We start from the raw sequence: 56287 nt of genomic DNA, 5'->3' as shown, positions 1-56287 counted from the left end.
TCGTGCGCGTCTTCCGCGAGCTGCGTTCCGGCATGACCTCCGACGGCCGTACCAAACTCAAGACGCCGTCCGGCACCCTGTCCACCGCCGAAGCAATCTCGGTGATCACCAATGGCATAGCCCTGTCGGCACACTTCGGCGACGGCACCCTGCGCGCGTCCGATATCGCAGGCGCGGTCCTCGGCTCGGTCATCAAGGATCCGGTGGCCGACGCCGTCATCTGGACCGAGTATCTGGAAGCCGTGGTGCGCGAACGCCCCGAATGGTCCGACTTCTACCGCGCTTGCCGCGAGGTCCACGGATGAGGCGGCGCCGCCGACTGATCCGACCACACCGCATGTTCAACCGGAGGTGACACGGTGAGCAAGACGAACACGGCCGACAGACATCTGGATGACCGGCAGAACGCCGCCTCGACTGGTCCGGTGACCCGCGTTTTCGGCATCCGCCACCACGGCCCGGGTTCGGCCAAATCCCTGCGAACCGCGCTCGAGCAGTTTCGCCCCGACGCGATCCTGATCGAGGGCCCGGCCGATGCCGACCCCTTGGTCGGATACGTTGCGGCCGAGGGAATGTCGCCGCCCGTGGCACTGCTGGCCTATATCCCGGATCAACCAGCCAAGGCCGCGTTCTGGCCGTACGCGGTGTTCTCCCCGGAATGGCAAGCACTGCGTTATGCGGCTGAACACGCAGTGCCGGTACGGTTCTGCGATCTGCCCGCGACCGCCGTCCTGGCTGCCGAAGACGAGCCGGGCGATCGCATCGACCCACTCGCCGAATTGGCCGCGGCCGCCGGCTACGACGATGCCGAGCGCTGGTGGGACGCGGTGGTCGAATCCGTCGCCGACGCCGACGCTTTCGAAGCGATCACCGAGGCGATGGGGGCGCTGCGAGAAGCCGCTGAGCAAGGCCTGTTCGCAATCGGAACTGCCACGGGCACAACCGAAGACGTTTCGCCCGGAGATAAGCCGGACGGGGTGCGCGACATCTCGGCGAGCGGTCACTCAGCCGCAGGTGGCGCCAACGGCGTAGGCCTCGACCCTGACGACGAGTCCAGTCCCGCCGGTCACAACGGGTCGGCCGACGACGCATCGCCGACCGATAACACCGCCGACGAAGCAGCCGAGATCGGCACCGACAGCGCACACACAGAGCCCGCCGGTGACCGACGCCCTACCGCCCTCCCGACATCCAACGGCATACCGGGACCTGCCGCACACCGGTCGGCGAGCGAAGACTCGCCGACCGGTGACTCCGTCGGCGAAGCGATCGGGCTAGAAGACGTTGAGCGCCAGCCCATCGACATCGACGCGCACACCTTGCGGCGTGAGGCGTATATGCGGCAGACGATGCGCAAGGCGTTGAAGGACGGGGCGCAGCGGCTTGCGGTGGTGTGTGGGGCGTGGCATGCGCCGGCGTTGGCGGGAAAGTTGGGGCCGGCGACGGCGGATACCAAATTGCTCAAAGGGCTGCCGAAGGTGAAGGCGACGGTGACATGGGTGCCGTGGACACATTCCCGGCTGGCGACGACCTCCGGATACGGCGCCGGAATCACCTCGCCGGGCTGGTATCACCACCTGTTCACCGAGACCGAGCAGCCGATCGCGCGCTGGCTGACCAAGGTGGCGGGGGTGTTGCGCGCACACGATCTGCCGGTCTCCAGTGCGCACATCATCGAATCCGTCCGGCTCGCCGACACGCTCGCGGTGCTACGGTCTCGGCCGCTGGCCGGACTGTCGGAGGTCACCGAGGCGGTGCGGTCGGTGATGTGCGCGGGCGATGAGACGATGCTGCGGCTCGTCGCGTCCGAACTGGTGGTCGGCGAGGCACTCGGCGCAGTACCCGATGGCACGCCGACCGTGCCGCTGGATGCCGATCTGCGTGCCCGGATCCGCACGCTGCGGCTCAGGCAGGAAGCCCTGTCCCGCAATCTCGATCTCGATCTGCGCAAGGAGCGCGAGGTCGAACGCTCGCGACTGCTGCACCGGCTGCGGGTACTCGGAATCGACTGGGGCACACCGACAACCGGCGAGGTGCGCAGCACCGGCACCTTTCGCGAATCCTGGACGCTGCGGTGGCGACCGGAATTCGCCGTCTCGATCATCGAGGCCTCGCGCTGGGGCACCACTATCCGCACCGCGGCGGAAGCCAAAATCCTCGACACCGCGGGCCGCGAGGGCAGCACCGTCGGCGATCTCACCGCCGCACTCGAGGTCGCGCTGCTCGCCGATCTCGGCGACGCCACCAACGGCCTGATCACCCGCCTGGAATCGGCCGCGGCACTCGACCACGACGTAACCCACCTGCTCGCCGCCCTCCCCGGCCTGACCCGCACGCTGCGCTACGGCGACGTCCGCGGCACCGATACCGAAGCCCTCGCCCACGTCGCGGACGGCCTGCTCGTGCGGATCTGCGCCGGCCTGCCCAGCGCGGTCACCGGCCTGGATACCGACGCCGCCGAACAACTCCGCACCCACCTCGACGCCGCGCACACCGCCATCCACACCCGCGACAACGACTGGGCCACCGGCGAATGGCTCGCCGCCCTGCACCGCCTCGCCGACCGTGACGATGTGCACGGCGCCCTGGTCGGTCGCGCCGTCCGACTACTCGCCGATGCCGGACGCATCGACGAATCCGATTCCGCACGTAGACTTTCCGCCGCGCTCTCGATCGGCAATACCGCCGCCGCCAAGGCCGCCTGGATCGACGGCTTCCTCGGAGGTCGCGGGCTGCTGCTGGTCCACGACCGAGAGTTGTTGCGGCTCATCGACGATTGGCTCCGCAGTCTCGGCGACGATATGTTCGTCGAAATCCTGCCGCTGCTGCGCCGTACCTTCGGCGCATTCGAATCCGGCGAGCGCCGCGCCATCGGCCAAGCCGTCCGCGACGGCGGCTCCGGCACATCACGCACCGGCGCGGACGTGACGTTCGATATCGAACGAGGACTCGTCGCCATGCGCACGGTCGCGGACATCTTGGGGGTGCCGGTTTGAGCCCGCGCAACCCACACCAGTTCAGCTCGCCGCAACGCACATCGACGACGGGACGGCCCTCGATGCCGAGGCGAGACCGATCGCCATGCGCACGGATGCCGGAAAGGCAGTCCACGAGCAGCCGCAAGCACTCCGGTAACACCGCGCTCGGCCCCCGAACCACGATGTGGCGGCATCCTGCCGTCCCCAACCCCCCGGAGTGACCGGATGAACGCGATCGATGAAACCCAGTCCAGGCGTTGGCGTCTGGTCCTCGGCACCGCCGCCGAACAACCCCTCGGTGGCTTGGATTCCGCGGACGACGAGGCCATGGATCGAGCCTTGGGCGCGGTCTACAACACCGACGACCAGACCTCCGGTAAGCGCTCGGCCGGCCTCGGCGGATCCGCGCCGAAGGTAGCCCGCTGGCTCGGCGATATCCGCACCTACTTCCCGTCCACCGTCGTCGAGGTCATGCAGCGCGATGCCGTCGATCGGCTCAATCTGACCCAGCTCCTGCTGGAACCGGAACTACTCGAAGCGGTGGAGCCCGACGTGCACCTGGTCGGCACCCTGCTGAGCCTGAATCGGGTGATGCCCGAAACCACCAAGGCGACAGCGCGAATGGTGGTCGAGAAGGTGGTCCGCGAAATCGAACAGCGCGTTGCCGCACACACCGTCGCGGCGGTATCCGGCGCACTGAACCGTGCCGCCCGAGTCACCCGACCTCGGCTGCGTGATATCGACTGGGACCGCACCATCCGCAAGAATCTCGCCAACTACCTTCCCGAACACCGGACCGTCGTGCCCGAACGCCTGGTCGGATACGGCCGCAAGGCGCAGGCGGTGCGCCGGGATGTCGTCCTCGCCATCGATCAATCCGGTTCGATGGCCTCCAGCGTGGTCTACGCATCGGTCTTCGGCGCGGTCCTGGCCTCGATGCGGTCGCTGAAAACGTCCCTGGTCGTTTTCGATACCGAAGTCGTCGACCTGACCGAACAACTCACCGATCCGGTCGAGGTCCTCTTCGGCACCCAACTCGGCGGCGGCACGGACATCAATCGCGCCATCGCCTATTCCCAATCGCTCATCACCCGCCCCGCCGACACCCTGTTCGTCCTCATCTCCGACCTCTACGAGGGCGGTATCCGCGAAGAGATGCTGCGCCGCGTCAACGCCATGCGGGAATCCGGCGTCCAGGTGGTCGTCCTGCTCGCCCTCTCCGACGACGGCGCTCCTGCCTTCGACCACGACAACGCCGCCGCTCTCGCCGCCCTCGGCATACCGGCCTTCGCCTGCACCCCCGACAAGTTCCCTGACCTGCTTGCCCTCGCCCTCGACCGGGGCGATATCCAAGCCTGGGCCAACCGAAATGCCGGAACCAGCTGACTCAGCGCGTCGGTACCGGCTGCGGGCCCACCGGCCCCATCGCACCCCACGCTGTCGCCGACGCGGGCACCACCAGCGGATGCAGCAGCGCCGACAACCCGAGTAGCACCACCGCGACAATCGCGTCCAGCCAGTAGTGATTGCCGGTCCCGACCACAACCACCGTGGTGAGCACCGGATGTGCCAGCGCCAGCCACCGCCAGGAACTCCGGGTCGCCGCGACCACGGCGAAGGCCAGCAGCAGGGCCCACCCCACGTGCAGCGAGGGCATGGCGGCGAACTGGTTCGATAGCCCGCCGGAATCCGGTGAGCCATAAACGGATTGGCCGTGTATGGCGGCGAGGTCGACAAAACCGTACTCGGGCAGCATGCGCGGCGGTGCGAGCGGCATCAGCACATGCACCACGAGGGCGGCTCCGGTCAATGCCACCATCAGGTTGCGGGTCCAGCGGTAGTGCTCCGGCCGGAAAACCCACAGCCACAACAGCACCCCGACCGCCACCGTGAAATGTGCGGTGGCGTAATAGAAATTGGCCGGTACCGCGAGCAAATCCCGATGCAGGAATACCGCCTGCACCGTGGTCTCCTCCGGCAGACCGAGCTTATCCTCGAGCCCGAGCATTTCCCTGGCATTGCCGAGTGCGTGCACGGTGTCGTCGGCGGTGAACATCCGCCCGACCCGGTAGGCCAGATAGAGCACAGTAATCAATGCGAGCTGCCCGACCGCCTCGCCGCCACGGCCGTGCACCGCCGCCCTCATCTTCTCGGCGATGCCGCCGACCGCGGGCGAAAAACCCACGTTCGGACCACCGAGACCCACCGCCACCATTGCCAGCGGCCTCCTTACCCATCCAACCCCACATGTTAAACGGAGTAACAACCTCCGTTTACCGTAGCATCACTCGTTAGCCAGACTCAGCACACTGTGACCGGACAGACACCGCTCCGATAGGTTTCTCGGCGCACTGGGCCCGCATGCCGCGCCGGGGAGATGCATTCGCGGAGTATGTGATCGACCGGGAATTGGGCCGCGGAGGTATGGGCGCGGTGCGTCGAATTGGCCGAGGCGGCCACGAGTGGCCGAGCGGGCGCACCGCTCGGCACCCGCACCGCCCCCATCGACGACTCCAAGGGCCGCGCTGCTGCCGTCCGCGCCGCACCGTGCGGACTCGACCGCCGCAGGACCATCGAGCAGATCTTCGAATTCGGCTGTGACGCAGTGCAACTCTCACCCACGGCAATTCGAGCGGCTGGCTGCCTGCGGGCACCATGGCCGCGATCATCGCGGGTCTGTCCCAGGGTGCCGATCTCGGTGCCGCACTCGATCTAGCCCGCACCGAACTCACCCGGCACGACAAACACGACGAGACCTCGACCATCCTCGCCACCGCCATCGACCTGGCCGCACGCGGGGGCGGCCGAATGCCCGCGCCGGAGGATATGGAGGGCCTCGGCCTCGGCTGGATCGGCCCGGAAGCCTTGGCCATCGGAGTATTCGCCGCACTCACCGCCGAGAAGGTCGGTGGCACACCGGAACAGATCTTTTGCAACGGAATCCTGTTCGCGGTCAACCATTCCGGCGACAGCGACTCCACCGGAGCCATCTGCGGCAGCAGCTCGGCACCCGCTACGGCCGCCGCGCAATTCCACACGAACGGCGCACCATGCTCGACGCCGGTCCGATCATCGAACGCTTGGCCGCGGACTTCCGTATCGAATTCGGCCCCACTCCGCCGAGCGACGCCTACGGTGCGCCGACGGCGGAGTGGTATGCCGACTATTTTCCGAGGTAGACCTACAGGTCCGCGATGGCGGCCAGTGGTGGGGTGCGGGCGGCACGAATTCCCGGCCACAGCGCGGCGAGAACACCGACCACGGCCGAGCTGATGAGCACCAGCACCAGTTGATTCCACGGGATGGCGATCTCATCTATGCCCAGGTCACGCAGGGTTCGCAGGAAGCCGACACCGAGACCGAGGCCGAGCAGCATCCCGACGATCGCACCGAATACCGCTATCAGCATGGATTCCAGATAGATGGTTCGGCGTACCTGAGCCCGCTGCATGCCGACCGCGCGCAACATGCCGATCTCCCGACGCCGCTCCACCACCGACAGCGCCAGGGTATTGACGATGCCGAGAATCGCGATCACCACCGCCAGCGCGAGCAATCCGTACAGGATGGCGAGCAGCGTATTGATCTGCTTGCCCTGCGCGCCCTTGAACTCCTCCCGATCCTGCACTTGGACCACGACGAACCGCTCGGTCGCATTCTCCAGATCGGTGCGCATCTGAGCCAGATCGGCACCGGGCTCGGCCTTGACGAACATGAACAGGTTGGTCCGGAAGTTGACCGGCATCACCTCGTCGTACATGACCGGCGACACCACCAGCGGGCCGAGCAGCGGCGTCTTCTTGTAGATGCCGACCACCTGGACCGGAATCTTCTTGAACCCCAGGCTCGTCACGCTGACCTGATCGCCGACCTTCCAGCCGCGCTTATCGGCCTCGTCCTGCGACACCATGACATCGTGATCGCCCAGCGTATTGGTGCCCTTGATCATGTCGTAGTTGATGACACTGGCGGGCGAGCCGTCGAATTCGGTGCCGGCCAGCTGCTCATCGCCGACCTTGAATGTGACACCGCGCAAGCCGACCACATCGGCCACCCCGGGCACGGATTTGCGCACGGCGTCACCCGCGCCGAGCGGCACCCCGATCATCTGCGGTCCGGCCAGCACATAGTCGGCCTTCACGCCCTTGTCGACGAGCACGCTCACGCTGGCCTTCGCCGATGCGCCGAGCATGCCGATCGCGGTCACCAGCATCAAACCGAGGGTGAGCGCGAAAGCCGTTGCGGCAGTACGCCGTGGGTTGCGCGCGGCATTATTGCGCGACATCCGGCCGATCGGGCCGAACGGCCGCAGCAGCACCCCGAGACCGCCCACCACCGGCCGCGACAATGCGGGCGCGGCGAGCAGCACCGCGAAAATCAGGCCGAGCGCGCCGATCCCGACCGTCAATGCGGCATGGCCGCCGGTCTTCTGCGCACCGAGCACCACGAGCACCACACCCGCGACGGCCAGCGCAATGCCGAAACCGGTCCGCAGCCGCAGCGATTCACCGGCCGAGGCGAACTCCTCGCGCATGGCCTCCACCGGTGGAATCTTGGCGGCGCGGCGCGCGGGCGCATAGGCGCTGACTACCGTCACCAGCAGCCCGACGAGCAGTCCGACGATCACCGTGCGCGGCAGCACCGTCAACGATCCGGTCGGCAGGCCGAGATCGAACGCATTGAGCAGTGCCGAAAGCCCGAAGGCCAGACCGATGCCGCCCACCAAACCGATTGCGCTGCCGACCAATCCGATGACCAGCGCCTCCGCCACCACGGATCGGCCGACCTGTTGTCGACTCGCGCCGACCGCACGCAGCAGCGCCAGCTCACGCAACCGCTGTGCCACGATCATCGAGAAGGTGTTGTAGATGATGAAGGTGCCGACGATCAGTGCGATCGCACCGAAGGCGAGCAGGAAGTAATTGATGAAGTTGAGCGCGTTGGAGACTTCCTTCTTCAGATCGGCGCGCACCTGATCGCCGTTCTGCACCTTGTAGTCCACCAGCACGTTCGCGATCTTGTCGCGCAAGTCGTCGCCCGGTATGCCGACGGCCGCGATATCGATATAGGCGACATGCGAGCCGTCGGTGAACAGCTGGCGCGCCTGCGCGTCGTCGAACAGCACGCCGATGAATCCGCCGGTGTCCGAAGGGACTTCGTAGATTCCGGTGAGGGTGACGTCGATCGGGTTGCCGTGTGAGGGAACCAGCACCTTGGTCTTGTCACCGACATGCAGACCCGCGCGTTCGGCGCCGCCGGTATTCAGTGCGATTTCGCCCTCGTGCGCGGGCGGGACGCCCTGCACGAACTTATCCGGTTCGGCGACCGCCTTATCCGGCGCAATGTAGGACTGGCCGAAAGTCGGTGCACCACCGGTCTGTACGGCCTTCTTACCGTCCGGATACAGCAGCACCAGCGGTCCGTTGACGCTCGGCGCGACCGCCCGCACCCCGTCCATCTTCGAGATCTGGTCGACCACGCTGAGCGGAATGCCCTGGGCCTGTTGCTTTTGCGGACTCACCCGCACATCGACGCCCTTGGCCTGATTGGCGAAGATCCCGTCGAAGGTCCGCTGGAGAGTATCGGTGAAGACGAAGGAGCCTGCGATGAATGCGGTTCCGAGCACCACCGAGAGCAGGGTCAGTGCCAGTCGCACCTTGTGCGCGGCGAGATTGCGCAAGACCACCTTGCGCATCGGTTTGCCGCTCACGACTGCGCCTCGCTGACGCTCGGCTCCGTCGTGCGCGAAGGCGCGCTGTGTCTATGGTTCACTCGCTGACGCTCGCTCACGACTGCGCCTCGCTGACGCTCGGCTCCGTCGTGCGCGAAGGCGCGCTGTATCTATGGTTCACTCGCTGACGCTCGCTCACGACTGCGCCTCGCTGACGCTCGGCTCCGTCGTGCGCGAAGGCGCGCTGTATCTATGCTCGCTCACTACACCTGCTCCAGCGACTTCATCTTGTCGAGCACCGATTCGGCGGTCGGATCGCGCAACTCGTCGACAATGCGACCGTCCGCGAGGAACACCACCCGGTCCGCATATCCCGCCGCGTGCGGCTCATGGGTGACGATGACGACCGTCTGCCCGAATTCGTCCACCGCCGCGCGCAGGATCGAGAGCACCTCCTCCGAGGCGCGCGAATCGAGATTGCCGGTCGGCTCGTCACCGAAGATGATCTCCGGCTTACCGGCCAGCGCCCGCGCGCACGCCACCCGCTGCTGCTGCCCGCCGGACAGTTCGCTCGGCCGGTGGGTGAGTCGATCGGTGAGCCCGAGCCGCTTGATGACCGTATCCAGCCAATCCTGGTCTGGCTTGCGGCTGGCGATATCCAGCGGCAAGGTGATGTTCTCCTGCGCGGTCAGCGTCGGCACCAGGTTGAATGCCTGGAAGACGAAGCCGATGCGGTCACGCCGCAGCCGGGTCATCTGCTTATCGGAGAGCCCCGCGAGATCGGTATCGCCGATCCGAACGGTGCCGGTGCTGGCGCTGTCCAGGCCGGCCAGGCAGTGCATCAGGGTCGATTTGCCCGATCCGGAGGGCCCCATGATCGCGGTGAACTCCCCCTTCACGAATTCGGCCGAAACCCCGTCCAGTGCCCTGACCTGCATATCTCCGTGGCCGTAGACCTTCACCAGGTCGATGGCGCGGGCCGCGACCGTGGCGGCAGCCGATTTCTCGAGGTCGGCACCTAGGGCTTGCGAAGTCATGGAACCCAGTCTGTCCGGTATCGCGCGCCCGCGCCATCAGGGACCTCCCCCAACTCTCGAGGTCTCAATGAACCCTTAGAACTACGCCGACCGGCCCAGACCGAAGACCGTCGGATCCAGCGCGAGGTCGCGGAAGTAGCGCGCGCCGTCCGGCACCAAGCGCCGTTCGGTCAGATCGAGCAGACCGCCGACGCCGACGATCTCCGCGGAGACCGTCCCATCCGCCTTGCGAATCTCCTGGATGGTCCGGTGGGTCTTGCCATCCCAGGCGAAATCGCAAGTGACAGTGACCTCGTCGCCGACGAAGAGTTCCTGTTTGAATTCGAGCGTCACCTGCAGCGAGATCGGCCCGACCCCGGCTTCCAGCAACTTCTCCTGCGATAAGCCGCCCTCGCGCAGGCAGGCCCAGCGCGCCCGTTCCGCGTATTGCAGATAGACGGCCTGGTTCATATGTCCGTTGCCATCGATGTCCTCGGGCGACACGGTGATCGAAAGCGCGAATCCCATTGGCTCACGGTAGCGGCGGGGTACGACAAGTATCGGCCGCTACCGCCCCGGCCCTCATGCCTTGATGAAGTCGAGGATGTCGGCATTGAGCTGCGCGGCGTGCGAAATCATGATGCCGTGGCCGGTGGCCGGGTATTCCTTGTAGGTATTGCCCGGAATCAGGTCCCTGATCACGCGCCCGCAGAGGTCGATGGGTGCGGAGGCGTCGGCGTCACCGTGGATGACGAGCGTGGGCAGTGTGAGTGCGCGCAACTCGTCACGGAAGTCGGCGTTGTAGATCGTATTCATGATCTCGTCCGCCGCGAGAAGTGAGCAGTCCATGCACTTCTGGACCATCCACGCGATTCGCGCGGAGGACACCTGGTTGCCAAGATGCGTCGCGAAGAATGCCTGGGCGTTCTGCTCCATCCACAGCGGTCGGTCCGCGGCGCGGGCCGCGCCCACCGCATCGAAGACGGCCTTCGGCACACCGTTCGGATTGTCCTCGGCCTGTGCGAAATACGGCATCGTCACCGAGACCAGCGCGACCCGGCTGATCCGATCGCTGCCGTACCGGGTCAGGTACCGGACGATCTCACCGCCCGCCATCGAATGCGCGACCACGATGACCTCGTGCAGATCGAGATGTTCCAGGAATGCGGCCAGATCCGCGGCCAGGGTGTCGTAGTCGTACCCGTGCCCGACCCAGTCGGACTTGCCGTGCCCACGCCGGTCGTAGGACAGGCACCGCAATCCCTCCTTGGACAGCGGCAGCATCTGCAACTCCCACGAAGTACTGCTCAACCAGCCACCGGCGAGGAACAGCACCGGCCGCCCGGAACCCCAGTCCTGGTAGTGCAGCGTGGTGCCGTCGTGCGATTCGAAGTAGGGCATCGGTTTCTCCAATCATCTGGTGCCCCATCATCATTGCGACACCCGATAATGAAGTCGATTACCTGGCGGGTAAGTGCCCTACTTCAGAATCAGCAGCGCCGACTTCTCGATGCGGTCGGCGATCTCGGAGTAGGAGGCGTAGCCCATGCCCGCGCGGACGAGTGCGCCCGCGTAGACGAGTTCGAGGGATTCGACTACGTCCTGGTCGGCGTCGGGGCCGAGGGCGCGCACCAGTCGTTTGCGGATTTCGATGCCGATGCGCGCGCGGAGGTGTGCCACATCGGGATCGCGGCCGAGCAGGGCGCTGGTGACGGCGCCCGAGAGTTCCTGTTCGTCGGCGACGAGCATGGCGATATTGCGGAGTTCGGCGATGACCCGGACGGTGGGGTCCGGGTCGTCGCTGACCGGAGCCGAACTGGCGAACAGGCGGCGCCAGAAGATCTCGGCGACGAGATGTTCCTTCGAGGAGAAGTAGGTATACGCCGTGGCGGTGCCGACGCCGGCCGCCGCGGCGACCATGCGGATGGTCATCCCCGCGAAGCCTTCGCGCGCAAGCACTTCCACCGCGGCCTTGGTCAGCTTGTCGACGGTGTCGGCCTGCTTCTCGGTGAGGCGACGCCGGGTCGCCTCCAGGATGATGGACTCGCCTTCGGACATGTGTCTAGATCCTACTTTGCGGCGGCGCGACCGGCGCGCCGGCCATAGAAGCTGCCGTCACCGAGGGACGCACCGCTGACGTAGCCGCCGGCACAGAGCCCGGAGGTGCAGCGGCCCGCGGCGAACAGGCCGGGAATCGGTTCACCGGAGACGTGCAGCACTCGCGAGTCCAGGTCGGTGCGCAGCCCGCCGAGGGTGAAACCCGCGGTGAATCCCCGCATGTCGAAGGCGGCGAGCGGGGTGCCGATCGGCTTGACCCACTCCGGCTTCTTCCCGAGCAGTGGATCCTTGCCGTCGGCGGCGTGCAGGTTGTAGCAGTCGACGGTGCCCTGCAACGCGCGCTCCGGCAGACCCATATCGGACTCCAACTCCACGACCGTCTCGGCCGCCCAGGTCGGCGGCTGCCGGAAGAACGGCGTGGATGTCACGGTGGCGAGCGCTGCCTCGAGCGACTCCTCGTCGATGACCAGAAACGCTTGGTTGTCCTGCTGGATCAGCGTCGCCTGTCCGATCCGCCCCGGATAGGTGTCCTCCGGGATATAGCGCTGACCACGCCCGTTGACCAGGATGCCGCGCGCCAACAGCTGCGGATCTCCGAAGAACGCCACCTCGGTGGCATCCATGTGCGCCAACTCGGCACCGAGCGCCTGCGCGACCAGAATGCCGATGCCGTCGTGCTCTTCGATGGCGGCGGCGGGCCGCCCGATCAGCCGCGGCGCATAGCCCTCGATCATCTGCTGGTGGTAGGCGAAACTGCCGGTGGCGAGCACGACCCCGCGTTCGGCGCGGATCGCGACCTCCTTGCCGAAGCGCGTCGCGAGGACCCCGACCACCCGATCGGTCTCGTCGATCACCAGCCGCCGGAGCCTGATGTCGTATTCGACGCCGACACCGAGACTTTCGGCGGTATCGGCCAGCGGCTTCATCAGCATGTAGCCGCCGCTCTTGGCGCCGATCTTCTTATTCGCCATTTGCGGAACATGGCCGCGCGGAGCGGGTTTCGCGATCGCATTGAACGGCGCGGCATTCTCGCCGCCGGAGTACATCAGCCCTTCGTCGTGCGGCGGCTCCCAGCCGGGCTCACCCCAGAACTCCTCCTTGAACGGCACCCCGCAGGACACCAGCCAGTTGTAGTGCTCGACGCTGTTCTGGCAGTAGTCCGCGATTTTCGCCCTATCCTGTCCGGGACCCAGCGCGGCCTGTAGGAATGTCTCCATATTCTCCGGCGTGTCCTCGAACCCGAGCGCCTGCTGCAGGGGGGTGCCGCCACCGAGGTAGATGAATCCGCCCGCCATGGCCGCCGCACCGCCCCAGCCGCCGGTGCGCTCCAGGATCAGCACCTCGGCGCCGGCGCGGGCGGCCTCGATGGCGGCGCAGACACCGGCGATGCCGTATCCGGCGACGACGACATCCGCCTCGAAATCCCACGCGGCAATCGCGTCGGCACGCAGCGGCCGGATCTTTGCTGCATCAGACATGTTTCGCGTTCCTCACTTGCTCACGTCTTCGGACGACAGAGACGATTCGGACTCCCCCACCTGTTCGGACTGCTTGCGGGCCGCCTTTTTCTGTTGGGCGACAATCGTTCCCACCAGCAGGTCGAGTTTGGTGCCGGTCGGCCAGCCGACGTAATAGCAGAGGAACAACGCGATCTCGTGCAGCTGCGCCTCGGTCAATTCCGCATTGCGCAGCGCGGCGCCGATCTGGATACCCGCCGTATCCATCGCTCCCTGGGCGGCGAGCGCACCGAGCAGGATCAGTCGGCGGTCCCGAATGGTAAGCCCAGGGCGCGACCAGATTTCGGCGAAGAGATGATCGGCCGTCACGGCGAAATGGTCGCTGGGGTAGTCCTGGAACTCGGTGCCGTAGACCTCGGCCATCTTGGCCAGCCCGCGCTGACGCACCGAATCAGATCCATTGTCACTCATGAGTTTCCCTTTCCTTCGGCACGCCGAGCCCCGGCCCGAGGCGGTCGAGAGCCAGTTCCGCCAGCGGCAGTTCGACGCCGAGTCGCGCGCCGAGATCCAGGGCCAGGCTCAGATCCTTTTCGCCGAGATCGCGCACGTGGCTCAGGATCGGCAGCCAGAAATCATTCGGTTCGATCGGCGCGGTGCGGTCGCGCAGCATGATCGCGCCGGGGCCGCCGGTGACTGCGTCCGAGTGCCGGACGACGTTGCCCAGCACGGTGATATCCAGATCCGCGGCCTCGGCGAGCCGCTGCGCCTCGGTCGCCGCGGTGAATGCGATGAAGTGCAAGAGGTTGCGCGCCAACTTCATTCGGGTGCCCGCGCCGACCGGTCCGGCATGGACGACCAGATCGGCGAAACAGCCGAAGGGTCCACGCACCCGCTCGAATGCCGTATCACTGCCGCCGACCATGACCGCGAGTTTGCCGCGCGTGGCCCCGGCCGCACCACCGCTGATCGGCGCGTCCACCAATTCGACGCCGTACTCGGCACATTCGCCCGCCAATTCTTCGGCGGTCCGGTCACTGATGGTGGAGTGCACGGCGATAACCGTGCCCGGGGCGGCCGTCCGCAACAGCCCGTCCGGTCCGGTGACCACCGCCCGCACCTGTGCGTCGTCCAGTACGGTCACCGAAATGACGGCTGCCTTCTCGGCGATTTCCGCGGCCGAAACGGCCGATGCCGCACCGGCTTCGGTGAGCGGCTGCACGGCATCGGGGCGCATATCGCAGACGGTGAGTCCGCCGGGCCAGGACAGCAGGCTCTTGGCCATCGGTGCGCCCATATTGCCCAAACCGATGAACCCGACCGGCAATTCGTTACTCATGACCGGAATACTTGTCCGCCGTCGACATTGAAGATCTGCCCGGTGACCCAGCCGGCCTCGTCCGAGAGCAGATACAGGCAGGCGCCGACCAGGTCATCCGGTGTTCCCATTCGCTTGAGCGGCAACCGTTTCACCATATCGTCGACGATGACGCTCGGTGTCACGGTTTTGGTGGCTTCGGTATCGATGGGCCCGGGCGCGATGGCATTGATGCGGATCTTGGAACCGCCGAGTTCGAAGGCGAGCTGCTGGGTCAGGCCGTTGATGCCGACCTTGGCCAAGCCGTAGAAGCTGGAGTAGGTCCATGCGGCGGTGGAGGATTGGTTGACGATCGATCCGCCGCCCGCCTTGACCATGTGCTGCCACACCGCGCGGGTCATATTCAGCGCACCGTCCATATTCACGCTCATGAACTTCTTGTAGTAGTCCCACGGCACGCTGAGCAGCAGGTTGAGTTTCATCTCGCCGTAGATGGCGGCATTGTTCACCAGGTGGTCGATCGCCCCGAATTCGCGGACGGTCAATTCGGCGAGGGCGGTGGCCGATTCCGGATCGGCCACATCGACCTCGCCGAAGACGGCGCTGCCGCCACCGGCGGTGATCTCGGCCGCGACGGCCTTACCACGTTCGGCATTCAGGTCGGCGACAACGACATTGGCGCCTTCGTTCGCCAGCGCCTTGGCGTATGTCGCGCCGATACCTTGGGCCGCGCCGGTGACGATGGCGGTCTTTCCCGGGAATCGAGTCATGAAATCAGCTCCTTGCAGCTGTAATTGGTCTATCCGGCGGTCGCGACGAGCTTGGTTTCCAGGTATTCCTCGAATCCGGCGAGGCCCATTTCCCGGCCGATGCCGGATTGTTTGTAGCCGCCGAACGGCGCGTCGGCCGAGTACCAGATGCCGCCGTTGACGCCGATCGTGCCGGTGCGAACGCCATCGGTGACGTGCCGAATTCGGTCCGGGTCGGTGCCCCATACCGAGCCGGAGAGTCCGTACGGGGAGTCGTTGGCGATCCGGATGGCATCGTCGTCGCCGTCATGCGGGATCACCACGAGCACGGGTCCGAAGATCTCCTCGCGGGCGACCGTCGCCGTATTCGGCACATCCGCGATCAATGTCGGTTCGATGAAGTACCCGCGCTCGCGGCCCGCCGGCCGGCCGCCGCCGACCACGATCCGGCCGCCCTCGGCGCGCGCGATCTCCAGATACCGTTCCACCCTGGCCCGCTGGCGCTCGGAGATCAGCGGTCCACAGACAGTGCGCGCATCGGCCGGATCACCAGGAACGATGCCCGACAGGGTGGCCGCCGCGGCCTGGATCGCTTCGTCGTATGCGGCGCGCGGCACCAGCAGCCGGGTCGTGAGGGCACACCCCTGTCCCGCGTGCACGGCCACCGAAAACGCCGCCACCGAACAGGCTCCCGCGATATTCGCATCGTCGAGCACGATGAATGCCGATTTGCCACCGAGTTCGAGAAAAGTCTTCTTCAAAGTTGTAGCCGCGCCGGTCATTACCGATCTACCGGTCTGCGTCGAACCGGTGAAGCTGATCAGGTCGACGCGCGGATCGGTGGTGAGCTGCGCGCCGAGACCGTGATCGGTGGAGGTCACGATATTGACGACGCCGGGCGGAATATCGGTCTGCTCGGCAATGATCGCGCCGACGGCCGCCGCACACCACGGGGTATCCGGTGCGGGCTTGAGCACCACGGTATTTCCGGCGGCGAGCGCGGGACCCAGTTTGGCGAAATTGATCTGGTGCGGGAAGTTCCACGGCGTAATTGCCCCGACCACGCCGACCGCCTCGCGGCGCAGCACCCGATGGCTCTTGATACCCATGGGCGTCGCGGTGCCGAGATCGGTTTCCCAGCTGTAGGTTTCGGCCAGCGATGCCGAATACGAAAGATCGGCGACCGGGCCTTCCAATTGCGGCCCCCTGGTCAGCATGGTCGGTGCGCCCGCCTCGGCGACGGTGATCTCGCGCAGCTCGTCGACATTGGCCTGCAATGCGGTGCGCAACTGTTCGAGGCAGCGGGCACGGAAGGTGTGGTCGCGCGACCAGTCGGTGTCGTCGAATGCGGTGCGGGCGGCCGCGATGGCCGCGTCCATATCCGCGCCGTTCGCATTCGCGGCCTGACCGATGACCGCTTCGGTCGCCGGGTTCACTGTGGCGAAGACGCCGTCCCCACCGGCGACCAGTTTGCCGCCGATCAGCAGGCGCGAACCGTCGGCGGGCAGGAGGCTGCGCCCACCCGTCGCCCGACCATCGCCCCCCATCGAATCACTGCGCGATGCTGCATTCATAAAGGCTCCGATACTGTCTGGACAGGTGTACGGAATATAGTCTCGGTCCGCTTCCAGACGCAAGAACTTGCTTCAGAAGCAACGCTCCAAAACTAGCCTGAACGCCCCCAACGGGAACTACCAGTCGTCTTGCGGGCCCAACCCCGACCTCACCTAGATTGTTCAGGGAAACCTCTGTCGATTCCGGCATGCCGGTGGTACCGTCCAGACACATGTCCAGCTATGTGTCTCCCATTGATGACGCGACACCGGTCACCGATGAGAACTGGTTCTCGAATTCCGGGTTATCGCGATGACGGCCGCCTCACTGGAGCCCCTGACCTTCGACCCCTACGACTACGCGTTCCACGAGGACCCGTACCCCACCTACGAGCGGCTGCGCACCGAGGCGCCGCTCTACTACAACGCCGACCTGGATTTCTGGGCGCTGTCCCGGCACGCGGATGTGACCGCGGCCTTCCGCGACAGCGTCCGCCTGTCCAGCGCCAACGGGGTCTCGCTGGATCCGGCAGCCTGGGGTCCGCACGCCAGCCGGGTGATGTCGTTCCTGGCCATGGACGATCCGCGGCATATGCGCATGCGCCGCCTGGTCTACAAGGGCTTTACACCCAAGCGGGTGGCCGAGATGGAAGACCGGATCAGGGACCTGACGGTGTCCTACCTCGAACCGGCACTCGCGAGCGGCGAATTCGACTGGATCGATGAGGTCGCGGGCAAACTCCCGATGGATGTCATCTCCGAACTGATGGGTGTGCCCGAGGCCGACCGCGCGGAGATCCGCAGGCTGGCCGATCTGGTGGTGCACCGCGAGGACGGCGTCCTGGATGTCCCGATGGCCGCCGCGCAGGCATCGATCACGCTGCTCACCTATTACGCGGATATGGTCGCGGCGCGAAGGCGTACTCCGACAACGGATCTCACCTCGGCGCTGCTCGATGCCGAAATCGACGGCGATACCCTGTCCGACGAGGAGATCATCGGCTTCATGTTCCTGATGGTGGTGGCCGGCAACGAGACCACCACCAAACTCCTCGGCAACGCGCTGTACTGGAGTGCGCGCAACCCGTGCGAATACGCCAAGGTCGTCGCGGAACCCGAGCTGGTCACCGACTGGGTCGAGGAGACGCTGCGCTACGACACCTCCAGCCAGATGGTCGCGCGCTGTGCCGCGGTGGATATCGACCAGCACGGCCGCACCATCCCGAAGGGCGCAAAGGTGCTGTTGCTGATCGGTTCGGCCAATCGGGATCCGGAGGTCTTCGCCGACGGCGACAGCTACCGCATCGGGCGCACCGATAAGGCCGGACTCGCGAGTTTCGGTGCGGGCGTGCACTTCTGCCTCGGCGCGCACCTCGCCCGGCTGGAGGCCAACGTAGCGCTGCGCGAATTCGCTTCGCGCGTGCGGTCTTACGACATCGTCGACGCCGGGATCAAGCGCGTGCACTCGACCAATGTCCGCGGGTTCGCCAACCTGCCCGTCATCGTGGAGGCGAAATAATGCCACGGTTCGAACCGAATCCGGTGCGCCGACCGGCGATTGTGGCCGGAGCGTCCTCCGGTATCGGCGCGGCGACGGCCGAGGCGCTCGCCGAACTCGGACACCCTGTCGCGCTCGGCGCACGCCGGGTGGATCAATGCGAGGCGCTGGCGGCCAAGATCCGCGCCAATGGCGGCGAAGCCTTCGCCCACCAGCTCGATGTCACCGACGCGGCATCCGTCGACGATTTCGTCGCCGCGGCCGAAGACACCCTCGGGCCCACCGAAATCCTGGTCTCCGGTGCGGGCGATATCGAATTCTCGCTGGTGCACGAGATGGAACCGGATCGGTTCCTGCAGCAGGTGCAGGTGCATCTGGTCGGCGCGCACCGGTTGGTGCACCGGGTACTGCCGGGCATGATGCGAAGGCAGCGCGGCGATTTCGTCTTGATCAGCTCCGATTGCGCAGAGGAGCCACGCCCGCGCACCGGCGCCTACAGCGCTGCCAAAGCCGGGCTCGAGGCAATGGTCCAGCAGATGCGAATGGAGCTGGAGGGCAGCGGAGTTCGCGCGTCACTGGTGCGCCCGGGTCCGACGCTGACCGGCATGGGCATGAATTCCACTCCCGAGGTGGTCGGGCCGATGCTGGAGGACTGGAAGGCCTGGGGTTTCGCCCGTCACCCGTACATGCTGCGCGCCGGCGACCTGGCCGCCGCGGTCATCGCCGTGGTCTCCGCACCACGCGGGGCGCATCTCGTGTTGGTCGAGGTCCAGCCCGAGGCCCCGCTGCGTCCGTTACCGAATGCCGAGGACAGGAGCCGACCGTGAGGATCATCGCCGATCTGGATTTGTGTCAGGGGCACGCCGTTTGCCAGGACGAAGCGCCCTCGGCCTTCACCGTGCCCAAGCGCGGCAAGGTCGAAATCCTCGACCCGGCACCGGGTCCCGAAGCCCGCGCCGATATCGAGCGCGCGGTGCGCTACTGCCCCACCCAAGCGCTATCGATCCGTGAGGATCCTGGGGGATTGCAGCCGGCCGAGCAGGCGAACACAGCCGCGAAAGGAACACGGTAATGCCAGATTTCGACCGCGCCGAACTCGACGAGATGGTCCGGCGCTGGGTGCTCGAGAACCAGCGCTGCGAGGAAAAGGGCGACTGGAAGCCGCTCGCCGAGATGTACACCGAGGACGCCACCTACGGCTGGAATTACGGCCCGACCCAGGAATTCATGGCAGTGGGGCGGGCCGAGATCCGGGAACTCGCACTCGGTCAGGAGATGGAGGGGCTGGAGGGCTGGTCCTATCCGTACCAACAGTTCGTCATCGATGAGCGCAGCGGCGATGTCATCGGCTTCTGGAAGCAGATCAGCGATAACAAGCGATCCGACGGCCGCAACTACAGTCCGGAGGGCATCGGCGGCAGCTGGTTCCGCTACGGCGGTAACTACCAATGGTCCTGGCAGCGTGACTTTTTCGACTTCGGCAATGTCTCGCAGTTGTTCGTGGAGATGATCCAGAACAATGCGCTGACCGCGGGTATGCAGAAGCGCATCCAACGGTCGGTCTCCGGAAAGACGCTGCCGGGCTGGTATCGGATCGGCGAAGCACCGGTTCCACTGTGGTGATTTCGAGCTTCGACCGGTTGTCGCGGGCCCAGCTGGCGACGCTGGTGCCCGAGCTGCTGCTGTGCGGTCATCTGATCGACCGGTCCGGAATGGCACACTCCATCGGCGCATTCGGCCGCGAGGGCATGGCGGCGGTCGCCATCGAAGAGTGGCAGCTGGCCAGTCCGGTCTATACCCGCCGCATGCGCCGCGCACTCGATTTCGAGGGCGATGACGTGCCGACGATCTTCAAGGGCCTGCAACTCGATATCGGTGCGCCGCCGCAATTCATGGACTTCCGTTTCCGCGTCGACGATCGCGATCACGGCGAGTTCTGGCTGGACCACTGTGGCGCGCTGGCGGATGTGGAGCCACTCGGCGAGGAGTTCGTGGTGTCCATGTGCCACGACATCGAGGATCCGACCTTCGACGCGACCGCCCTCGCGACAAATCCGCACGCTCAGGTCCGGCCGATCCACCGGCCGCCGCGTCATCCGGCGGACCGAGAGCCGGTGTGCGCGTGGACCGTCATCATCGACCCGGCACATATCCCACCGCCGACACCGCCGAATGCCGAGGTGGTGGCCAACTCCCGAGCCGCCCTGCTGGAACTGTCCCCCATCGATAAGGACGATCCCGGCCAAAGCGATTACGCCGGTCCGCTGCTCAGTGATCTGCGCTTCGCCGACTTCTCCAAATCTGCGCTGGTGCGCATGGCCGACGAGGTCTGCCTGCAACACCATCTGCTCACCATCGGCTTCATGACCGCCGTGCGTGCTCGGTCCGCCGACACCGCAACCGATATCGGCCGCAAACAATTCACCGGCATCGCCGGACTCACCTCCGAGCGGATCCGCAACGCACTCGGGCTCGGCGACGATCCGGCCGCACTGGCCGAGGTATTGCTACTGCATCCGGCATGGAATCCCGTGTCGTACGCCGGCATCGACGTATTCGTTACCGACGATTCGGTGCGACTGCGGGTGCCGTGGCACAGCGATGCCAACACCGACCGCACCTGGCCGTCGATGATCGATCCCGAGCATCTTGCACCGCTAGCGGCAATGGCCCGCGGCGTGAATCCACGGTTCGACGTGCACTCGACCACCTCCGATGAGCACGGCTGGATCGCCGAAATCGCCCTCGCCGCAGCGCCGTTCAAGGAGGCGACCGAGGTGGCGATCACCCGGATCAGCACCGGCGCCGCCTTCACCTTCACCGACCGCGGCATCCCGCTGCCGCTCACCGTCATTCGCTGAGAGTGAATTGCCATGTCCCACAACTTCGCGGACCTCTTCGAGCATGCGGTCGACGCGATACCGGAGCGCACCGCGCTGATCGAGGGCGATCTCGCACTCACCCTCGCCGAACTCGACGCCCGCGCGAATCGCCTCGCCGACCATCTCGGCTCGATCGGCGTCGGCCCCGGTACGCACGTGGGTTTCCAGATGCACAACGGCATCGAAACCATGACCACCCTCATTGCCTGCTTCAAGCTGCGGGCAGTCCCGATCAATATCAACTATCGGTACGGCGCCGAAGAACTGCGCTATCTCTACGACAACGCCGACCTCGAAGTGCTTGTGTGCCATGAGAAATACGCAGACACGGCATTGGAAGCACTCGCCGACACGCCGTCGATCCGCGTGCTGATCGTCGACGACCGGCCGCCCGCTCCAATTCCCACCGACACCATCAACCCGGCAAACCTGTCCGCTTCGTATGAGCAGGCCTTACTCTCGGGCTCCCCCGCCCGCCGTTCGATCGACCGCAGCCCCGACGACCTGTTCATGATGTACACCGGCGGCACCACCGGCCGGCCCAAGGGCGTCATGTGGCGGCAAGAGGATATGTGGCGGGTACTCGGCGGCGGTATCGACTTCTACACGAACGAACCGGTTTCCGACGAATACCAACAGTCCCGTGTCGGCGCACAGGGCGAACCGAGCACCTGGTTCGTCCTCCCACCGCTCATCCACGCCGCCGCGATGATGCCGTCGTTCACCGCCCTGTGGTCCGGCAATGCCGTGATCTTCGAGCCCAAATTCGATGCGCAGCGGGTGTGGCAGGTGGTCGAACAACATCGCCCGCAAATCATGGTGATCACCGGCGATGCCATGGCCCGTCCGCTGATCGATGCCTACCGCGCCGCCCCGGTGGACGCATCCTCGCTCGTCGCCATCGGCTCGGGTGCCGCACTGCTGTCGCAACCGGTGAAAAACGCACTGCTGGAACTGTTTCCGTCGACCGTCGTCTCCGATTCCATCGGCTCCTCCGAAACCGGTTTCGGCGGCATCGGTTTCGCACAGAAGGACGACAACCCCGGCCGCGGTCCGCGCGTGCAGAGCGGGCGCGGCGCGATCGTGGTCGACGATGCGGGACGGCAGGTCGAACCCGGTTCCGAGGGCTGGCTGGCCAAGACCGGTGCGGTGCCGATCGGCTACTACAAGGATCCGGAGAAAACCGAGCGGCTGTTCAAGACGGTCGACGGCGCCCGGATCGTGGTGACCGACGATCGCGCAAGGGTCGAGCCGGACGGCTCGGTGACCCTGATCGGGCGCGGCAATATGGTCGTCAATACCGGCGGCGAGAAGGTCTTCGTCGAAGAGGTCGAGAGTGTGGTGAAGGCGCACGAGGCCGTCTACGACGCGGTGGTGATCGGGGTGCCGCACGAGCGCTGGGGCCAGCAGGTGGCGGCGGTCGTATCGGTCGCGGGCGCCGGACCGGTGGATTTCGGCGCGCTCGAGCGCCATGTGCGCGAACATCTCGCGGGGTACAAGGTGCCCAAGCAGATCTGGCTGGCCGACGTCGTCACGCGGGCCCCGAGCGGAAAGCCCGATTACCGCTGGGCGCGGGAGTTCGCGGCGGGCCGCGCACCGGATCATCAGGCGGATTGACCATGTCTCGGCATGCATTCGACCAGGTCATCCCTATCAAGCCCCTGACAGCCGGGACAAGAACGTGTTCTAATTCGGGGGCATCTGCCGTCAGCACGGAGAAGGTCCGATGAATACAACCGAAGCCAAGAAGGATTCCGCCCCGGCACTGCCCGCCCGGATCACCGAAGCGCTGATCGGCAGGCTGACCGGAATGGTCGCGGCCTCCGGCACCGCCGATCCGTATTCGATGGTCGAGGTCTACACCGGCGCCGCGGTCGGTGAACTACCGCAGTCGACGCCCGAGGACGTCGCCGCCGCTTATGCGACCGCCCGGGCGGCCCAGCAGGAATGGGCCGCCTGGCCGCTGCAGCGCAGGCTCGAGGTCTTCGCACGCGCACACGACCTGATCCTCGCCGAATACGAAACCATCGCCGACCTGATCCAGATCGGCTGCGGTAAGACCCGCCGCATGGCCTTCGAGGAATCCTGCGATGTGCCGATGGTCATCAGCCACTACCTCAAGACCGCACGCCGGGTGCTGAAGCCCAAGCGGCGCGGTGGCCCGGTCCCGCTGATCACCACCTCGACCGAGGAGCATCGCCCCAAGGGCGTAGTCGCGGTCATCGCGCCATGGAACTTCCCGTTCGCCATCGCGCTGTCGGATTCGATGCCCGCGCTGATCGCGGGCAATGGCGTCGTACTCAAGCCCGATAACAAGACCGCGCTCTGCGCGCTGTTCGGGGTGGAGCTGCTGTACAGGGCGGGTCTGCCGAAGGGGCTTTTCCAGGTCGTCTGCGGTACGGGCCCCGATGTGGGGCCGACGTTGATCGACAATGCCGACTTCGTCATGTTCACCGGCTCGACCGCGACCGGGCGGGTGGTCGGCGAAGGCGCGGGCCGCAATCTGATCGGCTGCAGCCTCGAACTCGGCGGCAAGAATCCGATGATCGTGCTGGACGATGCGAATCTCGACGAGGTGATTCCCGGTGCGTCATTCGCGGTCTTCGCGAATTCGGGCCAGGCCTGTATGCACATCGAGCGGATCTATGTGCAGGACAGGTTGTACGACGAGTTCGTGCGCCGATTGGTCACGGCGGCAGACGAATTGAACGCCGAGATCGGCGCGGCCTACGACTTCACACCGGAATTCGGTTCGCTGGTCTCGGTGCAGCATATGGAGCGGGTCGCGGCGCATGTCGAGGACGCGCGCGCGAAGGGCGCGACGGTGCTGACCGGTGGCAAGGGACGACCGGATATCGGCCCGGCATTCTATGAACCCACCGTGCTCACCGATGTCACCCCCGAGATGACGCACGCGACCGCGGAAACCTTCGGTCCGGTGGTGAGCGTCTACCGGTTCACCGACGAGCAGGAGGCCATCCGGCTCGCCAACGACACCACCTACGGCCTGAACGCCAGCGTGTGGAGCCGAGACCTGGCCCGCGCCAACCGAATCGGCGCCCAGCTCGAGGCCGGGAATATCAATATCAACGACGGTTTCGTGACCACCTACGCCGCCAAAGGCACCCCGTCCGGCGGCGTCAAACAATCCGGCGTCGGCACCAGGCACGGCGATCAGGGCCTGCTCAAATACACCGACACCGTGAATATCGGCGTGCAGAAGCGCCAGGTGATGGCCGCCCGCGCGGGCCTGCCCTACGAGAAACAGCTGAAGACCACGCTGACGACGCTACGGCTCATGCGCCGGCTGAGGCTGCGCTGAAACACTTTTCACTCCAGGAGGTAGCTATGGCAGCGCCCGTGTTCCCCGCAGGCTTCGATTTCACCGATCCCGGGCTGTGGGAAAACCGCATGCCGGTCGAGGAATTCGCGACCCTGCGCCGCACCGCACCGGTGTGGTGGTGCGCGCAGCCGGATGCGACCTCGGGCGGCTTCCGCGACGGCGGGTACTGGGTGGTCAGCAAATACGAAGACGTGAAGGAAATTTCGCGCAGCCCGGAGATCTATTCCTCCGCGCAGAAGGGCGCGATCATCCGGCTGCCCGACGATGTCACGCCGGAACAGATCGAACTCACCGGTGCAATGCTGATCAATATGGATGCGCCGAAGCATGCCAAGACCCGCCGGATCGTCTCCAAGGGATTCACCCCGCGTGCGGTGGAAGGCCTACGCGCCGCACTCACCGAACGCGCGGCGCGAATCGTGCACGAGGCCAAGCGGACCGGCGGCGGCGATTTCGTTCAGCAGGTGGCCTGCGAACTGCCGCTGCAGGCCATCGCGGAACTGCTCGGCGTGCCGAACGACGACCGCCACAAGCTGTTCGAATGGTCCAACCAGACGCTGAACTACGACGATCCGGAGTACGGCGACGCGACCGCCGCCTTCACCGAAATCCTCGGCTACGCCTGGAATATGGCTGAACAGCGGCGCGCCTGTCCGGTCGACGACATCGTCAGTCAATTGGTGCACGCCGATGTCGACGGCGAGGCGCTCGGTTCGGACGAATTCGGATTCTTCGTCATCCTGCTCGCCATCGCGGGCAATGAGACCACCCGCAATGCCATCACGCACGGCATGAAGGCCTTCGTGGACCATCCGGACCAGTGGGAGCTGTATCGAGAGCAGCGACCGCGCACCGCACCCGACGAGATCGTCCGGTGGGCGACCCCGGTGAATGCCTTCCAGCGCACCGCGGCCCAGGACACCGAACTCGGCGGGCAGCAGATCGAGCAGGGTCAGCGGCTGGGAATCTTCTACAGTTCGGCCAACTTCGACGAGGACGCCTTCGAAAATCCGTTCACCTTCGATGTACTGCGCGATCCCAATCCGCACGTCGCATTCGGCGGCACCGGTGCGCATTATTGCGTCGGGGCGAATTTGGCGCGACTGGAGATCGACCTGATGTTCAATGCGATCGCCGACGTCATGCCCCAGATCAGCCAGGTCGCCGATCCGGTACGGTTGCGATCGGGGTGGATCAACGGAATCAAGAACTGGCAGGTGCGATACGAATGAATATCCGCAACATTCCCCTACGTACCCTCTCCGGCGACCCGGCAACACTGGGCGAATTGGTCGGAGATAAGGCGGTACTGCTGGTCAATGTGGCCTCCAAGTGTGGGCTGACGCCGCAGTACACCGGACTCGTCGAACTTCAGAAAACCTATGGCGACCGTGGTTTCAGCGTGGTCGGCGTGCCGTGTAACCAGTTCATGGGCCAGGAGCCGGGTACCGCCGAGGAGATCGCGGAATTCTGCTCGACCACCTATGGCGTCGATTTTCCGCTGCTGGAGAAGACCGATGTCAACGGCGACCAGCGGCATCCGCTCTACCAGGCGCTGGTGGAGACCTCGGATGCCGAGGGCACGGCCGGTGATATCCAATGGAACTTCGAGAAATTCCTGATCGATCGCGAGGGTGCGGTGGTGGGCCGGTTCCGGCCGCGCACCACACCCGATGATGCGGTCGTCGTATCCGCCGTCGAATCGGTTCTTTGACATCCTCGCATTCGTGTACGAAGGCGATTCCTGCTAGACCGTAGCGGTCTGTCGGTGGGTTCCTGCTTCATCGCACGGTGCCGGAACGGGTTCCGGTCTTACCCGCACTCCACAGGCGTTTCGTCTCTCCGCCTGCCCGGCGGCGAGAATGTTGTCGGCGGCGTTGCGGTCCCGGTCGTGGACCGCACCGCACCGGCATGTCCACGTTCGCACCGACAGCGGCTTCGGCCCGTCGATCACCCCGCACCGAACATAGCTGCGACGACGGGAAGAACCGACCCACCCGGGCGAAGTACCGGTCGTAACGGCCGGCTTTCTCCTCCAACCGCCGAGTGAACATGCCCCACCCGGCATCGTGCACCGACTTCGCCAACCGGGTACGCGCCAAACCCTGGATACACAAGTCCTCGACGTACACCGCTTGGTTTTCGCGGATGATCGTCGTGGAGTGTTTGTGCGCCCAATCCCGGCGTGTATCAGCGACTTTCGCGTGCGCCTTCGCTACCCGCAGACGTGCCTTCGCCCTGTTGCGGCTGCCTTTCTGCTTCCGCGACAGCGCCTGTTGGGCCTTGCGGAGTCTGCGTTCGGCACGGTGGAAGAACTTCGGGGACTCGATCACCTTCCCGTCGGACATCACAGCAAATGTGGTCAGGCCCAAGTCGATACCGACCTCGCCCTCCGCCACCGGCAACGGCTCGCTGTCGGCCCGCACGACAAACGACGCGAAATAACGCCCAGCAGCATCAGGGACGATCGTGACCGACGACGGCACCGAGGGCAGTTTCCGCGACCACCGCACCGCGACATCACCGATCTTCGGCAACCGCAGCCTCCCGCCATCGGTGACCGCGAAGCGGGCGTTGGCGGTGAACCGGATCGCCTGCCGATGATCCTTGCGAGACCTGTATCGGGGCGGGGAAACCTTGCGGCCCTTGCGTTTCCCGCTGACTGAGGCGAAGAAGTTGCGGTAGGCGGCGTTCAGATCCGCCAGAGCTTGTTGCAACACCACCGCCGACACCTCACCCAACCACGCCCGCTCCGAAGTCTTCTTCATAGCAGTCAGGGTCCGCGACAGTGCGGCATCACTCACATACAGCTCTCCGGCGGCTCGCGCGTTCTGCCGCGCACGTAACGCATCGTTGAACACCACACGCGCGCACCCGAACGCCCGCGACAGCGCTTGCCGCTGGCCAGGTGTCGGGTAGACGCGAAAGGTGTACCGCAACTGCACATCTGCCACGGTACAGCTGGTTTGCGATGTCGAAACTGGTCAAGTCGTTGAAAGGCGTGTGGGCGGAGCAGTACACCACATTCTGGTCGCGATGCGAGCCGGAACTCGCCTGAACTCCGGCTCGCGCTGCCTGCTCACGCCATCGCGAAGCGCAGCAGGGCCTGCTTATCGCCCTGCTTGATCTTGCCCTTGCGATTGAGAACCTCGAGCTGCCAGCTTCCGCCGTTGCGGAACGCCTTGGCCACGGCATTGGCGTTATCCGTGCCGAGCAGCGACGGCCAGATATCGGCCACCTGCTGGGCGCTGCCGCCGGTCGCGTCGTAGACCTTGAAACTGATGTTGTTGGCCTTCTCGAACGATGAGCCCTTCTTGAATGCCGCGGCCACGAAAATGATCGCGTCGATGGCCTCGGGCACATTCGCGAAGGTGACGTGCACCGATTCGTCGTCGCCGGAGGCCGCGCCGGTCTGTTCGTCGCCGGTGTGCTGGACCGAACCGTTGCCGAGCGGGTCGAGGGAGTCGAGTCCGGCGAAACGCACCGGCTCGGCGCCTTGCATGAGGATGGCGATCAGATCCAGGTCCACACCGCGCTTGCGGCGCAATAATCCGACCGCGCCGCCGCTGGTACCTCCCGACGGGTCCCAGCTAACCCCGACCGTCAGCTTGGTGATGCCGTTGAGATCAGCGGCGCCATCTTCCTTTTTGAGCGTGATCATGTCTTCACCCTACAAGCGAATTCGCAAAGTCCATGGGCCCAGAATCTTCCTGCTCACGCCCTCGTAACTGGGCGTTTGCCTACACCTTTCGCCGCCTGCGGTAGCGCACCGCGCAAGGCTGTTGCAACTGCACCACCATCTTGCTGTGGTCGTTGCGGTAGCTGTCGGATGGTTGTGCCATCTCGAATTCCCAGTCCCGCAGCAGTATCGAGAAAATCGCCTTGAGCTGCATGAGCGCGAAGGCCGCACCGACACAGCGATGCCTGCCCGCCCCGAAGGGGATCCAGGTCCAGCGGTTGACGATATCCGCCTGATTCGGATCGATATAGCGATTCGGGTCGAACGAATCCGGATTCGGGAAGTCCTCCGGAATCCGGTTGGAGATGGCCGGAGTCGCCGCGACGAGATCGCCCGGTGCGATGCGATGTCCGCACACCTCGAATTCGCCCTGCGCCACCCGCATCAGAATGATCAGCGGCGGATGCAGCCGCAGGGTCTCCTTGACCACCGCCTCCAGATTCGGAATCTGGCGCAGCGCACCGAAACTGATATCGGAACCGTCGGCGTACAGCTCGTCGAGTTCATCGACGACGCGACGCAATTCCGCCGGATGCCTGAGCAATTCGATGACCGACCACGCCGCGGTACCCGAAGTGGTGTGATGTCCCGCGAACATCATCGAGATGAACATCCCGGTGATTTCGCTCGCACTGAATCGCGGCCGACCCTGCTCGTCCTTGATCGAGATCAGGATGTCGAGCATGTCCTGATCTTCCTTGTTCGCGGGTGGATTCGCGGCGCGGCCGTCCATGATGCCCTGCACCAATTCGACCAGTTCGACGCGGGCGGCGTCGCGGCGCTGGAAGCTTTCGATCGGCGCGTAGGGATCCACATAGGCCAGTGCGTCGGTACCGCGCTCCAAATCGTGGTAGAGGTGTGCGAAGCGCTCGTCGAGCTCATCGCGGAAGCGCTTACCGATCAGGCAGGCCGATGAGGTGTAGATGGTCAGCTCGGCGAAGAAGTCGAGCAGGTCGATCTGGCCCTCGTCGCCCCAGTTCGCCAGCATGCGCTCGACCTCGCGCCCGATGGTCGCCGCATGCCCGCGCATTTGCTCCGCGCGCAACGCCTGGTTGTGCAGCATCTCCTTGCGCCGCTCCGGGCTGGCATCGAACACCACGCCCTCGCCGAAAATCGGCTTCATGAACGGATACGCGGCGGCCTGATCGAGATCCTCGTCGCCGGACCGGAAGAAGAACTCATTGGCCTCGGCGCCGGACAGCAGAATCACATGCCGCCCGGCGAGATCGAACGCCCCGACATCCCCGCATTCCGCCCGCACCCGTTGCATCAAAGCAAGTGGGTCGACGCGGAATTCCTCGAGATGCCCATGCTCGTGATCGCCTCCGGAAACCCGCAGCGGCTTGACCAGGGTCATGAAAATCCTCCTGGGATATCTGTCCACACACATGATGGACACGTGTCTGGACAGTACTACGACCGACGTGGGGCAGGCAAGGCTCAGCGCCCGACTTCGCCCTGCGCCTGGGAAAGCGTGCTGCCGCGACAGAAAGACCCGGCACTCGCAGTGCCGGGCCTCTTGTTCGTCGGTCCTACCGGCGATCGAACTCGCCGCAATCCACGCCCGCGGTGTCCCTAGCCAGTTCCCTTCGAGGAACGCGACCTCGGCACAATCCTTGCCACGCGATGCGCGGGAGCTGGGTGAACCAGCTCGAGCGCCGCCGCCTGGAGGCCGGATCAGCGGCGGAAGAGGTTGTTGAGATCGTTCTGGGTGAGTTGCTCGGCGGCGTATGTGAAGGTGCCTCGATCGGCCAATTCGTGTGCGGTATCGAGCAATTGGCGGTACATGGCGCGGAAGATGCTGCCGCCGACAGTGACTCGGCGTACGCCGAGCTCGCGCAGGTCATCGAGGGACAGTGCGTTGCCGGTCAAACCCATGACCACGTTGAGCGGGCCGTCGAGTTCGCGCACCAGTGTGCCGATGGTGGTTGCGTCGCCGGCACCCGGAACAAATGCACAGTCCGCGCCTGCTGCCAGATAGGCGTTCGCCCGTCGGATGCATTCTTCGAGCGAGATATCGACCAGAAGTCCGTCGGTGCGGCCGACCAGAACGAATGGCTCGCCGCTGGCGTCAATGGCGGCGCGGGCCGCGCGAATTCGGTCCGCGCACAACTCCAGGTCGTAGAGCGGTCGGGTGCTGTCGCCGGTGAAGTCTTCGATATTGCCGCCCGCGGCACCGGCGTCGAGCGCCGACGAGATCGTGGTCGCTACCGTCTCGGGTTTCTCGCCGTATCCCTCTTCGAGATCGGCACTGACCGGCACCCCAACCGCGTCGACGATCTCGCGAACCCGGCCCAGCATGGTCTCGCGATCGACCCGCCCGTCCTCGTGCTCAGCGAAGAAGTCGTGATCCGGACGTCCGAGGGAGAACGCGACACCGGCGCTGGTGGTGGCGACAGCGGGAAACCCGACCGATTCCAAGATCCGAGCACTGCCCGCATCCCATGCATTCGGGAGCAGAAAGCAGCCTTCCCGGTGCAGTCCGACGAACCGTTGCGCGCGTAGTCGCCGATCACTGTCCACTTCGTCTTCCTCCCTCTTCCCGTGTTCATTCGTCCACTGCGAAGGCCATCGAGGCAGCCGAACTTGTCAGCCCCCTTCGATACCATCACATAACACAAAAGGGGGTTGGTAGCCATGGTTATTCAGCGAATTCTCGAGCTGCCCCTCCGGCGACGGCGGGATGCGGCGTCCTGGTCCGCGGCCGATGAAACCGACGCTCGCCGCACGGCCGTGGTTCGCGACCTCCAGCGGATTCGTCGCGCTGACGAACGCAATCGGCCGCGGGAGCGCAACCCGTATGACCACACCGACAACTCGATCGCGGGCGGCTGCGCCGGCGGCTGAGATTCGGAACACGCCGAGACAACGGTCCGTGGCGCGTCCCTACCCAGCGGACCCAATTCGACGCGCCCGCATCGCCAGCGCTCCGCATCTCGCCGGCGACTTCGCAGCGGTTCCATCACCACGTGACCACCTGAACCCAACGGCGCAGCACCGCACGAGAATTGACCGCATCGCAATGGGTAGTGCTGCTGCGATCGTGCCGACATGCGGCAGCTTCCGGCCGCCGGGTTGGGCATAGACGATGTATGCCCAACCCGGTGGGAACTAGCCGACGGTCAGGACGGTGCCCGCACCGACAGTCCGTCCGCCCTCGCGGATGGCGAAGCCGAGGCCGGGCTCCAGCGGGACCGGGCGGCCCAATTCGACTGTCAGGTCGATGGTTTCGCCGGGGCGGGCGACCGCTGTGGTGGCGGGCAGGGTCACGTTGCCGACCACGTCACCGGTGCGCACGTAGAACTGTGGCCGGTAGCCGGTGGCGATCGGTGTGCGCCGACCGCCCTCCGCCGTACCCAGCAGGTACACGCGCGCGGTGAACCGGGTGTGTACCGCGATGCTGCCCGGTTCCGCCGCGACCTGACCCCGACGCACCTGACCGCGTTGCACGCCGCGCAGCAGCAATGCGACATTGTCGCCCGCTTCCGCGAACTCCATTGTCCGGCCGAAGGTTTCCACCCCGGTGACAACGGAGGTCAGCTCCTCCCCGCCGTAGAGCTGCACCCGATCGCCGAGCCGAATCCGGCCGCGCTCCACCGCACCGGTAATGACGGTGCCACGACCGGTAATGGTCAGGACGTTCTCCACCGGCAGCAGGAACGGCGCGTCGGTGTAGCGCACAGGTGTGGGCACATGGTTGTCCACGGCGTCCAGCAGGTCGAGGAGCGCGGCGGTCCACCGCGAATCCCCTTCCAGCGCACGCAAACCCGAAACCCGCACGACCGGCAATTCGGCACCCGGGTAGCCCTGTGCGCTGAGCAGCTCACGCACCTCGAGCTCGATCAGATCGAGCAGTTCCGGATCACCCGCGTCGGCCTTGTTGAGCGCGACCACGATGTGCTCCACCCCGACCTGACGCGCGAGCAGCACATGCTCGGCCGTCTGCGGCATGACGCCGTCCTGCGCCGAGACCACCAGGATCGCCCCGTCGAGCTGGGACGCGCCGGTGATCATGTTCTTCACGAAGTCGGCGTGTCCCGGCATATCGATGTGCGCGTAATGCCGTGTGGTGGTTTCGTATTCGACGTGCGCGATATTGATGGTTATCCCGCGCAACGCCTCCTCCGGCGCCCGGTCGATCCGCTCGAACGGCACGAAGCTACCGCCACCGCGCTCGGCGAGCACCTTGGTGATGGCAGCGGTCAACGTGGTCTTGCCGTGATCGACATGGCCCATGGTGCCGATATTGAGATGCGGCTTGGTCCGCACATACGTCTTCTTGGACATGACTTTCCCTGAGTAGGAAATGATTTCCGGCGATCTCGCCGTGGGACCTCTCTGCGACGGGCCACCTTCCCCGTCAGAGGTCCCGGGACATCCCGGGGAAGGTCAGCTTCGGGCGCCGTCGAAGTGCGCCGCAGCCACTGCTGCGGACGCTGCCAGGGCAGCCGCCATCGCGTCCGCGACCGCGGACTCCAGAGCGATGGTGTAGCCGAACATGCGCAGAACTGTACGGACCGAGCGGAACCGGGCGCGAGCCATTTTTCGCGCCCGGTTCGAGGGTCAGTTCAGCGGGGCCGAGCGCCACCAGCGCAGGACCTTGTCCTGAGCGCCCGCCAAACCGTCGGCGTACATGAGGAATTGGGCGCGCTTGCTGTCGCCGGTGAACGCGGTGACGATCTTCGGCCCGTCGTTGACGAACTTGTAGTTGGTGTAGGTCTTGCCGCCGTTGGTGTCGGTCGACTTGGTGGCGTCGGAAGGCAGGTTGCTCAGCGCCTTCTGCACATCGGAGGCGTTCTTGTAGACGTAGATCGTGTAGAACGGGTCGTCGTTGTCACCGCCGCCGTAGCAATCCCACTGCGCGGCCCAGGCGCCGAAGTCCGGCGTACCCGGCGTGGGCAGGGTCAGGTCGCCGGTCTTGTGGGCGTTGCATTTCGCGCCGTTGTAGCCGACCGAATCGGATTCGCTGGCGGGCACCATGCGCGGGAACTCTTTGCTGATCGCGGCCGCGGTCGCGTCCACCGAGCCGCCGCCGCCGTTGGAGGAACTCGACGAGGTCGTCGTGCTGCCGCCACCGGAGTTCGACGAACCACCGTTCGATACCACGCCGATGATCGCGAGCACGACCACCAACAGGATCACCAGACCGACGCACAGCGCGACGATCAGCCCGACATTCGATTTGCGCTGCGGCGGTGCGGGCGGTCGCGGCCCGTTCATCGGCGGCCGGGGCGCGAATCCGAGCGGCTGCTGGTTGTAGGGATTGCTCGGATGCGGTTGCTGTTGGGTCGGTGCGGTCTGCACCGGCTGCGGGCGTGGGGTGCCCTGCGAAGCGGGATTGACGGTCGTCGGCGCCAACGGCTGCGGCTGCACGGTGTGCGGTGCGCTCGTCTGCGGGTACGGGCCGCTGGTCTGCGGATACGGTCCGGCGGTCTGCGGGTACGGACCGTTCGTCACCGGATGCGGCGTACCGGTCACGGGCATCGGCTGCCCGGTGACCGGCCGGGGCGCACCAGTCACCGGAATCGCCGGTCCGGTACCCGGACGCGGGCCGACCACCGGCATCGCCGGGATACTCGGATTGGTGAATGCCTGCTTGGCGGCTTGCGCGAACTCCGAGCACGAGGCAAACCGGTCATCGGGTCGCTTGGCCATGGCCTTCGCCAGCACCCCGTCCAGTTGGAAGGGCAGTCCGGGACGGACGCTGCTCAATGCCGGGGGCGTGCCCTGCAGATGTCCCTGGATCACCGCCGCCGGATTGGTCGCGGCGAACGGACCGGATCCGGTGAACAACCAGAACAGCGAGCAGGCAAGCGAATACTGGTCCGAGCGATGATCGAGCGAAGCGCCGGTCAGCTGTTCGGGCGAGGCGTAGGCCAGAGTCGCGGTGAAGGTGCCGGTCTGGGTGAGATGGCCGGTGTCGTCGCGCAGCCGCGCGATACCGAAGTCGGTCAGGTAGACCCGCTCACCGCGCCCGCCGCCGGAGCGGGCCAGCAGGATATTCGCGGGCTTCACATCGCGGTGCAGTACGCCCATGCCGTGCGCGTAGTCGAGCGCGTCGGCGGTCTCCTTGATGATCTGGACCGCGCGCTCCGGCGGCAGCGACTTGGGATCGACCGATGCGGCATCGATGCCATCGATGTACTGCATCGAGATCCACAGCTGCTCGTCGTCGAGACCGCGGTCGTAGACGGTGACGATATTCGGGTGATCGAGCTGGGCGACCAGATCCGCCTCCCGCTCGAACCGCGCCCGCACCTCCTTATCGAAGAACATCTCCCGATTCAGCAGCTTCAGCGCCGTCATCCGCGGCAGTCGCGGATGTTTTGCCAGGTACACCGAACCCATGCCACCGCGACCCAATTGCCGATCGATGACATAACCGGCGAATACGTCACCGCTGGCCAGCATGTCTGCTCCACTTCCCGCCGCCCACCGGGACCCACCGATGAACGGGCGTACAGCATAAGAATGCGCGATCAGGACCTCCTGACCACGGAAAACATCGAAACCTTAGCAGGATTCGCTTAAGCCCTGGTTATCGTCGACTTACAGGTATCGCATGCGACATCGGATCGTTTGCGGCTATGGCGGAGGGCGCGGCGCTGGTCCGGGCGGCGTTCTGCCGGGGCGACGTGGGATATCGGGCAGGGCGATGGTGCCGGGTCGCGGCGAACGGCGTGGCGGCAGCGGCAGGCGCGGCTGGGACGTTCTCGGAGACTCGGGCGCGCTGCGGCTGGTCGGCTCGGTCGGCCGGGCGGTTCTGCTGCTGCCGACTCGCTCGGAAGTGTTGGGGGGCACCGCGTTTCCAGACGGCACCGCGTTTCCAGACGGCACCGCGTTTCCAGACGGCACCGGGTTTCGGGCCGAACCGGGATCGCGAGGAGGTTCGGTGCCGGGACGCGATTCGGGGCCCATGCCCATCGGCGGGCGATACGGACCGTTCGCTCGAGGCGAGTGCGGCGCGGACGACACCAGCGCCCGCCGAGCCGCCACGGCGAATTCGGTACAGCTGCCGAACCGGTCCGCGGGCCGTTTGGCCATGGCCCGCGCCAGCACCGCGTCCAGCGCGGGCGGCACGTCGGGGCGATACCGGCGCAGCGACGGTATCGCCCCATACAGATGCCCGTTGATGACGGCCATGGGATTCGCCCCTTGGAACGGCCCGACACCGGTCAGCATCCAGAACAGCGAGCAGGCCAGTGAATACTGGTCGGCCAGGTAGTCCGGCGTACCGGTCAGTTGTTCCGGCGCGGCGTATGCCAGTGTGGCGGTAATGGTTCCGGCCGAACTCAGCGTGGACTCGCCATCGCGCATGCCCGCGATGCCGAAGTCGGTGAGCAGCACCCGTTCCGGCTGCCCGATCGGCGCCTTGGCCAGCAGGATATTGGCCGGTTTGACATCGCGGTGCAGCACGCCGTTGCCGTGTGCGAAATCCAGGGCGGCCGCGGTATCGGCGACGATCTGCACCGCGCGACCCGGCGCGAGCACATTGACATCCGCGCAGGACGCATCCGCGCCCGGCACGAATTGCATCGAGATCCACAGCTGCTGATCCTCGGCGCCGCGGTCGTAGACGGTAACGATATTCGGATGGTCGAGCTGAGCGACCAGATCGGCCTCCCGCTCGAAGCGGCGCCGGATCTCGGCATCTGTATAGAGTTCGCGCTTCAACAATTTCAGCGCGGTCAGGCGCGGCAGGCGCGGATGCTGGGCCAGGTAGACGGTGCCCATACCACCCTGGCCGAGCACACGTTTGATCGTGTATCCAGCGAAAACATCGCCAGTTCGCAGCACAGTGGATTCACCCCCCGTATCGGGTCGAGCACCTGGATCCTACCGATGTATCTGTTCGCACGGCCCGGACGCAACATGTTCGTTGCGGTGGGCGAAGACGTTGTCGGTGGCACTCGTTAGGCTCGGCCCCATGCGCATTGGAGCACACGTCCGGCTCGACAGCGATCCGATCGGCTTCGGTGAAAAACTCGGCGCCGATGTCATCCAACTGTTCGTCGTCGACCCGCAGAGTTGGGACAAACCGACCCCGCATCCGCGGACCGAGGAGATCCTCGCAAGTCCGATCGATGTGGTGGTGCACTCGTCCTATCAGATCAATGTGGCAAGCCTGAACAATCGCCTGCGCATGCCGTCACGCAATGCGGTCGCACAGCAGGCCAAGGCCGCCGCCGATATCGGCGCGTTCGGTCTGGTGGTGCACGGCGGACATGTCCGCTCCGACGGCGAACTCGAGACCGGAATCGATAACTGGCGCAAGCTGTTCGAGCGTCAGCAGGACAAGGGCGGCTTCGCGGTGCCGATCCTGATCGAGAACACCGCGGGCGGCAACCACGCCATGGCCCGGCATTTCGATTCGATTGCCCGGCTCTGGGACGCGGTCGGCGATTTCGGCGCGGGCTTCTGCCTGGACACCTGCCACGCCTGGGCCGGCGGTGAGGATCTGGTCGGTGTCGTCGAGCGGATCAAGGCCATCACCGGCCGCATCGACCTGGTGCACCTGAACTCCTCCCGCGACGAATTCAATTCGGGCGCGGACCGTCATGCCAACTTCGCGGACGGGACGATCGATCCGGAGTTGCTCGCCGAGGTGTGCCGGACGGCGGATGCCCCGGTGGTTCTGGAAACGCCCGGCGAGGGGGTTGCCGAGGATCTGGCGTACCTCCGGGAGCACGTCGGCTGATCGCCCCGCCTTCCGAGGTGAGGCATGGGGGCCGAGGGTACGTCAGCAGACCCGACCGAACAGCTCACCGAGGGTCGTCGAATGGTGGCGCGAAACGCCACCGACAACCGCCATTTGATCACCTCGACAACAGCCCGATCACCACCCCCATCGAGGGCAGTCATATGGCGGCTCTGCGACATGCACTGCGCCGCCATATGACTCCGCTCGGCGGGGCGTAGGTTGGGATCACGGCGACGAAAACCCTGGTTGGGGTGCGGGTTTCGGTGATGTGCTCAGGGACGCATCAACCGATTCAACCCAGCGAAGGTGATCTCATGACGGTCGACTACGCCCAGACAACCGCCACCGTGACCAAAATCGGCGCTCGCATCGGCGCCCAGGTCGACAATGTCCGGCTCGGCGGCGATGTGGACGCGGCAACCGTCGCGGTGATCCGGCGCGCGCTGCTCGAGCACAAGGTCATCTTCTTCCGCGGCCAGGACCATTTGACCGAGGACGGGCAGTACGAGTTCGCGCAACTGCTCGGCACCCCGACCACCCCGCATCCGACGGTCACCTCGCACGGCGTCAAGAGCTTGGCCATCGACTCGGAGTACGGCCGGGCCAATAGCTGGCACACCGACGTCACCTTCGTCGACCGGATCCCGAAGGCCTCCATCCTGCGCGCGGTCACCCTGCCGACCTACGGCGGCTCCACCACCTGGGCCTCCACCGCCGCCGCCTACGATTCGCTGCCGGAGCCGCTCAAGCGTCTGGCCGAGAGTCTGCGGGCCGTGCACACCAACCTCTACGACTACGCCGCCACCGATGCCGACCGGAGCAACCCGAATACCGACGCCTACCGCGCCGAGTTCCAGTCCGACTACTACGAGACCGAGCATCCGGTGGTGCGGGTGCACCCGGAGACCGGTGAGCGCGCCCTGCTGGTCGGGCACTTCGTCAAGCGTTTCGTCGGGGTCTCCACCAGCGAGTCCCAGGCCCTGTTCCGCCTGTTCCAGGACCGGGTGACCCGGCTGGAGAACACCACCCGCTGGAACTGGCAGCCCGGTGACGTCGCCATTTGGGATAACCGCGCCACCCAGCACTACGCCGTCGACGACTACGACAACCAGCCGCGCAAGCTGACCCGGATCACCCTCGCCGGCGATATTCCGGTCGGTGTCGACGGTCTCGAGAGCACCTCGCACCACGGCAATGCCGAGCACTACTCGATCATCGAGGAAGTTTCCCCGCTCGAAGTGTGACGACGATCGCATGGCTGCCGCAGTACCGCCGATTGTGCTGCGGCAGTTGAGGGGCCGTGCGGCTGCTTTACCTGCATTCACCGAAGTACGAGGTCGGGCCGTTGCCGGGCGGCACGATAGTACAGACTGATGCCCATGAGTATCAGCCCGCTGGACGGGGTTCGCGTCCTGGAACTCGGCAATTACATCGCCGCGCCGACCGCTGGTCGGATCCTCGGCGATTTCGGTGCCGAGGTGATCAAAGTAGAGCGGCCGAAGGCCGGGGACGAGCTACGCAACTGGCGACTCTACGGCGGCGATACCTCGATGCTGTACCGCACCATCAACCGGAACAAGAAGTCGATCACGCTGGACCTGCGCACCAAGGCGGGTCGGGGCATCGTCCTGGATCTGCTCCGGCACTGCGATGTGCTGCTGGAGAATTTCCGGCCGGGCATGCTCGAGAAGTGGGGGCTCGGTCCGGAGGTGCTGAACGAAGTCAATCCGGATCTGGTGATCACCCGGATTTCCGCTTACGGACAGACCGGGCCGCTGGCCGCGCGGCCAGGTTTCGCCGCGGTCGCCGAGGCGGTGGGCGGGCTGCGCGAACTCGTCGGGGATCCGGATCGGCCGCCGGTACGGGTCGGTGTTTCCATCGGTGATTCGATCGCGGGGATCTACGCGGCGTTCGGCACGGTGATGGCGCTGTTCCAGCGGCAACGCACCAACGAGTCGATACCGCTGGGGGAACGTGTCATCGATGTGGCGCTGAACGAGGCGATCCTGTCGGTGATGGAATCGCTGGTGCCCGACTATCTTGCGTACGGCATCAATCGCGAGCGCGTCGGCGGGCGGATGGAGGGCATCGCGCCGAGTAATGCCTACCCGACCAGTGACGGCGCGAGCATCATTATCGGTGGCAATGGAGACGCCATCTTCCAGCGCTATATGGAGGTGATCGGCCGTCCCGATCTGGCTGCCGATCCGGAACTGCAGGACAATGCCGGACGCTGGCGCAATCGCGAACGGCTCGACGCGTCCATTGCCGAATGGACCGTGCGGCACACTCGCGACGAGGCGCTGAAACTGTTGGAGGCGGCGGCCATTCCGTGCGGCCCCATCTACACCGCCGCCGATATCGTCGACGACGAGCAATACAAGGCGCGCAATATGATTCAGCCGTTCCCGGTGGATGTCGGTGCGCCGCAACCGAAGACGGTCGGCTTTCCCGGCATCGTGCCGGTGATCGGTGGAAAGTCCCTGCCGATCCGCAATGTCGGACCGGACCTGGGTGAGCACACGCGAGAGGTGCTGTCGGAACTGCTCGGAATGAGCGATGCCGATATCGCCGGATTGGAGGCGTGATGCGCGCCGGTATCGATGGAGTGGAGGCGGTATGACGCGACGGGTATACGGCAGGCGTCGACCGCCGGGGCGCAGTGCGCGCGAAGTGAGTGCGCCCGGACACGCGCGTCCGACGGTGCATCCCACCCCGGCCACGAATGAAAAGCCCTGCGGTGGGGTGATGTGCGTGCCGCCGCATGTGCGTCAGGCGCCGCCGCCCCGGGATGCCCGGGAGGAGGAGTGATGCTGCGCGATGTGACATTGCGCGATGGGCTGCAGTTGACCGGAAAGGTGCTGCCGGTCGAGCGCAAGGTGGATATCGTGCGCCAGCTGCTCGCCGTGGGCGTGCCCGCACTGGAGATCGGGTCGATGGCACGTCCCGATCTGGTGCCGCCGATGGCCAACACCATGGATCTCATTGCCGCGTTGAGTCCCGAAGAGTTGCAACGCTGTTGGGTCTGGGTGGCCACGCCGCGCCATGTGGAGAAGGCCGCCGCCGCGGGCGTGCGCAACTTCCAGTACTGCTTCTCCGCGTCGGACGCACACAACAAGGCCAATATCGGCCGCAGCACCGAGGACAGTGTCGCCGCCATGCCGGATGCCGTTCGGTTGGCGCGGGAGGCGGGCGGCGAAATCCAGCTCTGCCTCGCCACCAGTTTCACCTGCCCCTTCGACGGCCCCGTGGATCCAGAGCGAGTTCTGGCCATTGCCAACGACCCGCGCACCGAGGGCGCTTCCGACATAGTCGTCGCCGACACCCTGGGCCAGGCCCACCCGACCCAGGTATCGGAGCTGATCTCGGCGGTGCGCGACCGAACCCCGCACCGCCGCATCGTCTTCCACGGTCACGACACCTGGGGCATGGGCGTCGCCAACACCCTCGCGGCCCTGCAAGCCGGAGCAACCATGGTCGACGGCTCCCTCGGCGGCCTCGGCGGCTGCCCCTTCGCCCCCGGCGCCAGCGGCAACACCTCGACCGAAGACATCCTCTTCGCCACCCGCCCCACCTGGTTCACCCCACCGGTCCTGGCCACCCTGGTAACCCTCACCGAATCCCTACTCACCGACCTGAACGAACCCAACCGCTCCCGCACCGCCGAAGGCACCCGCTCCAAAGCCACCGCCTTCGAATGGGTCACCTACACCCCCTGACCGCCGCACAAACAGGCGTACCTCGCAAAAGCTGTAGGCCCTGCGAGGTCACCCATGCTTATGCCACATGCTCAGTCCTGGCAGACGGAGTTGAGGATTTGGGAGCGGTGGCCGGTGCCTTTTTGGATGGCGTTGTAATCGGCTTCATCGCGGGTGCTGCCTCGGCCGGAGGTGTACCAGGATGTGCCTTCGGATTTGGTTTCCGGGTCGTATTCGGTCGACTGGACGATCGCGGCGCATTCGCCGCTCTCGATCCAGACCTTCCAGTCGCAGTCGCCGCCGGTGGTGTAGGGACCGGCAGAGCCGGTGCCGGGGTGTTGCACCGCGGGAGCGGCTTCGTTGCAGGAGTTGATGGCGGCATCGCGGGCTTCGCCGGGCGACGGATAGTTCCAGGCCCGTCCGGTGGAACCGGTCGACGTCGACAGCGCGAGGGCGGCGTACTGCGTACTGTCCGCCGACGCCGAAACCTGCGGAACGGTGATAGCGGTGGCGACCGCAGCGGCGATGACGCCGCCTCGAACGAGCAGCGTGGTGGACCGTGCAACGAAGAAAGGCATGGCCAACAGGGTTCCGTGCTGATCTTGTAGAAATCTGAAGAAACGCAGAAAGTTTGGCGTGCGCCGATCAGGGAGCGATTGCGGCCTAGGTGAATTGGTAGTGCGTGAAATCGCGGACGGGTTCGAAGCCGATGGTTCGGTAGATGTGGTTCGCGGTGCGGTTGGCGATGTCGGCGAAGAGGCAGACGTTCAGGTTTTGCCAGTGCAGGGTGCGGGATACGTGGGCGGTGAGGATGCCGGCGTAGCCGTGGCCGCGGTGGACGGGTGGGGTGTAGACGGGACCGATTCGGGACCAGCCGAAGACCGGGACCTGGTGTGCGGCAAGGGAGACGGGCCTACCGTCGAGCTCCCACAGCCACCACCGGCCGGTCGCGATGCGGTTCCGGATGGCGATGGCGGTCAGGCTCGGCGGCGGCATACCGGATTCGCGGCGCATGGCTTCGGCCCACTCGACGCACAACCCGATATCGGAATCGGTTGCGCGGCGGGCTGATCCGGCGACAGTCGGAAAGTTCAAGTCCGCGAGCCGGTAGAGGCGGGTCGAGTACGCCTCCCGATAGCCGACACCATGCCGCTCGCCCCAGCGCTCGGCGAATTCGGTGGCATCGTCGGTCGCGCCCTCGACCCCACCCGCATCCGCAGCGACCTCGGCCATCGCATCGGCAACGGGCACAACACTTCCCGCAGGCAGCTCACCGAGATACACGCCGCGTCCGGCCGCGCGCATGGCTACGCCGATCACCATCGCGTCGTCGTCGTGGACGGACAGGAACCGCGAGCAGTCGGCATCGACTTGCATACCGGTCAGGTGGTTGGCGATCCCGGTGGTGATCACCGTGTGCCGCAACGGATCACGCAGCAGAAACGGCTCGGTCAGCGACCGGAACCGTGCGGCATCGGCGGTGATCTCGATCCTCATACCGAATTACGCTAGAGCCCGAAAGCCCTGCGCGCTCGCGTTTTTCCGCGCCGCCGCGGCATGGTTCAGCTGGTTCGATCCGCGCGTAGCTTCAACAGCACCAGACCAGCTGTGCACGCCAGAATCAGTCCGGCGACGGTGATTTCGACGTGCAGTCCGGCGATGCCGAGCACGGCTCCGACGATGCCGCCGATGAAAATCAGCCAGGCCGTTATCCGCGACAAAATCGTGGACAGCGTGCGCACCGGCGGGTTCGACACGACTTGCTGCGAAGCTTCCGGGGCGGCCGATTCGTCGGCCGCGGCGGAGGCTCGCAACGGAGTTGTCGAGTAAGCTCCCATCATCAACTCCTCGATGACGCCGATCAGAGTATTGCCGTCGCCCGATTTACACCGCGCGTCTCTCATCTAGGTACTGGCGTCTCACGCGTAACTTTGATCACACACGCTACGGCCCCGGAACGTGGTTCGACCACGACACGTGTCCGCGACACGCCGAAGAGACCAATTCGATATCTGAATCACCACTGTTTAATTCGCGCTGGCGGCGTGCGTGCCCAGTGTGTGCTCGTCTGGCCGGGTCGACCGGCCTCGATTATTGTGAGTCCACTCGAACGGACGAGGAGTGTCACCGATGGAGAGCAGCAGGGCCAAGATCGCCGGTCCGGTGATCGCCGCGGGCGCGGTCTCGCTCGGACTCGTTCTCATCGGCGCCTGCGGACTCGGCAAGCACGACACCTACGTCGCTCCCCCGCCGATCAAATCCGCCAATGACGACGCCGTCCCCGCCGTGCGTTACGGCACGAGCACCTCTGCGGCGCCGAAGGTGTTCATCCCGCCGTCGCCGAGCTGGCAGGTCGCGCGCCCGGGACCGCCGCGCAAGTCGGTCGATTTCACCGTTCCGCCGTCGGCCTTGCCGGAATCCACGACCCGAGGGTCACAGACCTCCGCCCCGACAGCCGCGCCGTCGCCCGCCTTCAGCACCGAGATCGAGCTGCCGCCGGCCACCCAGCCGCGTCCTACCGTCGACCCGACCTTCGAAGAGCCGCCGACGACACGCCGCGTGCCGACGGCCACCTCGCCGGGGCTGAGCGACGACGAATAGCGAAACGGCGGCACGTACTTCGTACGCGCCGCCGTTGGGAACTACCGGACCCTACAGCTCCGGCAGGTCGTAATCGCCGACCTGCGCACTGAGCACCCGCAGATGCTCCAGCCCACCTCCGAGCGTGCGCTCGATCGCGGTGAGCCGGGCGACGTAGTGACTCACCGGGTATTCCGCGGTGACACCGATGCCGCCGTGCATCTGAATCGCCTCCTGGCCGATATGCCGAGCCGAGCGTCCGACCTGCAGCCGCGCCCGAGACGCCACCACCGGATCGTCGGCACCATCGGCCAGCGACGCGTTCGCGTAGAGGCTCATGCTGCGCGCCAGTTCCAGCGAGACGTACATATTCGCCGCCCGCTGGGTCAGCGTCTGGAACTTCGACAGCGTGACGCCGAACTGCTTGCGCGTCTTCAGATAATCCGTCGTCAGCCGCAGCGCCTCTTCCATCGCACCGATGGACTCCGCGCACAGCGCGGCCTGCGCGTGCCCGATCGTGATCTGCACCGCCTCGGCGGCGTCGATATTGTCACCGAGCAATTCACCTGGAACCTTGTCGAATTCGATCTGCGCGCCGCGCTGACCGTCGAGCGTCCGGTACGACTTGCGTTGCACCCCGGCTGCATCCACCAGGAACAGCCCGATACCGCCCGTCGGCAGCACCGCGCTGACCACCAGCTCATCGGCGCTGTCACCGTGCGGAACCGGATTCTTGAGACCTGTCAGCACCCACGAATCCCCCTGCTGCACAGCGGTGGTCGCGAGGTCGGTGGACGGCCAGCGCACACCGGGCTCGGCATGCGCGAACGCCAGCAGCTTGGTGCCGCCGGTCACCTCGGGCAGAATCCGCTGCCGCTGTTCGGCACTGCCGACCCGCGCGACCAGACCGCCCGGCACCAGCACCGCATCCAGCAGCGGTTCGGGCGCCAGCCGGCGCCCGATCTCCTCGAGCACGACCATGGTCTCCACCGGACCGGCGCCGACGCCGCCGTCCTCCTCGGTGAAGCTCAGGCCGAGCACGCCGAGTTCGGCCAGCTGGTTCCAGACATCGCGGCTCCAGCCGAGTTCGGTGTCGGTGACCTTCAGGCGGGTCTCGGGATCGTAGTTGCGGGCGAGCAGGTCGCGAACCGTGTCGCGCAGCATGGCCTGTTCATCGGTGAGTTCGAAATCCATGGCGGCGCCTCACAATCCGAGGATCGTGGAGGCGATGATGGTGCGCTGCACCTCGCTGGAGCCTCCGTAGATGGTGGTCTTGCGGTAGTTCAGATAGCCGGGGCCGCTGCGCTGTGCCCAACCGGGCGAGGCGATATCGGCGGCGTCGACCGGGAGTGCATCCTGGCCCGCGATATCGAGCAGCAGCTCGGTCGCGGCCTGCTGCAGTTCGGAACCGCGCAGCTTGAGCACCGACGAGGCCGGATTCGGCTTACCGTCCGAGGAGTTCGAGACCACGCGCAACTGGGTCAGCTCCAGTGCGAGCAGTTCGTTCTCCAGTTCGGCGATGCGCGCGGCGAAGACCGGATCCTCGAGCAGGGTGCCCGAACCCGACTTGGTCTGGCGCGCGTAATCCTTGGCGACACCGAGCTTGACCTTGGTACGCCCGACACCGGTGATGCCGGTGCGCTCGTTGCCGAGCAGGAATTTGGCGTAGGTCCAGCCCTGGTTCTCCTCGCCGACCAGCTGATCGGCGGGCACCCGCACATTCTCGAAGAAGACCTCGTTGACCTCGTAGCCGCCGTCGATGAGCTTGATCGGGCGGATGGTGACGCCGGGAGACTTCACATCGAACAGCAGGAAGGAGATGCCCGCCTGCTTCTTCGGTGCGTTCGGATCGGTGCGGACCAGGCAGAAGATCCAGTCCGCGTACTGACCGAGCGTGGTCCAGATCTTCTGGCCGTTGACGATGTAGGAGTCACCGTCACGCACCGCGGTGGTGCGCAGCGAGGCCAGATCGGATCCGGCGTCGGGCTCGGAGAAGCCCTGGCACCACCAGATATCCAGCGCGGCCGTCGGCGGCAGGAAGCGCTCCTTGATCTCCTGCGAGCCGAATTGCGCGATCACCGGGCCCACCATCTGGGCATTGAACGTCAGCGGCTCGGGCACCGAAGCCAGCTGCATTTCGTCCTGCCAGATGTGGCGCTGAATCGGCGTCCAGTCCTTGCCGCCCCACGCGACCGGCCAGTTGGGCACGGCCAGACCGTGGTCGTTGAGGATCTTGTTCGAAGTGACGATGTCCTCGCGGGACAGTTCGTGGCCGTATTTGACGCGGTCACGGATGTCGGAGGGAATCTCGGTCCGGTAGAAGTTCCGCAGCTCGTCGCGGAAGCCCACCTCGTCGGGCGTCAGACTTAGTTTCATACACATCTCCCGGTGTGTCTCGTACGTCCGCGTCAAACCTACCCCCCGGTAATCTCTCACTGTCGAGTGGGTCACAAGGGCAGATCGGGTATGTGTCGCGCGTCGGCCCTCAGCGGCCTGCGCGGTTGGTTGTGAGTCCCTGGGCGACGTAAGCGACGAACTGGTACGTTGCTGCACGTGGGGCCGGGCTATCCCGGGTGTTCGGTATCGAGGAGAACGAGTGAACGGCAGATCCATCGCACGCGCCGCCGCGGCAGTGACCTCTTTCGGCATCGGTGCGGTCCTCGCCCTAACCGGTACGGCGGTCGCCGAGCCATCCACCGTCGATACCGGACTCGCACAGCTCACCACCGATGCCGGATCCGATCCGGCCGCACAGGCGGGCGTCGGCGCGCTCACCCAGTTCACGAAGATGGTGGATATCGCCGAGCTGCGCAATGTCTCGGCCGCGTTCACCCCGTTCGCCTATGCCGCGCCGACCTTCGGCTGCGGCAGCATCGGCCCGGTCACCACGATCATCGCGGCGGCCTCCACCGACGGCTCCAACCCCAATGGCGCCGCGGACCCGCTGCCCGGCAGCCTGCGGTTCAGCGCGACGCCCGCGCATTCGGGCGCACCGCTGTCCTCCGGGCTCGTCGTGGCCTGGCTGAACGTCAATACCGGCGCGAGCGGCCTCACCACGCTCGACGACCGGACCGAATACAACATGCCGACGCTGTCGAAGACCGTGACCAGCGGTCCTGGCACGGTCATCGCCTCGATGTGGGGCATGATCGACTACCCGTTCGCACACTGCGTGATGACGCCGACGGTCGGGATGTTCTTCGTTCCGAATCTTCCCGTGCCGGCGCCGGCGCCCGAGAGCGCCGCACCGGCACCGGCACAGCCTGCCTCGACTCAGGAGCCGGTGGCACCGGCCGCCCCGAACCACGCGGACTCGGTATCGCGGGACGAAATCACGCACCAGAACAACTGAGCGCTCGCGTCACCTTGCCGAAGAACGCTCGGATATCGGCGACGTGCATATCCGGCAGTTCCATCGGCACGAAGTGGTTTCCGGTATTGCCCTCGGGCCAGTGCGCAATGGTGTTGTCGCGCTCGGCGAGTCGCAGCATGAGTGCGGAACCGCCCGCGTAGACGCCCGTCGGTACCGCCTTTTGTCCGGTAGGCCAGACGAATCCGCCGTCGCCGAGTCCGTTGTACATCGGCCAAGACGACGTCCCTGCCGTGTTGGTGAACCAGTACAGGCTGATATTGGTCAGCAGATGATCGCGGTCCATGACGTCCTCGGCCAGTTCGGCCAGCGGGGTGAATTCGTCGAATTTCTGCATCAGCCAGGCGAGCAGGCCCACCGGCGAATCGGTCCAGGCATGCGCGAAAGTCTGTGGCGCGGCGCGCAATAGCACGTGGTGGTTCACGCCGCCGGACATCCAGCCCTGCATCTGGTCCCATTCCGCGCGTTCCTCCGGCGTCATGGTCGGCACGTCGGCCTCGGTCGGCATGCCGATACCGCCATCGATATGCACACCGACCACACGATCCGGTGCGATACGGGCGATTTCCGGTGCCACATAGGCCCCGAGATCGCCGCCCTGGGTGCCGTAGCGCTGGTAGCCGAGCCGGTCCATCAGCTCGACCCACATCTCGGCCACCCGACGCACCGTCATCCCGGTCTCCTTCGGCCCTTCGGAGAATGCGAAACCGGGCACCGACGGGACCACGACATGGAATGCCTGCGCCGGATCGAGTCCGTGGGCGCGCGGATCGGTCAACAGGCCAATGGTTTTGGTGAATTCGACGAACGAATTGGGCCAGCCGTGGGTCAGGATCAGCGGCAGCGCATCCGGTTCGGGTGAACGCACATGCAGGAAATGCACGTCCAGGCCGCCGATTTCGGTGGTGAACTGCGGGAACTCGTTCAATGCCGCCTCCTGGACCCGCCAGTCGAATCCGGTGCGCCAGTACTCGGCCAGTTCCCGCAGATAGTCGACCGGGACACCGCGCTCCCAGCCCTTGCCCGGCAGTTGCGCCGACCAGCGGGTGCGGGCCAGCCGGTCGATCAGATCGTCGATATCGGCCTGCGGAATGTCGATGCGGAAGGGGCGAATCTCGTTCATCGGGTGACTCCTAGCTCTTGGGTTCATCAACTACGTTAGGAGCCAAGTAGGACAATCTAGGTCCTAGTTATCTGGAATCCTGAAATCATGAACGACACCCCCGCGCGCCTGCTGCGCTTGCTCTCCCTGTTGCAGACACCACGGGAATGGCCGGGCAGCGAACTCGCCGATCGACTCGGCGTCACCGACCGCACCGTGCGCCGCGATATCGACCGGCTGCGCGAACTGGGCTATCCGGTCGAGGCGACGATGGGCGCGACGGGCGGTTACCGGCTCATCGCCGGTACCGCGATGCCGCCGCTCCTGGTCGACGACGAAGAGGCGGTCGCCATCGCGGTGGGGCTGCGTGCCGCCGCCGGATCGGCCATCGTCGGTATAGAGGAGGCCTCGGTCCGCGCGCTCGCCAAGCTGGAACAGGTGTTGCCCGCCAAACTGCGCCGCAGGGTGCGGGTACTCGGCACCGCCCTGGTGCCGCACACCGACGATGCCCCGACCGTCGATCCCGAGGTGCTGACCGCGCTGGCCGCGGCCGTAACCAATAGGGAGCGGGTACGTTTCGCGTATCGGGGCGAATCCGGTGCCGAAACCCGTCGCCATATCGAACCGGTCGGGCTGGTGCCGTCACGGCGTCGCTGGTACCTCGTCGGCCACGATATGGACCGCGACGACTGGCGCATCTTCCGAGTCGATCGCATCGACCGACCGCAGCCCACCGGAGCCCGCTACAGCCGGCGAGCACTGCCCGCCGCGGATCCGGCCGCCTATGTGGCAGGTCGCCGAACCGATTGGGGCACGCCGTCCTTCCGCGTCCGCGTGAGCATCCAGGCCCCGATCGGCCGGGTCGCGGGCCGTCTCGGCGACTCCCCCGGAGATATCGCACCCATCGACGACGACTCGTGCCGACTGGAGGCTACCCGCGACGACGACCCGACCTGGTTGGCATACCGCCTGATCGAACTCGGCGCGGACTTCCGAGTCCACGAGCCGCCCGTCCTGGTGGAGCGGTTGCGCACGATCGCGTCCCGCATAACCGACGCCGTCACTTGATGACCGACGAAGCGATGTGCACGATAGGAGTCCGATTTCCGAACCGGAGGCTGAACCGTGCTCGACGCCGACGACGTGCGCCGTATCGCGTTGTCCTTTCCCAAGACCGTGGAGAAGGAACGCTGGAACCATCCCACCTTCGATGTGGCGGGCAAAATGTTCGTCACCATCCCCGACGATCAGACCTCGTTCGCCATCCGCTGCCCCAGACACGATCGCGCAGAACTCATCGCCGCCGAACCGGACAAGTTCTGGGTCCCGCCGCACGAGTCGTCCTCGTCCTGGGTCCGGGCCCGGCTCTCCGCCGTGGAAGATATCGACGAACTGTACGACATCCTGCTGGATTCCTGGCGTCAGGCCGCGCCCCCCGACCTCGTCGAGGACTGACGATTCGCTCAGTGCGGCAGGCGAATCCGCAGGATCGCGCCGCTCTCGGTGCCGGCGATGAGTTCGTCGGAACGGCCGGGCACGGCGACCACCGATGTCATCGGTTGGCCGGTCAGTACCGCGCATGCGGTATTCGCGGCCGGGTCGACCCGAACCAGCTGGCCGGTCAAGGTGGTCACGTAGAGCACGCCCGCGTCAGTGACGACGAGATCGTCTACGAAGTCCGGTATTCCGGGTGACACCGTCAAGTCGGCGACCACCGCGACGCCGGCCGGATCGTCGATCGGGAACCGCACGATCCGACCGAGCGGATTGCCGTTCATGCTGACGTAGATCGAATTGTCCTGCACCACAATGCCATTGGCACCGGCGTAGTTCGCCCGAGCGGTCCAGTCGGCATCGACGCTGCCGTCCGGACGGATCCGGATGACGCCGAGGCTGGACGCGACGTACAGATTGCCCTGCGCATCGAAGGCAGCACCGTTGGGCATGGTGAATCCGGAGGCGAATACCGCCGGCCTGGGCTCGTCGGGGTCGAAGCGCATCACACCACCTGGACGCAGCACGCTCGACGGTGACACGCCGAAGACGACATAGAGCAGTCCATCCGGGCCGAGCCGAATCGCGCCCGGGAATTCGACCGGCACCGTCGCGGTCAACCGGCCCGCGCTGTCGTAGCGCTGCACCTCATTGCGGTACAGCCGCGATACCCACAGGTTGCCCTGCGCGTCGTACCCCACGTTCTCCGACCAATCGAGCAGCGGCAGACCGGCGGGCACGGCCGTCGCCGCCTGGGCCGGCGCGCATGCGGCGACCGCATCCGGCTGCGGCTCGGCCATCGCGGCCGCCACATCCACACCGGCACAACTCAGCGCAAATCCGACCGCCCACACTCCTACGTTCCGCAAAGCGAACCTCAAAGCGAACCTCGACTCTCTTGTCCGACCCTCGGCCGGTAGTCCAGCCACCTTGTCAGTTATGAACTCACCAGTAGTTATGTCAGGAACTCGACTGCATCTCAGCAAGTTGCCAGTATTTACGGATGCCTTTCTTCGACAGCGCGCGGGGCCGGATGCATTATCGGCGATGGCCGGTCGACAACCCGACGGCGGTTGCGGTGCTCTTGCCCGGAATGGGCCAGCACAGCGGCCACTACCACCGCTTCGCCCGCACCCCGAAATCCGCCGGGATCGAGGTGTGGGCGCTGGACACCGCGGGGCACGGATTGAGCGAGGGCGATCCGAATAATCCCGGCACGCTGGTGGAACTGGTGGCCGATGCGATGCAGCTGGTCGAGCTGGTTCGCACGGAATTACCGGGTACGCCACTGATCCTGATGGGCCATTCACTCGGGGCCGTCACTGCCCTGGGGATCCTCGGCGCGGCGGTGCCGGATCAGACCAGTGCGGCCGACGACTTGCACGGACTGGAGGCCAAGTACCCGCTGCAGCCGAGCCTGCCGCCGAGTGAGCTGATCGGGTTGGTGCTGTCGGGAGTGCCGAAACGAGCGCTGGGTGGCGGCGCACCCGGTGCACCCGGCACGCCGTTGCCGAACACCCTGCCCGTCCTCGCCGTGCACGGCATCGAGGACCGACGGGCGCCGATCGATGCGATGAGGGTCTGGACTCGTCGCCACGATTGGGTAAGTTTGCGTGAGTACGCCGACGCCGGGCACGACCTGTTGCACGAGCCGGTGCACGCGCGGGTCGCTGCCGACATCGCGGACTGGATGCAGGGTGTCGTCGTGGGGTTGGCGCACCGGTGAGTTGATCACGGCTGCGCGGGCAGCACGACGAGGAAGGGGGCGGCGAGATGTCGGACGTGACAGCTCTGAATCAGGCGATCGACGACGGCCAGCTCTGGATCGATGGGGTACTGGTCGCCGAGGGGGCGCACGAGCAGTGCGCCAAGCGCTATGAACAGCTCGCCGATGAGGTCGAGGGCCAGATCGCCGTATTGAGTGGGGCCACTTCGCTTCCCGGCTTCGGCGGCTTCGATTCCGGTGCGGCGCTGCGACGCGGCTTCGAGGACAAGGCCGATGGCGCTATCACCCGGTTGCGGGCCTACGCCGACGCCGCGCGGGTGCTCGCGCAGACCTTCCGCGCGGCCGGAGTGGCGTACACCCAGGCCGATACGGATCTGGCAGCGGCGGTCGGTCAGGTCGAGGTGGCGGGAGCCGCGCATGCGTAAGATGCCGCACTCCGGTGAGAAGACGCCCATTCGGTATGCCGACCCCAGCTATACGGACCCCAACTACGCGCGGACCGTCGAAATCTTCGACAACCTGTCGCATCGGGAAATCCACGACGGTGTCCAGCTGATGAATCCGGTTGTCCTCGCGGCCGGACGGCAAGCGTGGCAGGGCAGTTCGACCGGGCTCGCCACCGCAGTCGAGCAGGCGCACAGCGATATTCGGGCCGCGATGGCCGATGGTTGGCGCGGTGCCGCGGCGGATTCCGCCGCCGATGCGGTGCGCGAATTCGAGCGGCAGGGACAGCAACTCGCGGATGTCATGGCCGCGGTCGGTCAGCGGCTCGGCCAGGCGGGCGATGCCGCCGAGGCACTGCGCGCGGCTGTAGTCGAACCATCCAGCCAGACCACGGATCTGGCCGGCGCACTGCTGGATCCGACCAAGGCGACCGAGAACACCGCGACCCAGAAATCCGCCGATGGCACCCGTCAGGACGTCGTGCAGGCGATGGACAGCATCTACACGAATGTGTTCATCTCGACCGGATCCGGCGTTCCCGCCTTCCCGGATGCGGTGACCGCCGACGTGCCGCAGCCGTCCGGCACCACACCGGCCGCGCAAGTGGCCACGATGCCCGTGCTCGACACCGGTACGCAAACCCTCACCACCCCAACGGTTTCGACCACCGCACCGGTGCCGACCACACCGCACACCACCGTCGAACCGGCCGCCGTGACGACCCAAGCGGCGGCTGCGCCGACCACCGTGACTCCGGTGAGCACCGCCGTCGAAACCACGCCCGCCACCGCCAAACCCGTTGTGCCGACGGCAGATTTCCCCGCATCGACCACACCTGCCGCAGCCACCACACCGACGACCACACCGGATCGCCCGGTGCGACCGGGTACCGCCGCACCGGTAACCACCGCCGCGTCCACCTCGGTGGTCGCCCCGACCGTTCCCGGCACCTCGAACACCGACGACGAACGCAAACGCGATGAGCGCAAACGCGATGCGAGTGGCGATGCGATCAACGGCGTCGGCGCGGGCGCGGTCGGCGGACTCATGGGCGGCGCCATGGTCGCGGGTGACAGCCCGCGCTCCGGTGTGAGCACCAGCGCGGCCGCCGCCCGCGCACAGGCCCGCGAAGAGGACGAGTACGACGAGGATTACCACTTCTTCGACGACGATCTGACCTTCTTGGAACCGGCCGATGACGGCGGTGAGCTGATCGGCGATATGGATCCGACGACGCCCCCGGTCGTCGGCGAATGGACCGAACTGGAGTGAACTGGACGCTGACCCCGGACCAGTTCGCCATGGCCTGGGCCCGCACCGATGGCGACCGCATCCCCTACCCGCTCGCCGTCCGCCTCTCGGCTCGCGACACCGTTGAGCGCGCCGCGCAACTCCCCGCCCTTAACCTTTGGTGCGATGAGACTCTCGACGCCGACCTGGAGGGTGCACTGCGGGTGCTCGCACGCCCCACCCTGCGCATCGAGGTCTTCGGGGAGCGCGCTACAGCCGAGCCGTCGGCGGTCGACGACGGGCCGAACGGCACGGTCGAGGCAACCGGTCTGGTCGAACAGACCGGTCCCGTAACGGCCCAGCCAGGCATCGCGGCGGAATCGCGTCCGGTGCGCGTACTCGGCGCGATCACCGGGGATATCGCGGTGGTCGCGGCGCAACGTGCGGGTGCGACCACCGATCGCGGCGGCGATATCCGACTGTTCGTCGATCGCGTGAAAAACCTTTCCGCACGGATTATTTCGGTGCTGCCGGAAAATTCGCCCGGCACCACACCGCAACTGACCGCACCGCTGGCCCGAGTCACCGAGGACAGCCGGGATCTGGTGACCGTGCCGGTGGCCGGACCCACCACGCCGACCCGGATTCGCAAGCTGCTCAGGCAATCCCGCGACGGCATCGGTCAGATTGTGGTGTCCGTGCGGCGCGCCGACGGCGAGCTGCATCCATTCGGAGTGCTGTGTTGGATCGACGTGATCGGCGACGGCAGATACTCGGTGCGCACCGGGGTCGATGTCGATATCGTGCCGGTCACCGCGCAGCGGTTCACCGCGCAGCTGCGGCCGATGGTCACCGCGGCCGAACGCACCCTCGCCTTGGCCGAACGCTGGTGAGATAGCGCTGGGTTACCGTGAACCGGTGCCACTCTACGAATTCGAAGGCAAACGGCCCACGGTCGATCCGACGGCGTTCATCGCGCCGACCGCGACCCTGATCGGTGATGTGCGCGTCGAGGCGGGCGCGTCCATCTGGTACGGCGCGGTGCTGCGCGCGGACCTGGCGCCGATCACCATTCGGGAACGTGCCAATGTCCAGGACAATGCGGTCCTGCACGTGCCGCCGGATGTGCCGATGGAAATCGGCCCCGGCGCGACCATCGCCCACAGCGTGGTCTTCCACGGTGCGTCGGTCGGCGCGGAGGCCATTGTCGGCAATGGCAGCACGGTCCTGGATCTGGCCGAAATCGGCGCGGGGACAATGATCGCCGCGCACTCCCTGGTCCCGCCGCACGCCAAAATCCCCGCGGGCGTCCTTGCCGCCGGTGCACCCGCCGAGGTCAAGAAGTCCATCGAAGGCACCCAGGCCGAAGGCTGGGTCAAACTCAATCCGGGCTTCTACACCGAACTCGGCCGGCGCCACCGCACGGGCATCACCGAAGTCCAGCCCTGACCTCGGGCTCAGGAGCGTGGCTTACGCCGTTCCGGTCGCTTGCCGCCGTCGCGATCGCGACGCGGTCCGGGGCGGAACGAACGTCCGTTCGGCGGGCCGGAATCGAGTTGCAGCTGGATGAGCTGGCCGCTGATCCTGGTGCGCCGCAACGCTTCCAGCGTCTCCGAGGATAGGTCGGCGGGCAGTTCGACCAGGCTGTGGTCCGGACGGATGCTGATATGGCCGAAATCGCTGCGGCGCAGTCCGCCCTCATTGGCGATGGCGCCGACGATCGCGCCGGGCACCACCCGGTGCCGCTTGCCGACGCTGATCCGATAGGTCGCCAATTCGGCTCCGGTCCCGCGGTGATGCGAAGGGCCGCGATCCTCGCCCTCGAACCGGCGGGCGGGCCGATCCCCGCGCGGCATGCGCTCGCGCTGCGGGCGTTCGACCGGCTCCGGCTCGGGCTCCATGAAGAAGTTGTCGCCGTCGTAGCCGCTGACCGCCAGCGCCGCCGCGATATCCACCAGCGGAATGTTGTGCTCGCGCTCGTAGTCCTCGATGAGCTTGCGGAACAGCGCCAGATTCGTCGAGCTGAGGTTCTCGGTGATCGAATCGCCGAATTTGGCGACGCGCTGGGTGTTCACATCATCGACGCTGGGCAGCTGCATTTCGGTCAGCGGATGCCGGGTGGCGCGCTCGATCGACTTGAGCAGATGACGTTCCCGCGGCGCGACGAACAGCAGCGCCTGACCGCTGCGCCCGGCCCGGCCGGTGCGGCCGATGCGGTGCACATAGGACTCGGTGTCGTGCGGAATGTCGTAGTTGACCACATGCGAGATGCGATCCACATCGAGGCCGCGCGCGGCGACATCGGTGGCGACCAGGATGTCGAGCGCACCGGACTTCAGCTGGCCGATGGTGCGCTCACGCTGGTTCTGCGCGATATCGCCATTGATCGCCGCGGCGGAGAAACCACGCGAGCGCAGCTTTTCGGCCAGTTCCTCGGTGGCCTGCTTGGTGCGCACGAAGAGGATCATCGCCTCGAACGACTCGACCTCGAGGATCCGGGTGAGTGCGTCGAGCTTGCGCTGATGCGAAACCTGCACCCAGCGCTGGGTGATGTTGGTATTGGTCGAGGTCTTCGACTTGACGGTGATCTCGACCGGTTCGCGCAGATACTTCTTGGAGATGCTGCGGATCGCCGAGGGCATGGTCGCGGAGAACAGTGCGACCTGCTTCTCGCGCGGGGTATCGGCGAGGATGCGCTCGACATCCTCCTGGAACCCCATCTTCAGCATCTCGTCGGCCTCGTCGAGCACCAGATACTGCAGCTGCGACAGGTCGAGCGTGCCCTTCTCCAGATGATCGATCACCCGGCCCGGCGTGCCGACCACGACGTGCGCGCCGCGGCGCAGGCCGGAGAGCTGGACGCCGTAGGCCTGGCCGCCGTAGATCGGCAGCACATGCAGTCCGGGGATGTGGGTGGCGTAGCGGCCGAATGCCTCGGCCACCTGGATCGCGAGTTCGCGCGTCGGGGCCAGCACGAGGGCGCGCGGGAGTTTGCCGGTCACCTCGATACCCATGAGGATCGGGATGGCGAATGCCGCGGTTTTGCCGGTGCCGGTCTGGGCCAGCCCGACCACATCGGCGCCGTCGAGCAGCGGTGGAATGGTTGCCGCCTGGATGGGAGACGGCGACTCATAGCCCACATCGGCGATGGCCGCGAGGATGCGGTCATCAATGCCGAGATCGGCGAAGGTCGGGCCGTCGTTGTCCCTGTCGTTGTCGCCAGGAACGCTGTCGACCTGATTGGTACTCATTGACCAGCAGTTTACTGCCTAGCAGTGGTCGTCCCGGCCACCGGGCCAATACGGTGAGACGTATGCAACCCGAAAGCGTGTCCGCGCATCACGTCCCAGCGGTGTCAGCGGTGGCTGTGGCGGTGGTCCAATTCGCAGCGGGAACCGATCCGTCCGCCAACCTCGAAGCCTTGCGCGAGCACGTTCGCGCCGCTTCCGAACGGGGTGCGAAGGTGGTGGTCGCGCCCGAATACTCGATGTTTGCCGTGGCGCGGCTCGACGAGCGGGTCGTGGCCGTCGCCGAACCGCTGACCGGGCCGTTCGTCACCGGCCTCGGCGAAATCGCGCGCGAATTCGGGGTGTATCTGGTGGCCGGAACGGTCGAGCAGGTGGCGGCGGCCGGGCGGATCCGCAATACCCTCGTCGTGCTCGGACCCGACGCGAACCTGGTGA

The 56287-nt window shown here is 66.0% G+C and carries 55 protein-coding genes and 2 pseudogenes (2 of these 57 cut by a window edge); 30 read left to right on the top strand and 27 right to left on the bottom strand.

The features are described 5' to 3' along the window. The 3 genes from ACIBW7_RS24180 to ACIBW7_RS24170 form a co-directional block, all read left to right on the top strand. Positions 1-305 carry the 3' portion of an AAA family ATPase gene (locus ACIBW7_RS24180; RefSeq protein WP_397049828.1) on the top strand. It extends 796 nt beyond the left edge of the window, so only the last 305 of its 1101 coding nucleotides appear in the window; its start codon lies off the left edge, out of view; it ends in the stop codon at positions 303-305. 54 nt (positions 306-359) lie between these two features. Next, positions 360-2996 carry a DUF5682 family protein gene (locus ACIBW7_RS24175; RefSeq protein ID WP_397049825.1) on the top strand — a complete coding sequence of 879 codons (2637 nt, stop codon included), beginning with the start codon at positions 360-362 and terminating at the stop codon, positions 2994-2996. A 207-nt stretch (positions 2997-3203) separates the two neighbouring features. Further along, positions 3204-4364 carry a VWA domain-containing protein gene (locus ACIBW7_RS24170; RefSeq protein WP_397049822.1) on the top strand — a complete coding sequence of 387 codons (1161 nt, stop codon included), beginning with the start codon at positions 3204-3206 and terminating at the stop codon, positions 4362-4364. A 1-nt stretch (position 4365) separates the two neighbouring features. On the opposite strand, the gene ACIBW7_RS24165 is transcribed toward ACIBW7_RS24170, so the two are convergent. Next, on the bottom strand, positions 4366-5193 hold the full coding sequence (locus ACIBW7_RS24165; protein ID WP_397049820.1) for a phosphatase PAP2 family protein: 828 nt from the start codon (positions 5191-5193) through the stop codon (positions 4366-4368). Positions 5194-5633: 440 nt separating this feature from the next. Here ACIBW7_RS24165 and ACIBW7_RS24160 point away from each other — a divergent pair. Both ACIBW7_RS24160 and ACIBW7_RS24155 read left to right on the top strand, forming a co-directional pair. Next, positions 5634-5918 (top strand): annotated as a pseudogene (locus tag ACIBW7_RS24160) (ADP-ribosylglycohydrolase family protein); the annotation flags it as partial. A gap of 110 nt (positions 5919-6028) precedes the next feature. After that, positions 6029-6157 carry a hypothetical protein gene (locus tag ACIBW7_RS24155; protein ID WP_397050012.1) on the top strand — a complete coding sequence of 43 codons (129 nt, stop codon included), beginning with the start codon at positions 6029-6031 and terminating at the stop codon, positions 6155-6157. A gap of 2 nt (positions 6158-6159) precedes the next feature. Here ACIBW7_RS24155 and ACIBW7_RS24150 read toward each other — a convergent pair whose 3' ends face one another. From ACIBW7_RS24150 to ACIBW7_RS24105, 10 genes are all read right to left on the bottom strand, one after another. Then, positions 6160-8673 (bottom strand): ABC transporter permease, encoded by a 2514-nt coding sequence (locus tag ACIBW7_RS24150; RefSeq protein ID WP_397049991.1) that lies wholly within the window; start codon positions 8671-8673, stop codon positions 6160-6162. A gap of 239 nt (positions 8674-8912) precedes the next feature. Further along, positions 8913-9686 carry an ABC transporter ATP-binding protein gene (locus ACIBW7_RS24145; RefSeq protein WP_397049818.1) on the bottom strand — a complete coding sequence of 258 codons (774 nt, stop codon included), beginning with the start codon at positions 9684-9686 and terminating at the stop codon, positions 8913-8915. 81 nt (positions 9687-9767) lie between these two features. After that, positions 9768-10193 (bottom strand): acyl-CoA thioesterase, encoded by a 426-nt coding sequence (locus tag ACIBW7_RS24140; protein WP_397049815.1) that lies wholly within the window; start codon positions 10191-10193, stop codon positions 9768-9770. Between the two features lie 54 nt (positions 10194-10247). Further along, the gene (locus ACIBW7_RS24135; protein ID WP_397049813.1) at positions 10248-11066 is read right to left on the bottom strand and encodes an alpha/beta fold hydrolase; all 819 of its coding nucleotides are present in this window, start codon (positions 11064-11066) and stop codon (positions 10248-10250) included. A gap of 78 nt (positions 11067-11144) precedes the next feature. Then, a complete protein-coding gene (locus tag ACIBW7_RS24130; protein ID WP_397049810.1) occupies positions 11145-11723 on the bottom strand; it encodes a TetR/AcrR family transcriptional regulator in 579 nt (192 codons plus the stop codon). An 11-nt stretch (positions 11724-11734) separates the two neighbouring features. Further along, positions 11735-13201 (bottom strand): FAD-dependent oxidoreductase, encoded by a 1467-nt coding sequence (locus ACIBW7_RS24125; protein WP_397049808.1) that lies wholly within the window; start codon positions 13199-13201, stop codon positions 11735-11737. Between the two features lie 12 nt (positions 13202-13213). Beyond that, positions 13214-13651, bottom strand: coding sequence for a carboxymuconolactone decarboxylase family protein (locus ACIBW7_RS24120; protein ID WP_397049806.1), 438 nt, complete (start codon positions 13649-13651; stop codon positions 13214-13216). After that, positions 13644-14516, bottom strand: coding sequence for an NAD(P)-dependent oxidoreductase (locus ACIBW7_RS24115; protein ID WP_397049804.1), 873 nt, complete (start codon positions 14514-14516; stop codon positions 13644-13646). The genes ACIBW7_RS24120 and ACIBW7_RS24115 overlap by 8 nt, the downstream gene beginning before the upstream one ends. Then, on the bottom strand, positions 14513-15265 hold the full coding sequence (locus ACIBW7_RS24110; RefSeq protein WP_397049802.1) for an SDR family oxidoreductase: 753 nt from the start codon (positions 15263-15265) through the stop codon (positions 14513-14515). The genes ACIBW7_RS24115 and ACIBW7_RS24110 overlap by 4 nt, the downstream gene beginning before the upstream one ends. Positions 15266-15294: 29 nt before the next feature. Continuing rightward, positions 15295-16791 (bottom strand): aldehyde dehydrogenase, encoded by a 1497-nt coding sequence (locus ACIBW7_RS24105; RefSeq protein WP_397049988.1) that lies wholly within the window; start codon positions 16789-16791, stop codon positions 15295-15297. A gap of 319 nt (positions 16792-17110) precedes the next feature. Here ACIBW7_RS24105 and ACIBW7_RS24100 point away from each other — a divergent pair, with 319 nt between their 5' ends. The 9 genes from ACIBW7_RS24100 (at position 17111) to ACIBW7_RS24060 (ending at position 26234) form a co-directional block, all read left to right on the top strand. Continuing rightward, entirely contained in the window at positions 17111-18316 is a 1206-nt protein-coding gene (locus ACIBW7_RS24100; protein WP_397049800.1) for a cytochrome P450, read from the top strand. Then, positions 18316-19122 (top strand): SDR family oxidoreductase, encoded by an 807-nt coding sequence (locus ACIBW7_RS24095; RefSeq protein WP_397049798.1) that lies wholly within the window; start codon positions 18316-18318, stop codon positions 19120-19122. The genes ACIBW7_RS24100 and ACIBW7_RS24095 overlap by 1 nt, the downstream gene beginning before the upstream one ends. Then, positions 19119-19367, top strand: coding sequence for a ferredoxin (locus tag ACIBW7_RS24090; RefSeq protein WP_397049796.1), 249 nt, complete (start codon positions 19119-19121; stop codon positions 19365-19367). Before ACIBW7_RS24095 ends, ACIBW7_RS24090 begins: the two co-directional genes overlap by 4 nt. Continuing rightward, positions 19367-19918, top strand: a complete 552-nt coding sequence (locus ACIBW7_RS24085) for a nuclear transport factor 2 family protein (protein WP_397049794.1) — start codon at positions 19367-19369, stop codon at positions 19916-19918. Before ACIBW7_RS24090 ends, ACIBW7_RS24085 begins: the two co-directional genes overlap by 1 nt. After that, on the top strand, positions 19912-21156 hold the full coding sequence (locus tag ACIBW7_RS24080; RefSeq protein ID WP_397049792.1) for a hypothetical protein: 1245 nt from the start codon (positions 19912-19914) through the stop codon (positions 21154-21156). Before ACIBW7_RS24085 ends, ACIBW7_RS24080 begins: the two co-directional genes overlap by 7 nt. A 12-nt stretch (positions 21157-21168) precedes the next feature. Continuing rightward, the gene (locus ACIBW7_RS24075) at positions 21169-22794 is read left to right on the top strand and encodes an acyl-CoA synthetase (protein ID WP_397049790.1); all 1626 of its coding nucleotides are present in this window, start codon (positions 21169-21171) and stop codon (positions 22792-22794) included. Positions 22795-22903: 109 nt separating this feature from the next. Then, a complete protein-coding gene (locus tag ACIBW7_RS24070) occupies positions 22904-24499 on the top strand; it encodes a succinic semialdehyde dehydrogenase (RefSeq protein ID WP_397049788.1) in 1596 nt (531 codons plus the stop codon). Between the two features lie 26 nt (positions 24500-24525). After that, a complete protein-coding gene (locus tag ACIBW7_RS24065) occupies positions 24526-25752 on the top strand; it encodes a cytochrome P450 (RefSeq protein WP_397049786.1) in 1227 nt (408 codons plus the stop codon). Then, complete coding sequence (locus tag ACIBW7_RS24060; RefSeq protein ID WP_397049784.1) at positions 25749-26234, top strand: glutathione peroxidase; 486 nt, start codon at positions 25749-25751, stop codon at positions 26232-26234. Before ACIBW7_RS24065 ends, ACIBW7_RS24060 begins: the two co-directional genes overlap by 4 nt. A 33-nt stretch (positions 26235-26267) precedes the next feature. On the opposite strand, the gene ACIBW7_RS24055 is transcribed toward ACIBW7_RS24060, so the two are convergent. The 5 genes and pseudogenes from ACIBW7_RS24055 to ACIBW7_RS24035 all read right to left on the bottom strand — a co-directional run bounded on the left by ACIBW7_RS24055 (position 26268) and on the right by ACIBW7_RS24035 (position 30782). Beyond that, positions 26268-26588: a zinc ribbon domain-containing protein gene (locus ACIBW7_RS24055; protein ID WP_397049986.1), complete on the bottom strand. Its 321-nt coding sequence runs from the start codon at positions 26586-26588 to the stop codon at positions 26268-26270. Then, positions 26524-27465, bottom strand: a pseudogene (locus ACIBW7_RS24050) (RNA-guided endonuclease InsQ/TnpB family protein); the annotation flags it as partial. The gene ACIBW7_RS24055 and the pseudogene ACIBW7_RS24050, both read right to left, overlap by 65 nt. A gap of 134 nt (positions 27466-27599) precedes the next feature. Then, positions 27600-28181 carry a TerD family protein gene (locus tag ACIBW7_RS24045; RefSeq protein ID WP_063045919.1) on the bottom strand — a complete coding sequence of 194 codons (582 nt, stop codon included), beginning with the start codon at positions 28179-28181 and terminating at the stop codon, positions 27600-27602. Between the two features lie 79 nt (positions 28182-28260). Next, on the bottom strand, positions 28261-29616 hold the full coding sequence (locus ACIBW7_RS24040) for a cytochrome P450 (protein ID WP_397049782.1): 1356 nt from the start codon (positions 29614-29616) through the stop codon (positions 28261-28263). A gap of 320 nt (positions 29617-29936) precedes the next feature. Continuing rightward, a complete protein-coding gene (locus ACIBW7_RS24035) occupies positions 29937-30782 on the bottom strand; it encodes an isocitrate lyase/phosphoenolpyruvate mutase family protein (protein ID WP_397049780.1) in 846 nt (281 codons plus the stop codon). Between the two features lie 114 nt (positions 30783-30896). Here ACIBW7_RS24035 and ACIBW7_RS24030 point away from each other — a divergent pair, with 114 nt between their 5' ends. After that, positions 30897-31106 (top strand): hypothetical protein, encoded by a 210-nt coding sequence (locus tag ACIBW7_RS24030; RefSeq protein WP_397049778.1) that lies wholly within the window; start codon positions 30897-30899, stop codon positions 31104-31106. Between the two features lie 264 nt (positions 31107-31370). Here the strand turns inward: ACIBW7_RS24030 and tuf are convergent, their stop codons facing one another. From tuf to ACIBW7_RS24015, 3 genes are all read right to left on the bottom strand, one after another. Continuing rightward, positions 31371-32546, bottom strand: a complete 1176-nt coding sequence (gene tuf, locus ACIBW7_RS24025; RefSeq protein WP_397049776.1) for an elongation factor Tu — start codon at positions 32544-32546, stop codon at positions 31371-31373. A gap of 276 nt (positions 32547-32822) precedes the next feature. Continuing rightward, a complete protein-coding gene (locus ACIBW7_RS24020; RefSeq protein WP_397049774.1) occupies positions 32823-34670 on the bottom strand; it encodes a serine/threonine protein kinase in 1848 nt (615 codons plus the stop codon). A gap of 174 nt (positions 34671-34844) precedes the next feature. Beyond that, positions 34845-36011: a protein kinase gene (locus ACIBW7_RS24015; RefSeq protein WP_397049772.1), complete on the bottom strand. Its 1167-nt coding sequence runs from the start codon at positions 36009-36011 to the stop codon at positions 34845-34847. 175 nt (positions 36012-36186) lie between these two features. Between ACIBW7_RS24015 and ACIBW7_RS24010 the strand changes: the two genes are divergently transcribed. The 5 genes from ACIBW7_RS24010 (at position 36187) to ACIBW7_RS23990 (ending at position 40679) form a co-directional block, all read left to right on the top strand. Further along, positions 36187-36957 carry a deoxyribonuclease IV gene (locus ACIBW7_RS24010; protein WP_040695028.1) on the top strand — a complete coding sequence of 257 codons (771 nt, stop codon included), beginning with the start codon at positions 36187-36189 and terminating at the stop codon, positions 36955-36957. 317 nt (positions 36958-37274) lie between these two features. Next, positions 37275-38204 carry a TauD/TfdA dioxygenase family protein gene (locus tag ACIBW7_RS24005; RefSeq protein WP_397049770.1) on the top strand — a complete coding sequence of 310 codons (930 nt, stop codon included), beginning with the start codon at positions 37275-37277 and terminating at the stop codon, positions 38202-38204. A gap of 135 nt (positions 38205-38339) precedes the next feature. Further along, the gene (locus ACIBW7_RS24000; RefSeq protein ID WP_397049768.1) at positions 38340-39548 is read left to right on the top strand and encodes a CaiB/BaiF CoA transferase family protein; all 1209 of its coding nucleotides are present in this window, start codon (positions 38340-38342) and stop codon (positions 39546-39548) included. 31 nt (positions 39549-39579) lie between these two features. Further along, positions 39580-39771: a hypothetical protein gene (locus ACIBW7_RS23995; protein ID WP_397049766.1), complete on the top strand. Its 192-nt coding sequence runs from the start codon at positions 39580-39582 to the stop codon at positions 39769-39771. After that, positions 39771-40679, top strand: coding sequence for a hydroxymethylglutaryl-CoA lyase (locus ACIBW7_RS23990; RefSeq protein ID WP_397049764.1), 909 nt, complete (start codon positions 39771-39773; stop codon positions 40677-40679). Before ACIBW7_RS23995 ends, ACIBW7_RS23990 begins: the two co-directional genes overlap by 1 nt. Positions 40680-40750: 71 nt before the next feature. Here the strand turns inward: ACIBW7_RS23990 and ACIBW7_RS23985 are convergent, their stop codons facing one another. From ACIBW7_RS23985 to ACIBW7_RS23975, 3 genes are all read right to left on the bottom strand, one after another. Then, positions 40751-41236 carry a DUF4189 domain-containing protein gene (locus tag ACIBW7_RS23985; protein ID WP_397049762.1) on the bottom strand — a complete coding sequence of 162 codons (486 nt, stop codon included), beginning with the start codon at positions 41234-41236 and terminating at the stop codon, positions 40751-40753. Between the two features lie 85 nt (positions 41237-41321). Next, on the bottom strand, positions 41322-42155 hold the full coding sequence (locus ACIBW7_RS23980) for a GNAT family N-acetyltransferase (RefSeq protein WP_397049760.1): 834 nt from the start codon (positions 42153-42155) through the stop codon (positions 41322-41324). 65 nt (positions 42156-42220) lie between these two features. Beyond that, the gene (locus ACIBW7_RS23975) at positions 42221-42562 is read right to left on the bottom strand and encodes a hypothetical protein (protein ID WP_397049758.1); all 342 of its coding nucleotides are present in this window, start codon (positions 42560-42562) and stop codon (positions 42221-42223) included. 226 nt (positions 42563-42788) lie between these two features. Between ACIBW7_RS23975 and ACIBW7_RS23970 the strand changes: the two genes are divergently transcribed. Continuing rightward, positions 42789-43259 carry a hypothetical protein gene (locus tag ACIBW7_RS23970; RefSeq protein ID WP_397049756.1) on the top strand — a complete coding sequence of 157 codons (471 nt, stop codon included), beginning with the start codon at positions 42789-42791 and terminating at the stop codon, positions 43257-43259. Between the two features lie 51 nt (positions 43260-43310). Here the strand turns inward: ACIBW7_RS23970 and ACIBW7_RS23965 are convergent, their stop codons facing one another. Further along, positions 43311-44432 carry an acyl-CoA dehydrogenase family protein gene (locus tag ACIBW7_RS23965; protein WP_397049754.1) on the bottom strand — a complete coding sequence of 374 codons (1122 nt, stop codon included), beginning with the start codon at positions 44430-44432 and terminating at the stop codon, positions 43311-43313. 9 nt (positions 44433-44441) lie between these two features. Beyond that, positions 44442-45614, bottom strand: coding sequence for an acyl-CoA dehydrogenase family protein (locus ACIBW7_RS23960; protein WP_397049752.1), 1173 nt, complete (start codon positions 45612-45614; stop codon positions 44442-44444). Between the two features lie 220 nt (positions 45615-45834). On the opposite strand from ACIBW7_RS23960, the gene ACIBW7_RS23955 reads away from it, so the two are divergent. Beyond that, on the top strand, positions 45835-46590 hold the full coding sequence (locus ACIBW7_RS23955) for a hypothetical protein (RefSeq protein ID WP_397049750.1): 756 nt from the start codon (positions 45835-45837) through the stop codon (positions 46588-46590). On the opposite strand, the gene ACIBW7_RS23950 is transcribed toward ACIBW7_RS23955, so the two are convergent. Next, positions 46571-47731, bottom strand: coding sequence for an epoxide hydrolase family protein (locus ACIBW7_RS23950; RefSeq protein WP_397049748.1), 1161 nt, complete (start codon positions 47729-47731; stop codon positions 46571-46573). The two genes, ACIBW7_RS23955 and ACIBW7_RS23950, sit on opposite strands and share 20 nt — an antisense overlap. Before the next feature lie 87 nt (positions 47732-47818). Here ACIBW7_RS23950 and ACIBW7_RS23945 point away from each other — a divergent pair, with 87 nt between their 5' ends. Together ACIBW7_RS23945 and ACIBW7_RS23940 are read left to right on the top strand one after the other, a co-directional pair. After that, positions 47819-48778 carry a helix-turn-helix transcriptional regulator gene (locus tag ACIBW7_RS23945; protein WP_397049746.1) on the top strand — a complete coding sequence of 320 codons (960 nt, stop codon included), beginning with the start codon at positions 47819-47821 and terminating at the stop codon, positions 48776-48778. Positions 48779-48835: 57 nt separating this feature from the next. After that, positions 48836-49165, top strand: coding sequence for an MmcQ/YjbR family DNA-binding protein (locus tag ACIBW7_RS23940; RefSeq protein WP_397049744.1), 330 nt, complete (start codon positions 48836-48838; stop codon positions 49163-49165). 8 nt (positions 49166-49173) lie between these two features. Here the strand turns inward: ACIBW7_RS23940 and ACIBW7_RS23935 are convergent, their stop codons facing one another. Next, positions 49174-50073: an SMP-30/gluconolactonase/LRE family protein gene (locus ACIBW7_RS23935; protein ID WP_397049742.1), complete on the bottom strand. Its 900-nt coding sequence runs from the start codon at positions 50071-50073 to the stop codon at positions 49174-49176. Positions 50074-50207: 134 nt separating this feature from the next. Between ACIBW7_RS23935 and ACIBW7_RS23930 the strand changes: the two genes are divergently transcribed. Genes ACIBW7_RS23930 through ACIBW7_RS23910 form a run of 5 tightly spaced genes read left to right on the top strand, consistent with a single transcriptional unit; the run spans position 50208 to position 54053 of the window. Beyond that, positions 50208-50930, top strand: a complete 723-nt coding sequence (locus ACIBW7_RS23930) for an alpha/beta hydrolase (RefSeq protein ID WP_397049740.1) — start codon at positions 50208-50210, stop codon at positions 50928-50930. Between the two features lie 47 nt (positions 50931-50977). Beyond that, the gene (locus ACIBW7_RS23925) at positions 50978-51355 is read left to right on the top strand and encodes a hypothetical protein (RefSeq protein ID WP_397049738.1); all 378 of its coding nucleotides are present in this window, start codon (positions 50978-50980) and stop codon (positions 51353-51355) included. Further along, complete coding sequence (locus tag ACIBW7_RS23920; protein ID WP_397049736.1) at positions 51348-52646, top strand: WXG100 family type VII secretion target; 1299 nt, start codon at positions 51348-51350, stop codon at positions 52644-52646. The genes ACIBW7_RS23925 and ACIBW7_RS23920 overlap by 8 nt, the downstream gene beginning before the upstream one ends. Next, positions 52628-53497: an ESX secretion-associated protein EspG gene (locus ACIBW7_RS23915; RefSeq protein ID WP_397049734.1), complete on the top strand. Its 870-nt coding sequence runs from the start codon at positions 52628-52630 to the stop codon at positions 53495-53497. The genes ACIBW7_RS23920 and ACIBW7_RS23915 overlap by 19 nt, the downstream gene beginning before the upstream one ends. A 25-nt stretch (positions 53498-53522) precedes the next feature. After that, entirely contained in the window at positions 53523-54053 is a 531-nt protein-coding gene (locus tag ACIBW7_RS23910) for a gamma carbonic anhydrase family protein (protein ID WP_397049732.1), read from the top strand. 8 nt (positions 54054-54061) lie between these two features. Here the strand turns inward: ACIBW7_RS23910 and ACIBW7_RS23905 are convergent, their stop codons facing one another. Beyond that, positions 54062-55855, bottom strand: coding sequence for a DEAD/DEAH box helicase (locus ACIBW7_RS23905; RefSeq protein ID WP_397049730.1), 1794 nt, complete (start codon positions 55853-55855; stop codon positions 54062-54064). A 62-nt stretch (positions 55856-55917) separates the two neighbouring features. On the opposite strand from ACIBW7_RS23905, the gene ACIBW7_RS23900 reads away from it, so the two are divergent. Then, positions 55918-56287: the 5' portion of a carbon-nitrogen hydrolase family protein gene (locus ACIBW7_RS23900; RefSeq protein WP_397049728.1), read on the top strand. The gene runs 482 nt beyond the window's last position; only the first 370 of its 852 coding nucleotides appear in the window; it begins with the start codon at positions 55918-55920; its stop codon lies beyond the right edge, outside the window.

Source organism: Nocardia sp. NPDC049526 (assembly GCF_044465765.1).
In the GTDB taxonomy this organism is placed as follows: domain Bacteria; phylum Actinomycetota; class Actinomycetes; order Mycobacteriales; family Mycobacteriaceae; genus Nocardia.
Note: the sequence above shows the minus strand (reverse complement) of the source record. Positions and strands in the feature narration are given on the sequence as shown.

Excerpts from the sequence above, each read along its gene's own strand:
- ACIBW7_RS24155 (WP_397050012.1), top strand. The coding sequence starts at position 6,029 with ATGCTCGACGCCGGTCCGATCATCGAACGCTTGGCCGCGGACTTCCGT.
- ACIBW7_RS23925 (WP_397049738.1), top strand. The coding sequence starts at position 50,978 with ATGTCGGACGTGACAGCTCTGAATCAGGCGATCGACGACGGCCAGCTC.
- ACIBW7_RS24170 (WP_397049822.1), top strand. The coding sequence starts at position 3,204 with ATGAACGCGATCGATGAAACCCAGTCCAGGCGTTGGCGTCTGGTCCTC.
- ACIBW7_RS23995 (WP_397049766.1), top strand. The coding sequence starts at position 39,580 with ATGACGCGACGGGTATACGGCAGGCGTCGACCGCCGGGGCGCAGTGCG.
- ACIBW7_RS23965 (WP_397049754.1), bottom strand. The coding sequence starts at position 44,432 with ATGGATTTCGAACTCACCGATGAACAGGCCATGCTGCGCGACACGGTT.
- ACIBW7_RS24165 (WP_397049820.1), bottom strand. The coding sequence starts at position 5,193 with ATGGTGGCGGTGGGTCTCGGTGGTCCGAACGTGGGTTTTTCGCCCGCG.
- ACIBW7_RS24100 (WP_397049800.1), top strand. The coding sequence starts at position 17,111 with ATGACGGCCGCCTCACTGGAGCCCCTGACCTTCGACCCCTACGACTAC.
- ACIBW7_RS24085 (WP_397049794.1), top strand. The coding sequence starts at position 19,367 with ATGCCAGATTTCGACCGCGCCGAACTCGACGAGATGGTCCGGCGCTGG.
- ACIBW7_RS24110 (WP_397049802.1), bottom strand. The coding sequence starts at position 15,265 with ATGACTCGATTCCCGGGAAAGACCGCCATCGTCACCGGCGCGGCCCAA.
- ACIBW7_RS24135 (WP_397049813.1), bottom strand. The coding sequence starts at position 11,066 with ATGCCCTACTTCGAATCGCACGACGGCACCACGCTGCACTACCAGGAC.
- ACIBW7_RS24145 (WP_397049818.1), bottom strand. The coding sequence starts at position 9,686 with ATGACTTCGCAAGCCCTAGGTGCCGACCTCGAGAAATCGGCTGCCGCC.
- ACIBW7_RS24150 (WP_397049991.1), bottom strand. The coding sequence starts at position 8,673 with ATGCGCAAGGTGGTCTTGCGCAATCTCGCCGCGCACAAGGTGCGACTG.
- ACIBW7_RS23990 (WP_397049764.1), top strand. The coding sequence starts at position 39,771 with ATGCTGCGCGATGTGACATTGCGCGATGGGCTGCAGTTGACCGGAAAG.
- ACIBW7_RS24120 (WP_397049806.1), bottom strand. The coding sequence starts at position 13,651 with ATGAGTGACAATGGATCTGATTCGGTGCGTCAGCGCGGGCTGGCCAAG.
- ACIBW7_RS24005 (WP_397049770.1), top strand. The coding sequence starts at position 37,275 with ATGACGGTCGACTACGCCCAGACAACCGCCACCGTGACCAAAATCGGC.
- tuf (WP_397049776.1), bottom strand. The coding sequence starts at position 32,546 with ATGTCCAAGAAGACGTATGTGCGGACCAAGCCGCATCTCAATATCGGC.
- ACIBW7_RS24010 (WP_040695028.1), top strand. The coding sequence starts at position 36,187 with ATGCGCATTGGAGCACACGTCCGGCTCGACAGCGATCCGATCGGCTTC.
- ACIBW7_RS24045 (WP_063045919.1), bottom strand. The coding sequence starts at position 28,181 with ATGATCACGCTCAAAAAGGAAGATGGCGCCGCTGATCTCAACGGCATC.
- ACIBW7_RS23975 (WP_397049758.1), bottom strand. The coding sequence starts at position 42,562 with ATGAGAGACGCGCGGTGTAAATCGGGCGACGGCAATACTCTGATCGGC.
- ACIBW7_RS24000 (WP_397049768.1), top strand. The coding sequence starts at position 38,340 with ATGAGTATCAGCCCGCTGGACGGGGTTCGCGTCCTGGAACTCGGCAAT.
- ACIBW7_RS23950 (WP_397049748.1), bottom strand. The coding sequence starts at position 47,731 with ATGAACGAGATTCGCCCCTTCCGCATCGACATTCCGCAGGCCGATATC.
- ACIBW7_RS24125 (WP_397049808.1), bottom strand. The coding sequence starts at position 13,201 with ATGTCTGATGCAGCAAAGATCCGGCCGCTGCGTGCCGACGCGATTGCC.
- ACIBW7_RS24070 (WP_397049788.1), top strand. The coding sequence starts at position 22,904 with ATGAATACAACCGAAGCCAAGAAGGATTCCGCCCCGGCACTGCCCGCC.
- ACIBW7_RS24075 (WP_397049790.1), top strand. The coding sequence starts at position 21,169 with ATGTCCCACAACTTCGCGGACCTCTTCGAGCATGCGGTCGACGCGATA.
- ACIBW7_RS24065 (WP_397049786.1), top strand. The coding sequence starts at position 24,526 with ATGGCAGCGCCCGTGTTCCCCGCAGGCTTCGATTTCACCGATCCCGGG.
- ACIBW7_RS24115 (WP_397049804.1), bottom strand. The coding sequence starts at position 14,516 with ATGAGTAACGAATTGCCGGTCGGGTTCATCGGTTTGGGCAATATGGGC.
- ACIBW7_RS23970 (WP_397049756.1), top strand. The coding sequence starts at position 42,789 with ATGGAGAGCAGCAGGGCCAAGATCGCCGGTCCGGTGATCGCCGCGGGC.
- ACIBW7_RS23920 (WP_397049736.1), top strand. The coding sequence starts at position 51,348 with ATGCGTAAGATGCCGCACTCCGGTGAGAAGACGCCCATTCGGTATGCC.
- ACIBW7_RS24105 (WP_397049988.1), bottom strand. The coding sequence starts at position 16,791 with ATGGGGGGCGATGGTCGGGCGACGGGTGGGCGCAGCCTCCTGCCCGCC.
- ACIBW7_RS24040 (WP_397049782.1), bottom strand. The coding sequence starts at position 29,616 with ATGACCCTGGTCAAGCCGCTGCGGGTTTCCGGAGGCGATCACGAGCAT.
- ACIBW7_RS24130 (WP_397049810.1), bottom strand. The coding sequence starts at position 11,723 with ATGTCCGAAGGCGAGTCCATCATCCTGGAGGCGACCCGGCGTCGCCTC.
- ACIBW7_RS23905 (WP_397049730.1), bottom strand. The coding sequence starts at position 55,855 with ATGAGTACCAATCAGGTCGACAGCGTTCCTGGCGACAACGACAGGGAC.
- ACIBW7_RS23980 (WP_397049760.1), bottom strand. The coding sequence starts at position 42,155 with ATGAGGATCGAGATCACCGCCGATGCCGCACGGTTCCGGTCGCTGACC.
- ACIBW7_RS24140 (WP_397049815.1), bottom strand. The coding sequence starts at position 10,193 with ATGGGATTCGCGCTTTCGATCACCGTGTCGCCCGAGGACATCGATGGC.
- ACIBW7_RS23945 (WP_397049746.1), top strand. The coding sequence starts at position 47,819 with ATGAACGACACCCCCGCGCGCCTGCTGCGCTTGCTCTCCCTGTTGCAG.
- ACIBW7_RS23930 (WP_397049740.1), top strand. The coding sequence starts at position 50,208 with ATGCCTTTCTTCGACAGCGCGCGGGGCCGGATGCATTATCGGCGATGG.
- ACIBW7_RS24030 (WP_397049778.1), top strand. The coding sequence starts at position 30,897 with ATGGTTATTCAGCGAATTCTCGAGCTGCCCCTCCGGCGACGGCGGGAT.
- ACIBW7_RS24020 (WP_397049774.1), bottom strand. The coding sequence starts at position 34,670 with ATGCTGGCCAGCGGTGACGTATTCGCCGGTTATGTCATCGATCGGCAA.
- ACIBW7_RS23915 (WP_397049734.1), top strand. The coding sequence starts at position 52,628 with ATGGACCGAACTGGAGTGAACTGGACGCTGACCCCGGACCAGTTCGCC.
- ACIBW7_RS23985 (WP_397049762.1), bottom strand. The coding sequence starts at position 41,236 with ATGCCTTTCTTCGTTGCACGGTCCACCACGCTGCTCGTTCGAGGCGGC.
- ACIBW7_RS23960 (WP_397049752.1), bottom strand. The coding sequence starts at position 45,614 with ATGAAACTAAGTCTGACGCCCGACGAGGTGGGCTTCCGCGACGAGCTG.
- ACIBW7_RS24055 (WP_397049986.1), bottom strand. The coding sequence starts at position 26,588 with ATGCCGGGTGGGGCATGTTCACTCGGCGGTTGGAGGAGAAAGCCGGCC.
- ACIBW7_RS24060 (WP_397049784.1), top strand. The coding sequence starts at position 25,749 with ATGAATATCCGCAACATTCCCCTACGTACCCTCTCCGGCGACCCGGCA.
- ACIBW7_RS24095 (WP_397049798.1), top strand. The coding sequence starts at position 18,316 with ATGCCACGGTTCGAACCGAATCCGGTGCGCCGACCGGCGATTGTGGCC.